Annotated in this window: 59 protein-coding genes (1 of these 59 cut by a window edge); 28 read left to right on the top strand and 31 right to left on the bottom strand. The window is 69.0% G+C overall.

The genetic code is table 11. The annotated features are described in order from the left end of the window. Nucleotides 1-406, bottom strand: partial view of an ABC transporter ATP-binding protein gene (locus tag ACWGE0_RS29280; RefSeq protein ID WP_452264114.1) — the 5' portion only. It extends 206 nt beyond the left edge of the window; 406 of the gene's 612 nt are visible here — the first part of the coding sequence; it begins with the start codon at nt 404-406; its stop codon lies beyond the left edge, outside the window. 89 nt (nt 407-495) lie between these two features. Between ACWGE0_RS29280 and ACWGE0_RS29275 the strand changes: the two genes are divergently transcribed. From ACWGE0_RS29275 to ACWGE0_RS29265, 3 genes are read left to right on the top strand one after another with little or no spacing between them, the layout of a single operon-like run. Then, on the top strand, nt 496-1653 hold the full coding sequence (locus ACWGE0_RS29275; protein WP_452264113.1) for an LLM class flavin-dependent oxidoreductase: 1158 nt from the start codon (nt 496-498) through the stop codon (nt 1651-1653). Next, nucleotides 1650-2075 carry a MarR family winged helix-turn-helix transcriptional regulator gene (locus tag ACWGE0_RS29270; protein ID WP_452264112.1) on the top strand — a complete coding sequence of 142 codons (426 nt, stop codon included), beginning with the start codon at nt 1650-1652 and terminating at the stop codon, nt 2073-2075. The genes ACWGE0_RS29275 and ACWGE0_RS29270 overlap by 4 nt, the downstream gene beginning before the upstream one ends. Beyond that, nucleotides 2072-2743: a CE1759 family FMN reductase gene (locus ACWGE0_RS29265; RefSeq protein WP_452264111.1), complete on the top strand. Its 672-nt coding sequence runs from the start codon at nt 2072-2074 to the stop codon at nt 2741-2743. Before ACWGE0_RS29270 ends, ACWGE0_RS29265 begins: the two co-directional genes overlap by 4 nt. On the opposite strand, the gene ACWGE0_RS29260 is transcribed toward ACWGE0_RS29265, so the two are convergent. Further along, a complete protein-coding gene (locus ACWGE0_RS29260) occupies nt 2740-3570 on the bottom strand; it encodes an SDR family NAD(P)-dependent oxidoreductase (protein WP_452264110.1) in 831 nt (276 codons plus the stop codon). The genes ACWGE0_RS29265 and ACWGE0_RS29260 overlap by 4 nt on opposite strands. A 58-nt stretch (nt 3571-3628) precedes the next feature. Between ACWGE0_RS29260 and ACWGE0_RS29255 the strand changes: the two genes are divergently transcribed. Further along, nucleotides 3629-4282, top strand: coding sequence for a TetR/AcrR family transcriptional regulator (locus ACWGE0_RS29255; protein WP_452264109.1), 654 nt, complete (start codon nt 3629-3631; stop codon nt 4280-4282). Here the strand turns inward: ACWGE0_RS29255 and ACWGE0_RS29250 are convergent. The 3 genes from ACWGE0_RS29250 to ACWGE0_RS29240 are packed head-to-tail and all read right to left on the bottom strand — an operon-like array spanning nt 4279 to nt 6751. Next, entirely contained in the window at nt 4279-5028 is a 750-nt protein-coding gene (locus ACWGE0_RS29250; protein ID WP_452264108.1) for an ABC transporter permease, read from the bottom strand. The two genes, ACWGE0_RS29255 and ACWGE0_RS29250, sit on opposite strands and share 4 nt — an antisense overlap. Then, entirely contained in the window at nt 5025-5759 is a 735-nt protein-coding gene (locus tag ACWGE0_RS29245; protein WP_452264107.1) for an ABC transporter ATP-binding protein, read from the bottom strand. Before ACWGE0_RS29245 ends, ACWGE0_RS29250 begins: the two co-directional genes overlap by 4 nt. Then, entirely contained in the window at nt 5756-6751 is a 996-nt protein-coding gene (locus ACWGE0_RS29240; RefSeq protein ID WP_452264106.1) for an ABC transporter substrate-binding protein, read from the bottom strand. The genes ACWGE0_RS29245 and ACWGE0_RS29240 overlap by 4 nt, the downstream gene beginning before the upstream one ends. 55 nt (nt 6752-6806) lie before the next feature. Here ACWGE0_RS29240 and ACWGE0_RS29235 point away from each other — a divergent pair, with 55 nt between their 5' ends. Both ACWGE0_RS29235 and ACWGE0_RS29230 read left to right on the top strand, forming a co-directional pair. Next, complete coding sequence (locus ACWGE0_RS29235; protein WP_452264105.1) at nt 6807-8345, top strand: FAD-dependent oxidoreductase; 1539 nt, start codon at nt 6807-6809, stop codon at nt 8343-8345. Beyond that, a complete protein-coding gene (locus tag ACWGE0_RS29230; RefSeq protein ID WP_452264104.1) occupies nt 8335-8865 on the top strand; it encodes a hypothetical protein in 531 nt (176 codons plus the stop codon). Before ACWGE0_RS29235 ends, ACWGE0_RS29230 begins: the two co-directional genes overlap by 11 nt. Here the strand turns inward: ACWGE0_RS29230 and ACWGE0_RS29225 are convergent. After that, nucleotides 8850-9224, bottom strand: a complete 375-nt coding sequence (locus ACWGE0_RS29225) for a YciI family protein (RefSeq protein WP_452264103.1) — start codon at nt 9222-9224, stop codon at nt 8850-8852. The two genes, ACWGE0_RS29230 and ACWGE0_RS29225, sit on opposite strands and share 16 nt — an antisense overlap. 96 nt (nt 9225-9320) lie before the next feature. On the opposite strand from ACWGE0_RS29225, the gene ACWGE0_RS29220 reads away from it, so the two are divergent. Next, nucleotides 9321-9788 carry a hypothetical protein gene (locus ACWGE0_RS29220; protein ID WP_452264102.1) on the top strand — a complete coding sequence of 156 codons (468 nt, stop codon included), beginning with the start codon at nt 9321-9323 and terminating at the stop codon, nt 9786-9788. Here ACWGE0_RS29220 and ACWGE0_RS29215 read toward each other — a convergent pair. From ACWGE0_RS29215 to ACWGE0_RS29200, 4 genes are read right to left on the bottom strand one after another with little or no spacing between them, the layout of a single operon-like run. Beyond that, complete coding sequence (locus ACWGE0_RS29215) at nt 9673-11376, bottom strand: GMC family oxidoreductase (protein WP_452264101.1); 1704 nt, start codon at nt 11374-11376, stop codon at nt 9673-9675. The genes ACWGE0_RS29220 and ACWGE0_RS29215 overlap by 116 nt on opposite strands. Continuing rightward, nucleotides 11373-11651 carry a hypothetical protein gene (locus ACWGE0_RS29210; protein ID WP_452264100.1) on the bottom strand — a complete coding sequence of 93 codons (279 nt, stop codon included), beginning with the start codon at nt 11649-11651 and terminating at the stop codon, nt 11373-11375. Before ACWGE0_RS29210 ends, ACWGE0_RS29215 begins: the two co-directional genes overlap by 4 nt. Before the next feature lie 51 nt (nt 11652-11702). After that, nucleotides 11703-12035: a putative quinol monooxygenase gene (locus tag ACWGE0_RS29205; protein WP_452264099.1), complete on the bottom strand. Its 333-nt coding sequence runs from the start codon at nt 12033-12035 to the stop codon at nt 11703-11705. Between the two features lie 49 nt (nt 12036-12084). Continuing rightward, the gene (locus tag ACWGE0_RS29200; RefSeq protein WP_452264098.1) at nt 12085-12297 is read right to left on the bottom strand and encodes a hypothetical protein; all 213 of its coding nucleotides are present in this window, start codon (nt 12295-12297) and stop codon (nt 12085-12087) included. Between the two features lie 301 nt (nt 12298-12598). Here ACWGE0_RS29200 and ACWGE0_RS29195 point away from each other — a divergent pair, with 301 nt between their 5' ends. After that, on the top strand, nt 12599-14563 hold the full coding sequence (locus ACWGE0_RS29195; RefSeq protein WP_452264177.1) for an MDR family MFS transporter: 1965 nt from the start codon (nt 12599-12601) through the stop codon (nt 14561-14563). On the opposite strand, the gene ACWGE0_RS29190 is transcribed toward ACWGE0_RS29195, so the two are convergent. Beyond that, on the bottom strand, nt 14560-17178 hold the full coding sequence (locus tag ACWGE0_RS29190; protein ID WP_452264097.1) for a BTAD domain-containing putative transcriptional regulator: 2619 nt from the start codon (nt 17176-17178) through the stop codon (nt 14560-14562). The genes ACWGE0_RS29195 and ACWGE0_RS29190 overlap by 4 nt on opposite strands. Nucleotides 17179-17373: 195 nt before the next feature. Here ACWGE0_RS29190 and ACWGE0_RS29185 point away from each other — a divergent pair, with 195 nt between their 5' ends. Next, complete coding sequence (locus tag ACWGE0_RS29185) at nt 17374-18507, top strand: endonuclease/exonuclease/phosphatase family protein (protein ID WP_452264096.1); 1134 nt, start codon at nt 17374-17376, stop codon at nt 18505-18507. A gap of 227 nt (nt 18508-18734) precedes the next feature. Here the strand turns inward: ACWGE0_RS29185 and ACWGE0_RS29180 are convergent, their stop codons facing one another. Genes ACWGE0_RS29180 through ACWGE0_RS29165 form a run of 4 tightly spaced genes read right to left on the bottom strand, consistent with a single transcriptional unit; the run spans nt 18735 to nt 20703 of the window. Beyond that, on the bottom strand, nt 18735-19025 hold the full coding sequence (locus ACWGE0_RS29180; RefSeq protein ID WP_452264095.1) for a DUF1905 domain-containing protein: 291 nt from the start codon (nt 19023-19025) through the stop codon (nt 18735-18737). Nucleotides 19026-19049: 24 nt separating this feature from the next. After that, the gene (locus ACWGE0_RS29175) at nt 19050-19637 is read right to left on the bottom strand and encodes a hypothetical protein (RefSeq protein ID WP_452264094.1); all 588 of its coding nucleotides are present in this window, start codon (nt 19635-19637) and stop codon (nt 19050-19052) included. Between the two features lie 48 nt (nt 19638-19685). After that, complete coding sequence (locus ACWGE0_RS29170; protein WP_452264093.1) at nt 19686-20117, bottom strand: YybH family protein; 432 nt, start codon at nt 20115-20117, stop codon at nt 19686-19688. Nucleotides 20118-20136: 19 nt separating this feature from the next. After that, nucleotides 20137-20703 carry an NADPH-dependent FMN reductase gene (locus ACWGE0_RS29165; protein ID WP_452264092.1) on the bottom strand — a complete coding sequence of 189 codons (567 nt, stop codon included), beginning with the start codon at nt 20701-20703 and terminating at the stop codon, nt 20137-20139. Nucleotides 20704-20849: 146 nt separating this feature from the next. On the opposite strand from ACWGE0_RS29165, the gene sigJ reads away from it, so the two are divergent. Next, nucleotides 20850-21740, top strand: coding sequence for an RNA polymerase sigma factor SigJ (gene sigJ / locus ACWGE0_RS29160; RefSeq protein ID WP_452264091.1), 891 nt, complete (start codon nt 20850-20852; stop codon nt 21738-21740). On the opposite strand, the gene ACWGE0_RS29155 is transcribed toward sigJ, so the two are convergent. Then, nucleotides 21715-22614 carry a LysR family transcriptional regulator gene (locus tag ACWGE0_RS29155; protein ID WP_452264090.1) on the bottom strand — a complete coding sequence of 300 codons (900 nt, stop codon included), beginning with the start codon at nt 22612-22614 and terminating at the stop codon, nt 21715-21717. The genes sigJ and ACWGE0_RS29155 overlap by 26 nt on opposite strands. A gap of 90 nt (nt 22615-22704) precedes the next feature. On the opposite strand from ACWGE0_RS29155, the gene ACWGE0_RS29150 reads away from it, so the two are divergent. The 6 genes from ACWGE0_RS29150 (at nt 22705) to ACWGE0_RS29125 (ending at nt 28621) form a co-directional block, all read left to right on the top strand. Then, nucleotides 22705-23085, top strand: coding sequence for a hypothetical protein (locus ACWGE0_RS29150; RefSeq protein ID WP_452264089.1), 381 nt, complete (start codon nt 22705-22707; stop codon nt 23083-23085). A gap of 52 nt (nt 23086-23137) precedes the next feature. Next, nucleotides 23138-24649, top strand: a complete 1512-nt coding sequence (locus ACWGE0_RS29145) for a multicopper oxidase family protein (RefSeq protein ID WP_452264176.1) — start codon at nt 23138-23140, stop codon at nt 24647-24649. 100 nt (nt 24650-24749) lie between these two features. After that, entirely contained in the window at nt 24750-25301 is a 552-nt protein-coding gene (locus ACWGE0_RS29140; protein WP_452264088.1) for a TetR/AcrR family transcriptional regulator, read from the top strand. 5 nt (nt 25302-25306) lie between these two features. Next, nucleotides 25307-27463, top strand: coding sequence for an MMPL family transporter (locus ACWGE0_RS29135; protein ID WP_452264087.1), 2157 nt, complete (start codon nt 25307-25309; stop codon nt 27461-27463). Nucleotides 27464-27509: 46 nt separating this feature from the next. Then, complete coding sequence (locus tag ACWGE0_RS29130) at nt 27510-28028, top strand: hypothetical protein (RefSeq protein WP_452264086.1); 519 nt, start codon at nt 27510-27512, stop codon at nt 28026-28028. Then, nucleotides 28025-28621, top strand: coding sequence for a hypothetical protein (locus ACWGE0_RS29125; RefSeq protein ID WP_452264085.1), 597 nt, complete (start codon nt 28025-28027; stop codon nt 28619-28621). Before ACWGE0_RS29130 ends, ACWGE0_RS29125 begins: the two co-directional genes overlap by 4 nt. Here the strand turns inward: ACWGE0_RS29125 and ACWGE0_RS29120 are convergent. The 5 genes from ACWGE0_RS29120 to ACWGE0_RS29100 all read right to left on the bottom strand — a co-directional run bounded on the left by ACWGE0_RS29120 (nt 28564) and on the right by ACWGE0_RS29100 (nt 32494). Then, on the bottom strand, nt 28564-28911 hold the full coding sequence (locus ACWGE0_RS29120; RefSeq protein ID WP_452264084.1) for a DUF6292 family protein: 348 nt from the start codon (nt 28909-28911) through the stop codon (nt 28564-28566). The two genes, ACWGE0_RS29125 and ACWGE0_RS29120, sit on opposite strands and share 58 nt — an antisense overlap. 85 nt (nt 28912-28996) lie before the next feature. Continuing rightward, nucleotides 28997-29119, bottom strand: a complete 123-nt coding sequence (locus ACWGE0_RS29115) for a hypothetical protein (RefSeq protein ID WP_452264083.1) — start codon at nt 29117-29119, stop codon at nt 28997-28999. A gap of 123 nt (nt 29120-29242) precedes the next feature. After that, nucleotides 29243-30196: a sporulation protein gene (locus ACWGE0_RS29110; protein WP_452264082.1), complete on the bottom strand. Its 954-nt coding sequence runs from the start codon at nt 30194-30196 to the stop codon at nt 29243-29245. Between the two features lie 28 nt (nt 30197-30224). Next, nucleotides 30225-31256, bottom strand: a complete 1032-nt coding sequence (locus ACWGE0_RS29105) for a hemolysin family protein (protein ID WP_452264081.1) — start codon at nt 31254-31256, stop codon at nt 30225-30227. Next, entirely contained in the window at nt 31253-32494 is a 1242-nt protein-coding gene (locus tag ACWGE0_RS29100) for a hemolysin family protein (protein WP_452264080.1), read from the bottom strand. Before ACWGE0_RS29100 ends, ACWGE0_RS29105 begins: the two co-directional genes overlap by 4 nt. A gap of 97 nt (nt 32495-32591) precedes the next feature. Between ACWGE0_RS29100 and ACWGE0_RS29095 the strand changes: the two genes are divergently transcribed. The 3 genes from ACWGE0_RS29095 to ACWGE0_RS29085 all read left to right on the top strand — a co-directional run bounded on the left by ACWGE0_RS29095 (nt 32592) and on the right by ACWGE0_RS29085 (nt 35445). Next, nucleotides 32592-32996: a helix-turn-helix domain-containing protein gene (locus ACWGE0_RS29095; RefSeq protein WP_452264079.1), complete on the top strand. Its 405-nt coding sequence runs from the start codon at nt 32592-32594 to the stop codon at nt 32994-32996. 112 nt (nt 32997-33108) lie between these two features. Next, on the top strand, nt 33109-33546 hold the full coding sequence (locus ACWGE0_RS29090; protein WP_452264078.1) for a Rieske (2Fe-2S) protein: 438 nt from the start codon (nt 33109-33111) through the stop codon (nt 33544-33546). Nucleotides 33547-33741: 195 nt separating this feature from the next. Further along, entirely contained in the window at nt 33742-35445 is a 1704-nt protein-coding gene (locus ACWGE0_RS29085) for a dihydroxy-acid dehydratase (RefSeq protein WP_452264077.1), read from the top strand. Here the strand turns inward: ACWGE0_RS29085 and ACWGE0_RS29080 are convergent. The 6 genes from ACWGE0_RS29080 to ACWGE0_RS29055 form a co-directional block, all read right to left on the bottom strand. Then, nucleotides 35426-37015, bottom strand: a complete 1590-nt coding sequence (locus ACWGE0_RS29080) for a hypothetical protein (protein ID WP_452264076.1) — start codon at nt 37013-37015, stop codon at nt 35426-35428. The genes ACWGE0_RS29085 and ACWGE0_RS29080 overlap by 20 nt on opposite strands. Nucleotides 37016-37144: 129 nt before the next feature. After that, nucleotides 37145-37330, bottom strand: coding sequence for a zinc transporter Slc39a7 (locus ACWGE0_RS29075; protein WP_452264075.1), 186 nt, complete (start codon nt 37328-37330; stop codon nt 37145-37147). Nucleotides 37331-37424: 94 nt separating this feature from the next. Continuing rightward, nucleotides 37425-37949 (bottom strand): class F sortase, encoded by a 525-nt coding sequence (locus tag ACWGE0_RS29070; protein WP_452264074.1) that lies wholly within the window; start codon nt 37947-37949, stop codon nt 37425-37427. Then, the gene (locus tag ACWGE0_RS29065) at nt 37949-38692 is read right to left on the bottom strand and encodes a DUF4397 domain-containing protein (RefSeq protein WP_452264073.1); all 744 of its coding nucleotides are present in this window, start codon (nt 38690-38692) and stop codon (nt 37949-37951) included. The genes ACWGE0_RS29070 and ACWGE0_RS29065 overlap by 1 nt, the downstream gene beginning before the upstream one ends. Before the next feature lie 43 nt (nt 38693-38735). Next, nucleotides 38736-39599 (bottom strand): PfkB family carbohydrate kinase, encoded by an 864-nt coding sequence (locus ACWGE0_RS29060; protein WP_452264072.1) that lies wholly within the window; start codon nt 39597-39599, stop codon nt 38736-38738. A gap of 59 nt (nt 39600-39658) precedes the next feature. Next, complete coding sequence (locus ACWGE0_RS29055) at nt 39659-40744, bottom strand: nucleotide disphospho-sugar-binding domain-containing protein (RefSeq protein ID WP_452264071.1); 1086 nt, start codon at nt 40742-40744, stop codon at nt 39659-39661. A gap of 97 nt (nt 40745-40841) precedes the next feature. Between ACWGE0_RS29055 and ACWGE0_RS29050 the strand changes: the two genes are divergently transcribed. Genes ACWGE0_RS29050 through ACWGE0_RS29040 form a run of 3 tightly spaced genes read left to right on the top strand, consistent with a single transcriptional unit; the run spans nt 40842 to nt 45273 of the window. Further along, nucleotides 40842-42749 carry a PEP/pyruvate-binding domain-containing protein gene (locus ACWGE0_RS29050; RefSeq protein ID WP_452264070.1) on the top strand — a complete coding sequence of 636 codons (1908 nt, stop codon included), beginning with the start codon at nt 40842-40844 and terminating at the stop codon, nt 42747-42749. Beyond that, nucleotides 42746-43915: an MFS transporter gene (locus tag ACWGE0_RS29045; RefSeq protein WP_452264069.1), complete on the top strand. Its 1170-nt coding sequence runs from the start codon at nt 42746-42748 to the stop codon at nt 43913-43915. Before ACWGE0_RS29050 ends, ACWGE0_RS29045 begins: the two co-directional genes overlap by 4 nt. Then, the gene (locus ACWGE0_RS29040; protein WP_452264068.1) at nt 43912-45273 is read left to right on the top strand and encodes an ATP-grasp domain-containing protein; all 1362 of its coding nucleotides are present in this window, start codon (nt 43912-43914) and stop codon (nt 45271-45273) included. The genes ACWGE0_RS29045 and ACWGE0_RS29040 overlap by 4 nt, the downstream gene beginning before the upstream one ends. Here the strand turns inward: ACWGE0_RS29040 and ACWGE0_RS29035 are convergent. Continuing rightward, nucleotides 45248-45997 (bottom strand): hypothetical protein, encoded by a 750-nt coding sequence (locus ACWGE0_RS29035; RefSeq protein ID WP_452264067.1) that lies wholly within the window; start codon nt 45995-45997, stop codon nt 45248-45250. The two genes, ACWGE0_RS29040 and ACWGE0_RS29035, sit on opposite strands and share 26 nt — an antisense overlap. 22 nt (nt 45998-46019) lie before the next feature. Further along, nucleotides 46020-47141 carry a GAF domain-containing protein gene (locus ACWGE0_RS29030; RefSeq protein ID WP_452264066.1) on the bottom strand — a complete coding sequence of 374 codons (1122 nt, stop codon included), beginning with the start codon at nt 47139-47141 and terminating at the stop codon, nt 46020-46022. 118 nt (nt 47142-47259) lie between these two features. On the opposite strand from ACWGE0_RS29030, the gene adh reads away from it, so the two are divergent. The 4 genes from adh to ACWGE0_RS29010 are packed head-to-tail and all read left to right on the top strand — an operon-like array spanning nt 47260 to nt 50824. Further along, nucleotides 47260-48783, top strand: a complete 1524-nt coding sequence (adh, locus tag ACWGE0_RS29025) for an aldehyde dehydrogenase (RefSeq protein WP_452264065.1) — start codon at nt 47260-47262, stop codon at nt 48781-48783. Then, nucleotides 48783-49133: a DUF779 domain-containing protein gene (locus ACWGE0_RS29020; RefSeq protein WP_452264064.1), complete on the top strand. Its 351-nt coding sequence runs from the start codon at nt 48783-48785 to the stop codon at nt 49131-49133. The genes adh and ACWGE0_RS29020 overlap by 1 nt, the downstream gene beginning before the upstream one ends. Nucleotides 49134-49142: 9 nt before the next feature. Beyond that, the gene (locus ACWGE0_RS29015) at nt 49143-49997 is read left to right on the top strand and encodes a hypothetical protein (RefSeq protein WP_452264063.1); all 855 of its coding nucleotides are present in this window, start codon (nt 49143-49145) and stop codon (nt 49995-49997) included. Continuing rightward, nucleotides 49994-50824 carry a hypothetical protein gene (locus tag ACWGE0_RS29010; protein WP_452264062.1) on the top strand — a complete coding sequence of 277 codons (831 nt, stop codon included), beginning with the start codon at nt 49994-49996 and terminating at the stop codon, nt 50822-50824. Before ACWGE0_RS29015 ends, ACWGE0_RS29010 begins: the two co-directional genes overlap by 4 nt. Here ACWGE0_RS29010 and ACWGE0_RS29005 read toward each other — a convergent pair. Next, nucleotides 50812-51402, bottom strand: coding sequence for an acetoacetate decarboxylase family protein (locus ACWGE0_RS29005; protein ID WP_452264061.1), 591 nt, complete (start codon nt 51400-51402; stop codon nt 50812-50814). The genes ACWGE0_RS29010 and ACWGE0_RS29005 overlap by 13 nt on opposite strands. Nucleotides 51403-51522: 120 nt before the next feature. Here ACWGE0_RS29005 and ACWGE0_RS29000 point away from each other — a divergent pair, with 120 nt between their 5' ends. Both ACWGE0_RS29000 and ACWGE0_RS28995 read left to right on the top strand, forming a co-directional pair. Beyond that, nucleotides 51523-52794, top strand: a complete 1272-nt coding sequence (locus ACWGE0_RS29000; protein ID WP_452264060.1) for an alpha/beta hydrolase family protein — start codon at nt 51523-51525, stop codon at nt 52792-52794. 42 nt (nt 52795-52836) lie between these two features. Further along, a complete protein-coding gene (locus ACWGE0_RS28995; RefSeq protein WP_452264059.1) occupies nt 52837-53244 on the top strand; it encodes an SgcJ/EcaC family oxidoreductase in 408 nt (135 codons plus the stop codon). A 102-nt stretch (nt 53245-53346) separates the two neighbouring features. On the opposite strand, the gene ACWGE0_RS28990 is transcribed toward ACWGE0_RS28995, so the two are convergent. Next, nucleotides 53347-54390: a chitinase gene (locus ACWGE0_RS28990; protein WP_452264058.1), complete on the bottom strand. Its 1044-nt coding sequence runs from the start codon at nt 54388-54390 to the stop codon at nt 53347-53349. Between the last annotated feature and the right edge of the window lie 799 nt (nt 54391-55189).

The following is a 55189-nucleotide window of genomic DNA, read 5'->3' as shown; positions in this document are numbered from 1 at the left end:
GCTGCCCGCTCGACAGCGTGGGCGGCAGCTGGTCGCGCACCTCGGACAGGCCCAGTTCGCCCAGCACGTCGAGCACCTCGCGTTCGACGTCCGGTGTGCCGTGCAGCCAGGCGACCAGCCGCAGGTGCTCCACGACGGACACGTCCGGGAAGTAGTCGGCGTCGTCCAGCAGCGCGGCGGTCAGCGCGCGGAACGACGCGGAGGCCTCGTCACGCACCGCTCCGCCTACCAGCACCTCGCCCGCGTCGTGGGTCTCGGCTCCTACCAGGCACTTGAGCAGCGTGGACTTGCCGGAGCCGTTGCGGCCCTCGATCGCCACCGCCTCCCCCGCGGCGACGGTGAAGCGGAGCCCGGTGAACACGGGGTCGTCGCCGTAGCTCTTGCGGACGTCCCGCACCTCCAGCATGTGATCAGCGTAATGGGAATAGCTCGGGCACCCGTGCGTTAAGGTAGATGCAAACGCATAGAACTCGAAGACAGAAGGAGGCGGGTGCCGTGCAGTTCGGAATCTTCTCGGTGAGCGACATCACCAGGGACCCGGTGAGCGGCGAGACCCCCAGCGAGGCCGAGCGCATCGACGCGATCGTGCAGATCGCTGAGAAGGCCGAGGAGGTCGGGCTCGACGTGTTCGCGATCGGCGAGCACCACAACCCGCCGTTCTTCTCGTCCGCGCCCAGCACGCTGCTGAGCCACATCGCGGCGAAGACGAAGAAGCTGATCGTCAGCACCGCGACGACGCTGATCACCACCAACGACCCGGTGCGCATCGCGGAGGAGTACGCGATGCTGCAGCACCTGTCGAAGGGCCGCATGGACCTGATGCTGGGCCGCGGCAACACCGCGCCGGTGTACCCGTGGTTCGGCGCGGACATCCGGCAGAGCCTGCCGATGGCACTGGAGAACTACAACCTCCTGCACCGGTTGTGGCGCGAGGACGTCGTGGACTGGGAAGGGAAGTTCCGCACCCCGTTGCAGGGCTTCACCTCCACGCCGCGGCCGCTGGACGACCTGCCGCCGTTCGTGTGGCACGGCTCGATCCGCACGCCGGAGATCGCCGAGCAGGCCGCCTTCTACGGTGACGGCTTCTTCGCGAACAACATCTTCTGGCCGAAAGAGCACTACATGAGGCTGATCAAGTTCTACCGGCAGCGGTACGCGCACTACGGCCACGGCACGGAGAAGCAGGCCATCGTCGGTCTCGGCGGTCAGGCGTACATCGCGAAGCGGTCGCAGGACGCGCTGAAGGAGTTCCGGCCGTACTTCAACGAGGCACCGGTCTACGGGCACGGGCCGAAGATGGAGGACTTCATGGAGATGACGCCTCTGTCGGTCGGCAGCCCGCAGGAGGTCATCGACAAGACGCTGACCTTCCGCGAGCACTTCGGCGACTACCAGCGCCAGATGTTCCTGATGGACCACGCCGGCCTGCCGCTCAAGATGGTGCTCAACCAGCTCGACCTGCTGGGCGAGGAAGTGGTTCCGGTGCTGCGCAAGGAGATCGAGGCGCGGCAGGACCCGGAGACCGCCAAGCCGCCGACGCACGCGGTGCGTCTCAAGGAGAAGTACGGCGACCAGCCGGCCCGTCAGCCGAAGCCGAACGCCAACCGGGGTGACAACGTCACGGGTGGCTCGCCCTACCAGGACACCGAATGACCCGAGCCAACGAGGCGTGGGAGTCCCTGATGAGGGCCTACGCCGTGCTGATGAAGCAGTTCAACGCGGAGGACGTCTGGGGCGACCTGACGATGCGGGAGTACGACGTCCTCTACACGTTGTCCAAGTGCGACAGTCCACTCAGGATGAGTGAGCTGAACCGCCACGTGCTGCTGAGCCAGCCCGCCCTGTCCCGCATGGTCGACCGCCTGGTCGACCGCGGGCTGGTGGAGCGTTGCCCGGATCCCGGTGACCGCCGGGGTGTGCGCCTGTCGCTCACCCCGGCCGGCCGGAAGACCCAGCAGGAGATCGGCCGCCCGCACGCCCGCGGCGTCACCCGCGCGTTGAGCGTGCTCACGCCTGAAGAACTCGACCAGCTCGCCGTGATCACTCGCAAGCTGGCGGAGAACGAGGAGACATGACCACACAGTCGCAGCTCGTCATCGTGTCGGCCGGCACGAGCGACCCGTCGTCGACGCGCCTGCTCGCCGACCGCGTCGCCCAGCGCGTCGCCACGCTCGCACCCCAGAAGAAGCAGCTCACCGTCGGCATCCAGACGATCGAACTGCGCGAGCTGGCCGGCGAGATCGCGAACGCACTGGTGTCCAACCACATCGGCGCGAAGCTGCAGAAGGCGATCACGGCCCTGCAGCACGCGGACGGCATCGTCGCGAGCACCCCCGTCTACAAGGCGGGCGCGAGCGGGCTGTTCACGTCGTTCTTCCAGATCCTGGACAACGACCTGCTGATCGCGAAGCCCGTCGTGCTCGCCGCGACCGCCGGCACGGCCCGGCACGCGCTCGTGGTCGACGACCAGATGCGCGGCCTGTTCGCCTACCTGCGGACCGTCGTGGTGCCGACATCGCTGTTCGCCGCGACCGAGGACTGGACCGACCCCGGGCTGAACAAGCGGATCGACCGCGCGGCCCTCGAACTGGTGGTGCTCATGGCCTCCGGGTTCGAGAAGCAGGTGCGTGACGAGTCGTGGGGCAGCTACCAGCACGAGTTCGGCAGCGCGGGCGGCACCGAGGTGTCGATCGACTTCGACTCCGACCTGATGAAGCTGGCCGCGGGCGGCGCGGCCAACTAGAAGTCGGCACCGCGCGAGAGCATTTCGTGCGCGCGGAGCTCAACGAGTGCACCTTCGTGCATGGCAACGGCGGCGTCGTACGCGGCGCCGCCGAGCACCAGTCGTTGCGGCGGCTGGGGTGCGTCCATCGCGGTGAGCACGGCGCGCACTCCGCGTTCGGGATCGCCCGGCTGCTTGCCGTCCTGGTCTGCGAACGCCGCGCGGATGCCGTCCACCAACCCCAGGTAGGCGTCGACGGTCTCATGCACGGGCTCGTCCTGGAAGCCCGCGTAAGCCTTGGTGCGGAACGATCCCGGCTCGACGACCAGCACCCGCACGCCGAACGGCTCGACCTCCTGGCGCAACGTCTCCGACAGGCCTTCGAGCGCGAACTTCGCCGCCGAGTAGTAGCCGAACCCCTGCACACCGACGAGACCGGCCAGCGACGACATGTTCACGATCCAGCCGTCGCCCCGCGCCCGCATGCCCGGCAACACCGCGCGCACCAGCGTGACCACAGCGAACAGGTTCAGCTCGAAGCTGAGCCGGACCGTCTCGTCCCGGGTGCCCTCCACCGAGCCGTACCAGCCGCGGCCCGCGTTGTTGACCAGCACGTCGATCCCGCCGAACCGCTCCTCCGCCGCCGCGACCGCCGCGCGAACCTGCTCGGCGTCGGTGACGTCGAGACTCAGAACGAGCACGCGGTCGCCGTACCGCGAAGCCCATACGCGCAGTTCATCGGGGCGACGAACGGTCAGCGCCACCCGATCTCCCCGCTCGAGCGCGGCCTCGGCGTAGGCCATCCCGAACCCGCCGGGCGTCCCTCCGGTGATGAACCAGGTCTTCATCAGACTTCACCTTTCGCTATAGAGAGTCATGTAGCGCTACATAAGCTACTATAGCGGTATGCAGAACGCACGGGATCGGCTCCTGCTCGCCGCGGCGGAGATGCTGGAGAACGGCGGCAAGGTGTCCACGAGGGCCGTGTGCGAACGCGCCGGGGTGCAGGCACCGACGCTGTACCACCACTTCGGCAGCAAACAGGGCCTGATCGACGCCGTGCTCAACCACGGGTTCACCCAGTACGTCGCGGTGGAGAGCTCCGGCGACCCGCTCGGCGACCTGCGCGAGGGCTGGGACCGGCACGTGCGGTTCGGGCTGGAGCACCCGTCGTTCTACGGGCTGCTCTACGGCCGGGCCGAGCCGGGAAAGCCTTGCGCCGTCACCGCTCCCGCGCACGCCGCCCTGCGCGACAGGTTCACCGAGGCCGCCGCGCAGGGCCTGTTGAAGGTGCCCGCGGATACCGCCGCGGAACAGGTGCTCGCCGCCAACGTCGGCGTCACGCTGACCCTGATCACGCAAGCCGAACCGGACTTCGAGCTGTCCGCGGGCGTGCGCGAGGCGGCGCTGGCCGGTGTGCTGCACGCGACCGGCGCGGAAACCCACGACCGGGCGAGCACCGCGCTCACCCTGCGCGCCCTGGTCGACGAGGACGCCGGCGATCTCACACCAGGCGAGCGCGCGCTGCTCGGCGAGCTGCTGGACCGGCTGGCCCGCTAGACCACCCGGTGTTCCTCCGACCAGGGCACCAGCTTCCGTTCGGCAAAGGTCAGGCCGTAGAACAGCGCGACGCTCATGATCGCGAGCAGCCCCATCGCCGCGAAGGCCAGCGAGGTGTTCGCGCTCCCGCCGGACAGGCTGATCACGTACCCCAGTCCGGCGCTGGAGCCGACGAACTCGCCGATCACCGCCCCGATGACGGCCAGCGTGATCGACACCTTCAGCCCGACGAAGATCTGCGGCACCGCGTGCCGCAGCCGCAGCTTGAAGAACTCGTGGTGGCGCGAGGCGTCCAGCGACCGGAACAGCTCGACCAGCTCACCCGGCGTGGACTTCATGCCGGACGCGGTCGAGATGACGATCGGGAAGATGCACACCAGCACCACCATGAGCACCTTCGAGGAGATGCCGAACCCGAACCACACCACCACGATCGGCGCGATCGCGACCTTCGGCACGGCGTTGAGCGCTACCAGCAGCGGGTAGAACATCCGCTCCAGGACCGTCGAGCCGACGATCAGCAACGCCAGCGGCACACCGATCACAATGGACAGTCCGAATCCGGACACGGCCTCCCACAACGTGATCAGCGACTGCTCCAGCAGGTAGCCCGGCACCTCCAGGAACTCACGGACCACGTCCGCGGGCGACGGGACCAGGAACTGCTCGATCCCGAACACGATCGTCGCGAGCCACCAGGCGCCGATGATCGCCAGCAGGCCCAGCACCGGCAGCACGACCTTCACGCCGTCACCTCCGCCAGCAGCCCGCGCAGCTCCCGGCTCACCTCGTCCAGTTCGACGTGCCCCAGCGCACGCGGCCGGGCCAGGGCGACGTCGACGATCTGGTGGATCCGGCCGGGGCGCGGGCTGAGCACCACGATCCGGTCGGCGAGCAGCACGGCCTCGTCGATCGAGTGCGTCACGAACACGACGGTGCGCGGCAGTTCGAGCTGAACCCGTTGCAGCTCCTCGGAAAGCTCGGTCCGGGTGATCGCGTCCAGCGCGGAGAACGGTTCGTCCATCAGCATCACCCGCGGGCTCTGGATCAGTGACCGGCACAGCGACACCCGTTGCTGCATGCCGCCGGAAAGCTCGTGCGGCAGCCGTTTCTCGAACCCGCCGAGCCCGGTGAGGTCCAGCAGCTCGTGCGCCCGGTCACGGTACTTCCGTTGCACCAGGCCGAAAATCTCGATCGGCAGCAGCACGTTCGACAGCACCGACCGCCACGGCAGCAACGCCGGTCGCTGGAACATGAACGAGACGTCTCGCCTCGGCTTTCCCACCCGCTCCCCCGCCACCAGGACCTCGCCGGCCGAAGGCCTGAGCAGGCCGGCGATCAGGCGCAGCAACGTCGACTTCCCGCAGCCAGAACGCCCGATCACCGCCACGAACTCGTGCTCGCCCACCTCCAGGTCGATCCCTGCCAGGGCATCGACGGTGCCGAAGGTGTGCGAGACGCCGTGCAGACCGATCACTTCGGCGCCAGCCCGAACGAAGCCAGGTCGTCGGGACGCACCGAACCCGCGGGGATCGCACCCGCGTCCACGAGCGTGCTGATGATCTTCTCGACCCGCGGCTGGGTCAGCTCACCGGTGGGTCCGCTGAACCCGGACGGCTTCACATAAGGCGCCATCAGCCCGACTTCGGCGCTGGCCACGCCCGCGTCCTGAGTCGGCTGGTACTTCTTGAGGATCTGGCCGAGCTCGTCCGGGTGTTCGATCGAGTACTGCAGACCCTTGAGCAGCGCGTCCCTGAACTTGGGTACCAGGTCGGCCTTGTTAGCGGCGATCTCCTTCGACGTCACCAGCGCGTTGCCGTAGAGGTCCGGCACCAGGTCGCCGTACGGCAGCACGACCGCCTTCCTGCCCTTGGCCGCGGCCTCGATCAACGGCTTGCCGACGACGAACTGCCCGATCCCGTCGACCTGCCCGGCCGCCAGCAGCTGCGGGAGCGCGGGCGGTGCGGACGGTACGAACTGGACCTTCGCCGGGTCGATGCCCGCCGCCTTGGCGTAGACAGGGAACATCACCTGGTTCGTGGAACCCGGCTGGTCGCCGATCTTCTTGCCCACCAGGTCCGCGGGCTTGGAGATCCCGCTGCCCTCCAGCGCGACGATCGCGGCGAGCGACCGCTGGTGGATCGCCGCGACCGTGGTGACCGGCAGCTTCTCCTTCGCGATGGTGATCGCGGTGGCGGTGAAGTCCGCGATGCCGAAGTCCGCGCGGCCGCCCGCGACGAGTTTGAGCACGTCGACGCTGCCGGTGCCCGGCGTGATCGTGACGTCGAGCCCTGCCTGCTCGAAGAAACCCTTCTCCTGGGCCACGTACGCGTACGCGTCCCGGCCGAACGTGCTGAACGACGTCAGATAGTTGACCTTGGTCTTCGCGGCCGCCGGCTCCGGCGATCCACCGCAGGCCGAGACGGCCAGTGTGATCGCGAGCAGGACAGCTGAAACCGCTTTCCTCATGATCCCCTCCCCCGAAGGCGCCCTCATGGTCGAACATAGACGCCGGGGAGGACGGATGAACACGACCAATCTGCCCGTGGCCGTGATCGGTGCGGGCCCGATCGGTTTGATCACCGCGCTGGGACTGGTCGCGCACGGGGTGCCGGTGGTGGTCTTCGAGGCGGGGGACGACCTGTCCGGCGAGACCAAAGCAGGCACGATTCTGACGCGCACGCTGGAAGTTCTGGACCGGTACGACGCGCTCGGGCCGGTGCTGGAGGCGTCGCTGCGGATCGACGAGATCGGCGAGCTGGACCGCGCGACCGGGATTTCGACCGGGAGCGTGTTCACTGCCGCGTTGGCCGACGAGACGCGGTTTCCGTTCGTCATCAACATTCCGCAGCACGAGCTGGAGCCGGTGCTCGCGGACGTGCTGGAAAGGCGCGCTCCCGGAGCGTTGCGGCTGCGGCACCGGTTGGTGGACTTCTCCCAGCACAACGACGGCGTGACGCTGCACCTGGAGACGCCGGACGGACCGGTCGAGTTCGCGGCGGCGTACGTGCTGGGCTGCGACGGCGGCCGCTCGACCGTGCGCGAACGGCTCGGCGTCGACGTCAGCGGGCACACGCTGGAGCAGCGGTACATGCTGGTCGACCTGGTGTGCGATCTGGACATCGGCAATCCGCGCGACTACCCGTACCTGGCCTACTTCGGCGACCGCGAGGAGTGGATGGTCCTCGTGCGACAGCCGCACTGCTGGCGGTTCGTGTTCCCGCTCGCACCCGGACGTCCGGAGCCGACGTCCGACGAGCTGCGCGACAAGGCACTTCACTTCATCGGCGAGGTCGACGAGCTGAAGGTGCTCGGGAGCAACGTCTACACCGTGCACCACCGCGTGGCGTCGTCGTGGCAGCGCGGCCGGGTGTTCCTGATGGGCGACGCCGCGCACCTGATCACGCCGATGTGGGCGTTGGGATTGAACACTGGCGTGCTCGACGCGTCCAACCTGCCGTGGCGCCTCGCGTGGGTGTACCGCGGGTGGGCCTCGCCGGACCTGCTCGGCGGCTATGAACGCGAACAGGCACCCGTGGCGATCAACGGTTCCGGTGCGATGGCCGAGGCGGCGCGGGCCGTGATGGACCGGCGGCTGGACTCGGTGGCGGGCTGGAGCGACGCGATGACCCGCACGTTGCTCGGCGTGCGGCTGGGCGAGGACTGGTCGCTGGTGGGCTCATCAGGCCCGTTGCGGGTCGGCGACCGTGTCCCGGACCTGCGGGTTTTCGGTCTGCGCGGCCCGGTGCACCTGCACGAACTGTGCCGCGACTCGTTCATGGCCCTGCATCTCACCGACGCGCGCCGCCGCCCGCCAGTGGCCGGTGATCTGCCCGGTCTTCGTCAGGTCGTGGTGAGCCGGTGGGACGCGCCGCACGACTCGGGCCTGCGAGATCGTGCCTACTTCGATCCGGGCTCGGTCGTCCGCGACCGCATCGGCCTCGGCGACGCGGTGGTGCTGGTGAGGCCGGACGGGCACGTGGCATTCGTAGAACCCTGGACCGCCGGCTCGTGGCGGCACGTCCAGAACCGGTACCTGCGGGAGGTGGGCCTTGAGGGGTGACGTGGTGGTGTCGCCGTCGGGCGAGGAGATCGTGCTCGTCGACGTCGGCCAACGCGTGTTGTACGACGACCCGGTGGTCAGGGTGTGGGAGGTCCGGCTCGAACCGGGCGAGACCCACCAGTGGCACCTGCACCACAACCCGTACGTCGTGCTGAGCATCGACGGCTCGGAAGGCCGGATGGACTGGCTCGACGGCAGCGAACCCCGGTTCATCTCGGAGCGCCGCGGCGGCTCGGTCTACCGGCCCGTGTCGCCCGTGCACCGGCTGACCAACATCGGCACTTCCTTCTACCGCAACCGGCTCGTCGAGCTGAAGGACCTGGGCGAGAACGTGCCGGAACCGCTGGACATCTCGGCTGACGACGTCACCGTGTGGACCGTCGCGGACTCCTCGCTCGACCTGGAGGGGCCGCACGTCCTCGCTGCCCTCGACACCGAGGACGTGCGGCTCCACCCCGGCGGACCGTGCTCGCTCGACGGCGAGTGGTTCGTCGTCGAACTGCGCTACTTGTTCAGGTAGGGCTCGATGTCTTCCATCTCGGCGACCTGACGCACCTCGACCGACATCTCCTCGACGCCGGCGAAGCAGACGATGTACTCCTCCGCGACGGCCGTGGCCTCGGCGAGGTCCTTCGCGTTGATCAGCACGAACCCGCCGACGACCTCCTTGGCCTCGGCGAACGGACCGTCGATGGACTTGACCGCGGTGCCGCGCCTGCGCACGACCGAGCCGGCCTTCTGCACGCCCTCGGCGCCGAGCAGGGCGCCGCTCGCGGTGAGCTTCTCGATGAACCCGTTCATCCGCTCGATCAGCTCGGCGTTCGGCTCCCACGAAGCCGGGTCGTCTTCCTGGACCCGGTGCATGAGCATGAACCGCATGTTCTCTCCTCGGTGTCGACTGGCAGCGTTCGACCGCTGCCACCCCTGCGTCGATCGACGTCACGGAGCTTTCGACATTTTCGCCATCATGACCAGGTGAACTTTTCCAGGCTGGTCGTCCCGCTGCTGAGCATGTGGTTCTTCGGCAACCTCTACGAGCAGGTCGTGTGGAACCCGCAGCTGCTGGCCGACCCGCGGCCGGGATCGCTGGTCGGCGTGTTCGCCGCGGGCAGCCCGGTCTACTACTACCTGCCGTGGGGCCCGCTCGCCGTGGTCCTGGCGATCGTCACGCGGTCGTCGTGGCCCGCGCTGGGCTTCCTCGCGGTCTCGGTGGCGATGAAGATCCTGCTGATCACCCAGGTCAACCCCGTGTTCCGCGACCCGCTCGCCACCCGTGACGACGTGCACCACCACGCGGTGCTGTGGGCGTTCGGCAACGGCGTCGTCGTCATCGCGGTGGCGGCCGCGATCCTGCTGATCCAGCGGGCTCAGCGGGCGCGATCGGGCGACGCAGGTGTGCGACGAGGTGGTCGGCCGTTCTCAGCACCAGCGCGGCCATCGTGATCGACGGGTTGGACGTGCCGAGCGACGGCATGCTGCCGCAGCCCACCGCGTACAGGTTGGGGTGGTCCCAGCAGCGTTGCCACTGGTCCACCACCGAATCCCGGCGGGAAGCACCCATCACGTGCGTGCCGCCGCCGTGCCCGGCGCCCCAGTAGCGCAGCGGCTCGCCGTTGTGCTCGAAGTACTGGTCGTCGTCCGGTTTGTACGACGTGTAGTCGTCGGCTCCGAGGAGTTCGAAGATCTGGTCCGACGCCCGTTTCGCGGCCAGCAGACCGTCTTTCACGTAGTCCGACAGTCCATAGTGGATGCTCGGCCGCGGGTTGCCCAGCGCGTCGCGGTCGGCCGCGAGCGTGACGCGGTTCGCGGGGTCGGCTTCCTGCTCGATCTCGAACTGGAGCGCGAACTGGCGGCCGACCCGGTCCGCCACGGCCTGCCGAAGTGCCTTGCCGCGCAAGCCCGCCGCGACGAACTCGGCCGTGTCGGAGTCGGGGCTGCCGGCCGACCAGCCCCAGCCCCAGTTGCCGATCTCGATGCGGAACGGTGCCCGCGTGCAGCGTTGCGGACCGGTCCTGAACGCCTCGATGCCCGTGGTCGAGCCGGGTCCGCGGAACGGGCCGATCTGTTGTGGCATCAGCGCCCACGTGAGCAGCGCGGGGTGGTCCATCAGGTTGCGGCCGACCTGGTCGCTGCTGTTCGCGAGCCCGGACATCAGCAGCAGCTTGGCGTTCTCAATGGCGTGCGCGGCAAGGATGACGACGTCCGCTTCTTCGTCGTGCCGCGTGTGCCTGCCGGTCGTGTCGTCCGCGTACTGCTGATAGCTGACCTTGGTGATGCGTCCGAACTCGTCGGAGTGGACCCGGTTCACGACGCACCTGGTGCGCAGTTCGACGTTGGGCGGCCAGCGTTTCTGGGTGCGGTGCGGCGTGTACTTGGCCTGCTCCGGGCAGATCGGCACGCAGCTCGCGTACCCGGCGCACAGGTTGCCGTCCGGCCGATAGCCGGCGATCGGCTTGCCGTTGCGCGCCTGCGGTGTGCCGACGACCAGCAGCTCGTGCCCGTCGATGTTGGCACCGTCCACAACGGACGCGATCGTGTGGTCGAGGTACGTGCGGGGCAAGGCGTGCATGGGATAGCGGTAGCCGTCCGCGACGGGCAGGTGCTGCCGTTGCTCGTCGGCGTCGGCCGAGATCCCGATCTCCCACTCGGCGGCGCGGTAGTACGGCTCCAGGTCGTCGTAGGAGATGGGCCAGTTGCGCCCGTGACCGAGGTCGGCGGCGTGGAAGTCCTCGGGATGCATCCGCGGCGTGATCCCGGTCCACGCGGTGCCCGTGCCACCGTTCATCCGCAGGTACGGACTCGAATACGCGTACGGCCCGGTGTTGATCACGTACTCGCTCGACGGCGCGGCCACGGTGCTCCGATACGGCGCGAGCGGCGTCTTGACCAGGGCGGTCTGGAACCTCCGGAGCGCCTCATCGTGGTCGGTCCGCGCCCCCGCTTCGAGCACGAGCACCCGGAACCCGTTGTCCCCCAGCACCTTCGCGATCAGCGAGCCGGCGAACCCTGCCCCGACGACCACGGCCCTCACCGGACGCCGCTTCTGGGTCTCTGCTCCCAGCTGCCGAAGCCGGGTGCTCGCGTGCCCGGCGGAGCGACCCCGACGGCCTTCCACGCCAAGCCTTCGGCGTAGGCGCGGGAACTGGGAATCACCCCGTGCCAGACGCCCGTGTACCAGAGCTCGATGATCTCGGCGTGCGACGCGTCCTGCGCCAGCGCGCGGTACTGCTCGACCAGTCCGGTCGACCTCAGCTCCTCCGCCGAGAACCCGGTCAGCTCAGCGGACAACTCCACGAAGGCGTCCATCGGGACATCCTCATCGGAGGAACCCCCTGCACCAAACGATCCGGGCAATGCTCACCCGCGTGGCGCAACCTCCATCTCGCCCAGCGCCGACCAGTCGTCCTGCTCCACGGCCTGGCTGACGATGCGCGGCGTCTCCGCAAGGTACGGCGGCAACTCCTTCTGCGCGTTCTTGAAGTGCTCCGACCGCACGTGCGCGCCACCCGCGTCCCCGTCCCGGAACGCCTCGACCAGCACGTACTCGTTGGCGTCGTCGAGGCTGCGCGACCAGTCGAACCACAGGCAGCCGGGTTCGGCGCGCGTTGCCTCGGTGAAGCTCCTGGAGATCTCGGGCCAGGCGTCCGCGTGCTCGGGCAGGACGCGGAACTTGGCGGTGATGAAGATCAAGACGGCCTCCTTCGCGTGATCGTCCCCGACCCTAGTCCTCGATCGGAACCTACGCCCCGCCCGACGTCATCCGCATCCGCTTGGGCCCGCGCCGGACCATCTCGGCGATCACGGCGTCGCGCCCTGTCCGGCAGATCACGCGAAAGCCGTGCACGACCATCTCGTCCGGCGCGCTCTCGGCGGTGAACCCGTGCATCTCCTGGGCCACGGAGTCGGCGAGCTCGTACCGGTCGTGAGACTCGGCGTTGTGCGAACGGATCAAGGATTCCGTCCGCGATGACCGGCTCCGAGCCCTGGTGGAGACCGAACGTCAGCATCGGCCTTGCGACGGTGAACCGCACGTGCGCTGCGGAGGGCCACATGCCAGGTCGCACATGATCGAGGCTTCCGACTGCGAGGCCCTCGAGGCGACGGTCACGGGCATCCACTCCGGAACGCCCTTCTCCTGAGCGGACCGGGCGTCATGCCGACCGAACCGCCCACGCCCGCTCCCCCGCGACCCCGCAGCCCGCGCCCGCCCTGCGAGGTCGTGGAACCTGCGCGATCATCGCCCGGTGCCCGAGATGATCGACACTCGCAGGCGGAACCTGGTCGTCGCGGCCGTCCTGCTCGCCATGCTGCTGGCCGCGCTCGACCAGACCATCGTGTCCACCGCGCTGCCCACGATGGTGGCCGAGCTGGGTGGCGGCGCGCACCTGTCGTGGGTGGTGACGTCGTACCTGCTCGCCGAGACCATCATGACGGTGCTCATCGGCAAGTTCGGTGACCTGTACGGGCGCAAGAAGACGTTCGTGATCAGCGTCGCGCTGTTCCTGATCGGGTCGTTCTTCGCGGGCTGGTCGGAGTCGATGGGCATGCTCATCGCGTTCCGCGCGGTCCAGGGTCTCGGCGCGGGCGGGCTGATGGTCACGTCGACGGCGATCATCGCGGACGTCGTGCCGTTGAAGGAACGCGGCAAGTTCCAGGGGTTCGCCGGGGCGGTGTTCGGCATCGCGACGGTGGCCGGGCCGTTGCTCGGCGGGCTGTTCGTGGACCACCTGAGCTGGCGGTGGGCGTTCTACGTCAACATTCCGCTCGGCATCGCCGTGGTGCTGGTGGCGATCGCGGCGCTGCCCACGATCAGGGCCGAGGGCCATCCGAAGATCGACTACGCGGGCATCGCGCTGATCGCGCTCGCGGCGACCGGGTTGACGCTGGTCACGAGCTGGGGCGGCACCGAGTACGCGTGGACGTCGCCGACGATCCTGTGGATGGCGGCCGGGTCGATCGTGCTGCTGATCGCCTTCGTCCTCGTCGAACAACGCGCGGCCGAGCCGATGTTGCCGATGAGGTTGTTCCGCAGCCGGGTGTTCACGGTGTCGGGCATCCTGAGCTTCGTCGTCGGGTTCGCGATGCTCGGCGGCATCACCTACCTGCCGATCTACCTGCAGTACGTGCGCGGCGAGTCGGCGACGGCGTCCGGGCTGTGGATGTTGCCGCTGATCGCCGGGCTGATGTCGACGGCGCTGCTCACCGGCAACACGATCAGCCGGACCGGCAGGTACCGGGCATTCCCCATCGCCGGGTCCGTCGGGCTCACCGTCGGCATCTACCTGCTGTCCTATTTGGACGCGGGCACCAGCTTCTGGGTCATGGGCGCGTTCATGGTCGTGCTCGGCGCGGGCATCGGCCTGGTGATGCAGGTGCCGGTGATCGTCGTGCAGAGCACCACGAACTACTCCGACCTCGGCGTCGCCACCTCGGGCATCAGCTTCCTGCGCACGATGGGCAGCTCGTTCGGCGTCGCGATCTTCGGCACGATCTACGCCAACCAGCTGCCCCAGCACCTCGTGATCCCGCAGGGCGTCGACCCGCGGGCCATCGCGAGCCCCGCCGCGGTGCACGCGCTGCCCGAGGCCATCAAGGCGCCGATCGTCGCCGGGTACGCCGAGACCATCCAGATGATGTTCCTGATCGCCGCGCCGATCGGCCTGGTCGCGCTGCTCGTCGCGTTCTTCCTGCCGCAGGTGCAGCTGCGGGACACGAGTCGTGCCGCCGCGGCCGGCAACAGCGGTGTGGGCGAGAGCTTCGCCGCGCCGCCCTCGAACTCCTACGACGAACTGCGCAAGCTCGTGTCGACAGTGGTCTCGCGGTCCAAGGACGACCCCGGTCTGGCCGTGCTGCGGCGATCGGGCGTCGACCTGCCGTTGGAACAGGCCTGGCTGCTCGGCCGGGTGTACCGGGCGTCGACCGACGACGGCGTGGCCACGCTCGACGAGATCGCCGAGATGACCAAGGTGCCCGGCGGCATCTTCGAGCCCACCGCGCGCGAGTTGGTGCGGTCCGGGCACCTGACGTTCAACGACGACGGCTACCGCTTCACCAACCAGGGCGCGGACGTGTTCGCGCAGCTCGTGCAGGCGTGGCGGCGGTGGCTGCTCGACCAGCTGGAGGACTGGCACGAACCGGACCAGCGCGACTTCGCCCAGGCCCTCGATCAGTTCACCGACGAACTGATCGAGAGCGGACGCCAGATGAGCCGGGTCTAGAGACGAGCAGCCAGGGCCGTCGCCTCCGTGGTGCGGCCCTGCTTCTCGTACAGCTCCAACGCCTGCCCCCACTGCTCGCGGGCCTCAACGCCCTCCCCCGCGGCCGCGTGCACGTCACCGAGGTGCTCCAGCACGGAGGCCTGCTCCGCCGAGTTGTCCAGCTCCCGGTACAACGCCAGCGCCTCGCGGTAATGCGCCACGGCGTCGACGTGCCTGCCGTCGTGGTGGGCGATGTGCGCGAGACTGTCCAAAGTGGCCGCGATGCCTTCGGAGTGGCCGAGTTTGTTGTTGAGCAGCAAGGCGTCTTCACAAAACGTACGAGCTTCGGCGTAGCGGCCCAGGCATGCGTATCGCCAGCCGACCTCGTTCAACGCCTCGGCTTCGCGGGTCTCCGAACCGGCCGCGCGGAACTTCTCCAGCCCCTGCACCGAGTGCTCCAGCGCCTTCTCGAGGTCGCCCTCGAACTCGGCCGCCCACGCCATCGACCGGTGCGCGGCGCCGTGGGCCGCGTGGTCGTCGGTGCGCGCGAACAGCTCCAGGCTGCGCTCGAAGTGGCTGTGCCCCAACGCCGACTCGCCCACCTCGACGTAGTCCGCGCCCAGGCACATGTGCGCAGTCGCCTGCTTCGTCTCGTCCCCCAGCGCTTCCGCGGCCCGCAACGCCATCAGCCAGGCATCGATGTCGTCGGAGGTGCGCCCGCGGCGGAGGTGGTAGGGGTTGAGCGTGCGGCCGAGCAGCCACGCCACGTCGAACGCACCGCGCTCCAGCGCCTGCCGTTGCTCGGTCAGCAGGCAGGCGTGCTCCGCGTCGAACCACGCCATGGCGGCGGCACTGCCGGAGAACGTCAGCACGTGACTGCTTTCTTGTTCTGGCAACACTTTGAACGGCTCCAGCGCCATCGCCGCGGCCCGCACCGTGGCCGCGTAGAAGTCGGCCAGTCGCGTGCCGGCGTCCACCGGCAGATCCGCCGCGTACAGCCCGACCAGGTCGTGCATCCGATACCGGCCGGGCACGTGTTGCTGCACCAGATGCGCGTTCTCCAGCTCACGCACCACCATGCGCGCCTTCGTGATCGGTCGGTCCAGCAGTGCCGCCGCCGCCGCGAGACTCACGTCCTCCGTGCCCACGGTCCCCAACAGCCCGAACGCGCGCGCCGCCTCGTCCGACAGCGCTGCGACGGACCACGAGAACACCGCGCGCAGGTTCGTGCCGATCTCCCCCGCGTCCAGCGCGTCGAGCCGTTGCTCCCGCAGTTCCTCGGCGAACACCGCCAGCGGGAAGTCCGGTTCCATCGCGGCCCGTGCGGCGACGATCGACAACGCCAGCGGCAGCCCTCCGCACCAGCTCACCAGGTCCGCGACCACGCCTGGTTCGGCCGCGACCCTGGCGGAGCCGAGCCTGGCCGTGAGGAACTCGTGGGCGTCGGCCGGGTTCAGCACGTCCAGCGACACCGACCTGGCGCCGTGTGCCGCCACCAGTCCCGCCAGCTTGAGACGGCTCGTGACCAGCACTGTCGCGTCGGAGCCCGGCAGCAACGGCACGACCTGCTCGGTGGAGCGGGCGTTGTCGAGCAGCACGAGCATCCGCCTGCCCGCGACCAGGCCGCGGTACCTGGCGGCGCGGGCGTCCAGCCCGGCGGGGATCGTCTCCTCGCCCAACGCCTCCAGGAACTCGCGCAACACCGTCTCCGGCGGCGTCGGCTCGGCGGACGGGTCGAAGCCGCGCAGGTTCACGTAGAGCTGGCCGTCCGGGAACGCGTCGAGGTTGCGGTGTGCCCAGTGCAGCGCCAGCGCGGTCTTGCCGATGCCGCCCGTGCCGCCGATCGCGGTGATCACGACGGTGCCGGACGTGTCCAGCGCGGCCAGTTCGTCTGCACGGCCGGTGAACCACGGGTGCGGCGCGGGCAACTGCCGTGGCCCCGCACCGCGTTGTTCGCCGGCCAGGATTCGCTGGTGCACGTCCTGCAGCGGCTTGCTCGGGTCCGCGCCGAGTTCGTCGGCCAGCCGCCGTCGCATGGTGTCGTAGTGCCGCAACGCTTCCGCGTCGTTGCCCGACCGGTGCAGCGCCAGCATCAGTTGCGCGGCAAGGCGTTCGTCGTGCGGCCGTTCGTCAGCCGCCTGCCGCAGCGCCGGCAGCAGCGCGGCGTGCCGGCCGTCCGCGAGCGCGACGTCGTTGCGATCCAATTCGGCGGCGACGCGTTCGGCGTGCAGGCTCTCTCGCAGCGCGTCGAACCACTCCGACTCGAGCCCTTCCAGCGCCTGCCCGCGCCACAACCCGAGCGCGTCGTCGAGCGCGCCCTGCCGCACGAGTGCGCGGAAGCGGAACAGGTCGACCTGATCGGGGGCGACGGTCAGCCGGTAGCCCGCCGGCGTGCGCTCGATGTCGAGTTCGAGCAGCTTACGAAGCTTTGACACGTACCCGTAGAGCGTCTCGCGGGCCCGCAGCGGCGCCCGTTCGCCCCAGACGCGGTCCAGCAGCCGGTCGACCGGCACCGGCCGTCCTTCCTCCACCAGCAGCGCGACCAGCACAGACCGTTGCCGGACGTGCCCGATCTCGACCACCGCACCCCGGTCGCGCACCTCCACGGCACCGAGCAGCCCGAACTCCACGTTCACCTCTCAGCAGCGGATTCAAGGTTCATCCTAGGTTCATCCTTGATCAAACGGGCAAGGTCGTCCCGGCAGGAAGGCCCCGGTCACCACTGACACCGGCAGCCCAGCCCAAGGGGCCTTCCCCACACTCTTCCGCCGCGAAAGATCACCCGACCAGACCAGGGCGTGTGCGTATATCCACATGCGACCCTGGAACTGATGAGCACCACGCGAATCGGGTCGTTCAACGTGGAGAACATGTTCGAGCGCCCAAAAGTGATGGGCCGCAACGCGACCAAGCACGCGGCCCCGATTCTGGCCGCCCACGCCCGGTTCAACGAACTGATCGCCGCCGAGACCTACACCCCGGAAGTCAAGGAAGAACTCAAGGAACACCTGGCAACGCTGGAACTGCTGCGAAGTGACCGGAGCAAGTTCGCGATCCTCCGGCGCATCCGCGGCAGGTTCCTCGCGCGGCACCGGACCGGCGAAACCACCGTCGTGGCAAGCGGTCGCGAGTCGTGGGTCGGCTGGGTCGAGCTCACCACCGAACCCATCAGCGAACTCGCCACCCGCCACACCGCCCAGGTGATGCGCGACGTCGGCGCCAGCGTGCTCGGCGTCGTGGAGGCGGAATCCCGCGAGCTGCTGCACATGTTCTCCGCCAGCATGCTCAAACACGTCGGCTGGACCCCTTACGAAGAAGTCCACCTCATCGACGGCAACGACGAGCGCGGCATCAACGTAGGCCTGCTGACGCGCGACGAGCATCAGGTCATCACCATCCGCACGCACGTGTACGCCAAGGACAGCTCGGGAGTGATCTTCTCCCGCGACTGCGCCGAGTACCACGTCCGCACGCCCGCGGGCCCCGAGGTGGTCGTGCTGGTGAACCACCTGAAGTCCAAGGGCTACGGCTCTCCCGGCGACCCGATCGGCGCCCGCCGCCGGTTCCGCCAGGCGGTCCGCATCGCCCGCATCGTGAACCGGCTGCGCGACGAGGGCCACGAGCACATCGCGGTCGTCGGCGACCTCAACGACACCGCCGACAGCGAGGCCCTCCGCCCGTTGTTCCAGCGCACCGGCCTGCGCGACATCAGCGAGCACCCGAACTTCGACTGGGACAACCGCCTCGGCACGTACCGCGGCGTGAACGAGAAGGGCAAGATCGACTACGTCCTGCTCACCCCGGAGCTGTTCGCCAAGGCGGTCGGCGGCGGCATCTTCCGCAAGGGCGTGTGGCGCGGACCGCGGACCAAGAACCGTTGGGACGTCTACGAAACCATGACCAACGAGGTGCACGCGGCCAGCGACCACGCGGCCATCTACGCCGACATCGACTGGACTCTCTAGTGTCCTGAGTCGCAAGTTCGCAGCCAGTCATCCCGTCTGGCTGGGTGGCATCTGCAAGTACCGCCAACTCTTGATCAAATCGCCTGTAACTACACCCAACAAGCAGGTCCGCGGTCCGTGACCGCCGGAGCACGCCGGTCGGTTGGGTGTAGTTACACGCCCGATGATCTTAAGTTGGTGGTACTTGCACACGCCACAAGCTGACCGTGAACCAGAGACTCAGGGCTCTAGACCACCTCGACGGTCACCTCGATGACGTCGCCGGGTTCCACCCCGTTCTTCTTGCGCACCGCGGCCTTGATCGGCAGCACGTAACAGCCCGACTGCTTGTCCGGGAACACCGACGTGGACCAGTTGCTGGCGCCCACACCGACGCGGACCTTCACGGAGCCGAACCCGGCGCCGGGTGTGGCGATGTCGCGGATCTGGTCCGAGACGTCCTCCGGCAGGGTCACGAAGGTCCAGGTGTCCATGCGGCGGGCGTCCCAGAGCCAGAGTTCCGCGTCGAAGACGAACATCGGCCCATTCTCACAGCAGTGGACTCAAAGGGGCGCGCTGATGCGGAAGTGTTCGTCGAGGGCGGCCGCGAGCTCCTCCCCCATGCCGTACGGCGCCCGCTTCCGCACCAGCTCCAGGAACCCGAGCAGGTCCTGCCGCACGACCGCGAGGTGCGCCGGCAGGTCGGCGAGCGGCACCTCGCAGGCCGGCCCGTCGGCCTGGCGGTCGTCCGGCCACACCCGCACGAGGCCGTCGCCGATCCGCACCAGCGGATCCGGCGAGTGCCCGAGCCACGGGTGCACGCCGTCGAGCACTCCAAGCCAGTCGCGCCACTCCTCGAGTCCCTGGCAGCACCCCGGCTCGATCACCACGCCGGTGCGCGTGTCCCGGACGAGCAGGCCACCGGGCATGATGAGGCGGTCCTGCTCCAGCAACACCCGGAGCATCGACGGCCCGTCCGGCTCGACCTCCTGATGGTTGTTGTACTGCGCCATCGCGGCCAGCGCCGTGCCGACGTCCTCGCGCGACATCCGCCCGGACAGCACGACGTCACCGTCCGAGTACGGCGCGGTAGGCCAGTCGGGATGGCTCACCAGGTGGTGAGCATCGACGACGGCGGACATCTCGATCACCGCGACATTGTGGGTCACGAGGCTCGCAGAGCCGTGCCCGGACTCCGGTCAGGGCTCCAGATCGGTCACCCCCTTGCCGCTGACGATGTCGAACGGCACCGAGACCTGATCGTGCGTGATCAGCCACTTCCCGTCGATCTTCCGGAAGCAGAACGTCGCCCGGACCCACATCCCGCCCACCGCCACGCCGTCCTTCGTCGTGCCGCTGAGCCGTCCGAAGCAGTGCCCGAACGCGATCCTCTCGTCCACCGTCAACGCCAGATCGCGCACCTCGTAGTTCACGTCCTGGAAGAACGCGAACGCGTTGGCCCAGTTCTTCAGCTTCGCGTCGATGCCCACGTGCTGCAGCGGCGGCTCGACGTCGAACGACACGACGTCGTCCGAATACAGCCGCCGGAGCCCGTCCAGGTCCTTGGCCCTGATCCCTTCGGCGATCCTGCCGATGTGCTGCCGGAGCCCGGCCTCGTCCACTTCCCGCATCAGTTGTCCTTTCCAAAGATCAGGCCACCGTGACCGGCGAACCGGCACGCAGTGGCGCGAGGGCGGTGCTCCAGGCGACGACCTGGTCGAGCATCCTGTCGAGCGACGAGATGTTGTGGTCGCCCGGCCGCAGCACCGCGAAGTTCTCGAACTCGGTCACCAGCGACAGCGTCACCTGCGACGTCACGTCCGCCATCTCCAGCGCCCCGCACATCAGCCGCAGCTGCTCGACCGCGCGGGCGCCGCCCACGCCGCCGTACGACACGAACCCGATCGCCTTGTCGCGCCACTCGTCGCGCAGGAAGTCGATCGCGTTCATCAGCACGGCTGGCGCCGAGTGGTTGTACTCGGGCGTGACCACGACGAACCCGTCGAACGACGCGATCGTCGCCGCCCACGCCCGTGTGTGTTCGTGCTGGTATTCGCCCGGAAGTTCGTCCAGGTGCGGCAACGGGTGGGTGAGCAGGTCGATCAGCTGGAACTCCGCGTCGCCGCGCAGTCCTGCCCGCTCCTCGACCCACCGGGCCACCTGCTCGCCCCGGCGACCCGGCCGGGTGCTGCCGAGGACGATGCCGATCCTGATCATCGGTCTCCTTCGTTCGTGGTGTTCGCTTCCGAGCACTACGACGACACAGCCCCGCGGAACATCAGGCCGTCCCTGACAATTCGACCCTGACAATTCGATGTCGTGTCTCGTCGGACTGGTGGAAGACACGACCGACGGGAGCACCGATGACCGACGCGATCCTCAGCGAGCGCCGCCACCTGATCAACCTCGCGTACCGGCTGCTGGGCTCACTGGCCGAGGCCGAGGACTCCGTGCAGGAGGCCTACGCCCGCTGGTACGCGTTGTCCCGGCCGCAGCAGGACGCGATCGTCTCCCCCGGCGCCTGGCTCACCACCGTCACCAGCCGCATCTGCCTCGACCTGCTCGGGTCGGCTCGCGCCCGCCGCGAACGCTATGTCGGCGAATGGATTCCCGAGCCGCTGCCCGACCCCGCCGAAGGACACACCGCCGACCCCGCCGACCGCGTCACCCTGGACGAGTCGGTCAGCATGGCCTTCCTCGTCGCGCTCGAGTCGATGACACCGGCCCAGCGGGTCGCGCTCGTCCTGCACGACGTCTTCCGCTACTCCTTCGCCGAGATCGCCGAGATCACCGGCCGCACCACGGCCGCGTGCCGCGAGCTCGCGTCCTCTGCCCGCCGCCGGGTCCGCACGGCCCAGCCGCCCGCGGTACTGGCCGTCCACCGGGCCGGGCTGGTCCGCGACTTCAAGCAGGCGTGGGAAGCCCAGGACATCACGGCCCTCGTCGGGCTGCTCGACCCCGCCGCGACCTTCACCGCGGACGGCGGCGGCCTGGCCAGGACGGCGCTGCACCCGATCGAGGGTGGCGAGCAGATCGCCCGGTTCCTGATCGCCGTCGCCGCCGGCGTCTCCGTCGGCTTCACGATCTTCGAGCGCACCGTCAACGGCCAGCCCGGCCTGCTGGTCCAGCAGGCCGGCGTCACCTCGTCCGTCTACGCGTTCGACATCGCGGACGACCGCATCACACGCATCTGGGCCGTCCGCAACCCCGAAAAGCTCCGCCCGTGGACTACTGAGCCCAGTCCCACCCGGTGATGGTGGCGCGCAGGGTGCGGGCAGCGGCAGGCAGTTCGCTGTCGGCACGCCAGAACAAGGTGACCGTGCGACGGCAGTCCGGGTTGTCGACTCCGATCCAGACCAGCGGCAACTGACTCGCCAACCGCCGGGCGAAGCCGGGCACGAGACCGATGCCGAGCCCCGCGCCGATCAGGACCGCGATGGCGCTGGACTCGTCGACCTCGCAGACGATCCTCGGGGTGAGGCCGCGCGCGGCGAACAGTCGCTCGAGCAGCCGCCGTTGCCAGTGCCCCTCGCGGGCGGCGACGAACGACTGCCCGGCCAGCTCGTCCACGCTCACCGACGTGCGGTCTGCCCAAGGATGGCCGAGGGGCACGGCCACCCCGACCTCCTCGTCCAGCAGCAGCACCTGTTCCAGACCCTCCGCGTGGATCGGCTGGGAGGCAACGCAGAGATCGACGTCCTGGGCGTGCAGGAGGCCGGCCATGTCGTCGGCCGCCGACCATCGGAGCTCGACCTCGACGGACGGATGGTCGCGCTTGTAACCGGCCAGTGGCCCGGTGAGGGTCAGGAACGTCTCCGACGCCAGCCGCACCGTGCGCACGCCCTCGCTGGTGGCCTCGGCGACGGCCCGCCTGCCCGCGTCCAGCTCGCCGAGGGACCGTTCGACGTGCCGGCGGAACAGCGTCCCGGCCTCGTTGAGCCGAAGACGGCCGCCCCGGTCGAACAGCGGCGCGCCCAGCTCGCTCTCCAGGCGCGCGATGGTGCGGCTCAGTGACGGCTGGGCAACGCGTAGTTCGTCGGCCGCGCGGCTGAGGTGCTCCAGCCGTGCCACCACGAGGAACTGCCTGAGCGAGTTCAGGTCCACCGCGTGTGATGCCTTTCCGAGCATAACTTCATAGCAATACTGATCTTAGACACCATATCTCCAAAGACATAGCTTCGTGGAGGTGGAGCAAGTACAGGACAAGGAGGACTCCTCATGGTCACCGGCACGGTGATGCGGGCCCTCGTCAGCGCACACGTGGTCGCGATCCTCGCCCAGCCCGTGTTCGCCGGGGTGTATCTGAGCGGCGACTTCGACGGCCTGAGCTGGCACGCGATCGGCGCGGACGTGGTCACCTCGATCGGTCTCCTGCAACTGATCGCGGCGATAGTGGTCTGGGTCCGGACGCGGCGGGCGTGGCCGTTCGTCGCGACGCTGGCCGTGGTGGTGGCGGAGACCGTGCAGTACTTCGCCGGGCTGGACGGGGCGCTGTGGCTGCACTTTCCGCTGGGCGTGCTGACGATCGCCGGGCTCGTCGTGTTGTTCGTGGCCGTGTGGCAGCGGCCGATCGCTCCTGTGGAGGCCACCCGTGCGTGAGCCGACCGTGAGCCGGCGGCGGGTGCTGGGCATCGGCGGGGCGCTCGGCCTGATGGCGATCACAGGGCTGTCCGGCGCGGCCGTGCTGTCCCGGCGGCCCGCGGCCACCGGTGCCGAGTTGCGCAGCGCGGTGCCGCTGCCCGCCGCGTTCACCGTGCCGTTGCCGCTGCCGTCCGTGCTGAGGCCGACCGGCGAAGGCCTGTACGAGATCACCCAGCGCGAAACGGTTCTGGAGATCCTGCCCGGCGTCAAGACTCCTTTGTGGACGTACAACGGCACGTTCCCCGGCCCGACGATCGAGGCGCGCCGCGGCCGGCCGGTGACCGTGACGCACCACAACCAGCTGCCCGTTCCGACCGTCGTGCACCTGCACGGCGGCCGGACACCGCCGGAGTCCGACGGCTACCCGACCGACCTCGTGCTGCCCGACGGCTGGCAGGCCCCGATGCACGGCGCGCACGGCATGCAGATGCACGATCCGCGGGCGGTGGTGACGAGGCTGACCAGGGACTACACGTTCCCGATGGACCAGCGACCGGCGATGCTCTGGTACCACGACCACCGGATGGACTTCACCGCGCCCGCGATCTGGCGGGGACTCGCCGGGCTGCACATCGTCCGCGACGACGCCGAGGAGTCGCTCGGCCTGCCCGCGGGCCCGCGGGAGTTGCCGCTGGCGATCATGGACCGCGCGTTCGACGTCGACGGCACCCTCGCCTACCCCTCCCTCGACCCCGCACTGCGGGAGCAGCCGGGCGTCCGGGAGCCGTATCTCGCGGGTGTGCTCGGCGACGTGATCCTGGTGAACGGCGCGCCCTGGCCGGTGCACGAGGTCGACGCGGCGCGCTACCGGCTGCGGTTCCTGAACGCCTCGAACGCCCGGCACTACGAGCTAGAAGCGGTCACCGACGACGGGCGGCGGCTCGATCTCGTGCAGGTCGGCGCCGACCAGGGGCTGCTTGCGGCGCCAGTCACCCACCGGTCGCTGCCGATCGCCCCGGCCGAACGCTACGACGTCGTCGTCGACTTCTCCGGTGTCCCGGCCGGCGGCCTGGTCACGATCGTCAACCGGCTCGGCTCCGGCCGGACCCGTGACGTGATGGCGTTCCGAGTGGCTCGTCGCGCGACCGACGACAGCCGCGTTCCCCCGGTCCTGTCGCACGATCTGCCGTCGTGGAATCGGGCGGACGCCGTGCGGGTGCGGGACTTCTCCTTCCGCACCGGGCGGATGGGCGACGGTCACGGCTGGCTGATCGACGGACTGCCGTTCGATCCCGCGCGTTCCGATGTCACGGTCGGCCTCGGCGACGTGGAGGTGTGGAGGCTGGTCGCCGACGTCCACCACCCGGTGCACCTTCACCTGGTCGGGTTCCGGGTGTTGTCGCGCGGAGGGAAGCCGCCGCTGCCCCACGACGAGGGCCTCAAGGACACGATCTCGCTGCGACCTGGCGAATCGGCCGAGATCATCACGCGCTTCGACGGGTATCGCGGGCGGTACCTGTTCCACTGCCACAACGCAGAGCACGAGGACATGGGGATGATGGCGAACATCGAGATCACCTGACCCGATGACAGGCATTCCCCCATCAGAGTGACGAAGGCCACCGACCGTTTCGGTCGGTAAACCTACCGAACTGGTCGGTAAACGCCGTAAAGTCGTCGGCATGCCACGACAGCCCAGGACCGGAGTCGACGAGAAGATCCTCGACGCCGCCGCCGCGCTCTTCGCGCGGCACGGCTTCGAGCAGACGTCGCTGAAGACGCTCGCCGACGCCGTCGGGCTGTCCAAAGCCGGCCTGCTGCACCACTTCCCGAGCAAAGACGCTCTCTTCGAAGCGGCGTGGGAGCACAGTCGCGTGCTGAGCAGGCACGTGGTCGACCTCGTCTCGCCGATGCCGCCGGGGCCCGCGCGTGAAAAACGAGCGCTGGAGCTGCTCACCGACATCGCGCTCGACCGGCCCGGCCTGGTCTCGCTGCTGTTCCGCTCGATGACCGCACCGGGCGAGGACCCCCAGCAGGCCCAGGACGAACTGCTCCTCAACGACATGTTCGTCGTCGACCCCGAGACCGAGCCGGAGCGCGCTGTCCGGATCGTCGGGGCGCTCAGCGCCATGGCGGTGCTGACGCTGCTGGCCAACCAGGTCGGCGACAAGACCACGTGGCGTCCACTGATCCTCGCAACCTGCACTGACGCACTCGGGCACCGGGAGGCCTGAACATCATGGCGAAACTGCTCTACAAACTGGGACTGGGTGCGCACCGGCACCGCCTCCCCGTCGTCCTGATCTGGCTGCTCGTGCTGATGGGCTCCGGCGTCGGCGCGTTCACGCTCGGCGGTGAGACGTCGAACTCGATGTCCATCCCCGGGCAGGAGTCGACGACCGCGCTCGAGCGCATCCAGCAGAAGTTCGGTTCCGGCGAGACCGCCACCGCGCGGGTCGTGCTGAAGGCGCCGGACGGCCAGAAGCTGCCGCAGCAGATCAAGGCGATCACCGACCTGGTGGCCGACGAGTCCTCGCTCAAGGGGGTGCAGTCGGCGACCAACCCGCTCGACCCCGCCGCGCCGAGCGTGAACCAGGACGTCAACGTCGGCTACAGCACCGTCACCTACGACGTGAAGCCCGGTGAGGTCACCGACGAGCAGCGGACCGAGCTGCTCAAGGCCGTCGACAAGGCGCGCGCCGCCGGGCTGACCGTCGAGGTCTCCGGCACCGCGATGCAGGAGACGCCGCACGTCGGCGGACCGACCGAGGCCATCGGTGTCGTGCTCGCGCTCGTCGTGCTGGCGCTGACCTACGGCTCGCTGGTGACCGCGGGCATGAACCTGCTCAGCGCCGCCATCGGCGTCGGCATCGGCACGCTCGGCATCACCATCGTGTCCGGCTTCATGGACCTGCAGTCGACCACGCCGATCCTCGCCTCGATGCTGGGGCTCGCGGTGGGCATCGACTACGCGTTGTTCATCATCAACCGCTTCCGCCAGGAACTGCGCCGCGGTTCCGACGTCGGCCACGCCATCGCGACCGCGGTCGGCACGGCTGGTTCCGCCGTCGTCACCGCCGGTCTGACCGTGGTCATCGCGCTGGTGGGCCTGGCGATCGCGGGCATCCCGTTCCTGACGCAGATGGGTGTCTCGGCCGCCGCCACGATCGTCGTCGCGGTGCTGATCGCCATCACGCTGGTGCCCGCGGTGCTGAGCATGCTCGGCCGCCGCGTGCTGACCCGCAAGGAGCGCGCGCAGAAGGTCAGCGAACCCACCGACCGCGGCGTGATCCGCGGCTGGGCGGGCGCGATCACCCGCAACCGCGTCGTGGCGTTGCTGCTCTCCGTCGTGGCACTGGGCATCGTCGCGATCCCGGTGGCGTCCATGGACACCACGCTGATCCAGAAGCCGCCGGCCGGCTCCACCCAGGAGCGCGCCGACCAGATCCTCGCGCAGGGCTTCGGTGAGGGCTTCAACGGCCCGATCCTCGTGCTCGTCGAGGGCGACGGCGCCGCCGCCACGGCCACCAAGGCCGCGGAGCCGCTCGCGAAGCTGTCCGACGTCGCCCTGGTGACGCCGGCCAGGCCGAGCCCGGACGGCAGCGCCGCGCTGGTCACCGTGATCCCGAAGTCCGGCCCGGACACCGTTGCCACCGAACAGCTCGTCGCCGACCTGCGCGCCGAACTGTCCGATCTGGACGGTGGCAAGGCCTACGTCACCGGCGCCACCGCGGTGAGCGTCGACGTGGCCACGTCCCTGGACCGCGCACTGCCGATCTACCTCGCGGTGGTCGTGGGCCTCGCGCTCGTCCTGCTGATCCTGGTGTTCCGCTCGCTGCTCGTCCCGCTGGTGGGCGTGCTCGGCTTCCTGCTGACCATCGGCGCCTCCCTCGGCGCCACGGTGGCGGTGTTCCAGTGGGGCTGGCTCGCGAGCGTGGTCAACCTCGACGCCACCGGCCCGCTGATCAGCCTGACGCCGATCCTGGTGATCGGCATCCTGTTCGGCCTCGCCATGGACTACCAGATCTTCCTGGTGTCCCGGATGCACGAGGCGCACCACCGCGGCGCCAAGCCGATCGAGGCCATCACCACGGGCTTCCGCCAGGCGGCCCCGGTCGTCGTGGCCGCCGCACTGATCATGTTCTCGGTGTTCGCCGGCTTCGTCCCCGCGGGCGAGGCGACCGTGAAGTCGATCGCGTTCGCCCTGGCCGTCGGCATCTTCGTGGACGCCTTCGTGGTCCGCATGGTGCTCGTGCCGGCCGCGCTGGCCCTGATCGGTGAGCGCGCCTGGTGGCTGCCGAAGTGGCTGCGGTGGCTGCCGGAGCTCGACGTCGAGGGCACCGCGCTCGACGAGCTGTCGCCGGAGAAGGAGAAGCGGGAGCCGGTCAGCGTTTAGCCGATTCCACCCACCGGTCCGTCATGCCCGTGATCTGATCGCGGGCATGGCGGACTTGGCGTTTCTGGCGGAAACAGCCGACCGCGGCGGTCCGCAGGCGATCGACGCGATCATGCGCGCCGCTGCCGTCGTGGTGAGCGGGAAGGACGAGGTCCGCGACGCCGACGCCATGTCCCGCCTGTGCACAGCGGCGAACCGCCTGTTGCCGGACTCGACCGACCCGTACTACCCGTACCTGCTGGAATGCGCGCTCGCTTTCGAAGGCGTCGCGTACTGGGCCGATGATCTGGCCTGGGCGGTCGCGGGCGAGGAGTACTGCATCCCCTGCCCGTCGTGCCGGACCGAACTGGTGATCTACGACGGCACCTGCACCGATGAGACCGGCGCGTCCCGTCCGCTCGTCCCCGCCGATTCCGCACGACTCACCGGCATCGGCCGCAGGCTCCACGACACCGCCACCGGCCACGGCCGGGACAACGTGGCGCAGGCGTTCCTGCGGCTCTTCGGTCAGGCGACCTGCCCGGCGTGCGAGGCGGATTTCACGATCGCGGAGCGGGTCCTGTGACGGGCTGGTCGCAGGAGGACCTCGACGAACTCTGGGGCGACGTGCTCGACGGCGGCGCCGACGAGGAGAGCATCGCCGCGCTCCCCCTCCTCGCGGACATGGCCGACGACCCCGAACTCGCCGAACAGGCCGTCGCGATCGCCGGCGCGATCATGGCCTCCGCCGGCACCCGCGACGACCACCTGGCGGCCACCTTCCTGACCGCGGCGAACCGGCTCCTGCCCACGACCGACGACTACTACGCCAACCTGCTGGCCGCCCAACTGACGTTCGAGGGAACCGGCTTCTCACCCCGGCAAGCCGCAGCACTCGACCTGCGCACGTGCGAAATCCCGTGCCCCGCCTGCCACACGAGCATCACCCTGCTGTTCGACCTCAGCCTCGCCAAGGCGTCGTTCGTCGACGAAATCGGCGACACGAGCCAGCTCAAGCCGCAGGATCCGGCAACCCTGACCGGCATCGGCCTCAGGCTGTACGACACCGCCGCCGAACACGGCCAGGAACACGTCCAACTAGCGGTAACCCACCTGTTCGGTCAGGCGACGTGTCCGCTGTGCGCGGCCGGGTTCACCGTCGCCGACCGGCTCCTTTGAGTGAGCAGGCCCCGCGCCCACCGCGCCACGACGTGCGGCGGTGGTTCGACCGGGCCGCCGAGGTGCGCCACCACGGTCAGGTCGGCGCCGCCGGGTTCCTCCACCGCCATCGCCCACCCGTGGCGCTCGGTCCAGAGCAGCGCCACCAGGCAGCCGGGATGGCTGGGCAGGCTGCCTTCCACGGCTATGTACACCCGCAGCGGTTTGTCCCTGTCCACGCAGGACGACTCACCGCTCAAGCCGAGTTCCCGCGTCACCCGCAGCGCGTAGTCGAGCACATGCGTCTTCACGTCGTCACCGTCCTCCGTCCACCGGGGCAACAACGCCGACTGCTTGACGCACGGCGCGGTTACCCCGTTTCGCGGAGTCCGAACCTCAGTCGTTCTTCACGTACGTGCCGTGCAGTTCGACCGGCTTCGAACGTTTCGCGCGCATCCGCAGGTTCAGGAACTCCACGAACACCGAGAACGCGATCGGCCCGTACACGTATCCACCCACGCCAGTGACGCGAGCAGGATCAGCCGCGTGACCAGGGCCAGGGAGAGGCCCACGACCTGGGCCCGGCGCCGCTGCTCCTCCGGCAGGCGCCCGGCCAGGATCGAGGTCGTGGGCCGGAAATCCCTACTCGCCGCCGAAGTCGCCGAAGTCCTCGAACGCGTCGTCCATCATCTCGCCGACCACCATGCCGCCCACGACACCGGCGGCACCGGCCGCGACGACCGTGCCCATGCCCATGCCGCCGCGGCCGTGGTGACCACCGTGGCCGCCGTGATGTCCGTGCTGGTCGTAGCCGGACATGGCGCCGCCGCGCTCCGCCACCTGAGCCAGCCATCCGTTGATGGACGTCGCCCAGTCGGCCGCCTGAGCGTCCTGATGCGCCAGTCGGAAGTGGCCGAACGCGTCACCGCCCGACGAGAACATCCCGCCGCGCTTGTCCGCCTCCAGGATCACCAACAGCTCGTGCGGTGACGCCACGAACGTCAGCTCCACCTGCTGGATCCGGCCCGCGAACTGGGCCGGAGGGAAGAACTCGATCTCCTGGTAGAAACCGAGCTCCTGCGGCACGCCGTGCAGCCGCCCCGCCTCGACGTCCGCGCTGCGGAACGAGAACCCGAGCTGCCCGAAGGCGTTGAGCACCGCGTCCTGCGAGGGCAGCGGGTGGACCAGCACGGGGTCGAGGTCGCCCTTGTCCGGCGCGCCCGCGATCACGAGCTCGGTCCGCACGCCCACGGTCATGCCGGGCAGCTGACCGCCGCCGACCGCCGTGATCGGGGTCTCCCACGGGATCGGCAGCTGGAACGGGATCGCGACCAGCTGGCCGGCGCCGACCCGGACGCCCTGCTGCACCACGACCCGGAGGAACTCGGAGACGCCGCCGTACTCGTGGTCACCGTGCTCGACCTCGACCCTGGTGACGAGCGACAGCACGACCTGGCCGATCTCGGCGTCCGCGCTGCCACCCTGGATGCGCACCTGCCCGGTGACGACCTGGCCGGGCGAGGCGTGCGGCGAGTCCAGCACGGTGTCGACCGACGGGCCACCGACGCCGAAGGCGCTGAGCATCCGCTTGAACATTGTTCGTTTCCTCCCTGGGAAACTCCGGTCAGCGGACGCCGACCGGACGCGTGTCGGTTTCGTCCTCGAAGTCGCCGATCAGCTCTTCGAGGAGGTCTTCAAGTGCAGCGATACCAACAGTTTCGCCGTCCTCGACCAGCGCGAGCTGGGAGCGCTCGGCCCGCATCGCCGTCACGGCCTGGGCCACCGGCATCGACGCGGGCAACCTCAGCACCGGGCCCATCAGCTCCCGCGCGGACGGGTTCTCACCACGGGCCGTGGCGCGCATGGCCTCGCGGATGTGCACCAACCCGACGTACCGACCGCGCAGGTCGGTGACCGGGAAGCGCGACCGTCCACACTGGAGGCTGCGTCGCTCGATCGCCCGCGCACTGGTGTGTTCGGTGACCGAAGACGTCTGCGCGATCGGCACCATCACCTCGCGCACGGTCGTGCGCTGGACCTGCAGCATCCTGGTCAGCAGCCGTTGCTGGGCCTCGGAGATCAGGCCGTGCTCGCCGGACTGCCGCAGCAGCAACCGCAGGTCGTCCGGCCGGTGTGCCTGCGCCAGCTCGTCCTGCGGCTCGACCTTCATCAGCCGCAGCAAGGCGTTCGTCGTCGAGTTCAGTCCACTGAGGAGCCAGCGGACCGAGCGGGCGAACGCGCGGAACGGCAGCGCGAGGATCAGCGCGGACCGCTCGGGGTTCGCGATGGCCCACGACTTCGGCGCCATCTCGCCCACGACCATGTGCAGGAACACCACCAGCACGAGGCTGATCGCGAACGCCACGCCGTAGGCGAACGCGTCCGGCAGGCCGGTCAGCCTGAGCGCCGGTTCCAGCAGGTCCGCGACGGCAGGCTTGGCCAGCGCGCCGAGACCCAGGGTGCACAGCGTGATGCCGAGCTGGGCACCCGCGAGCATCAGCGACAGCTCCCGGATGCCCGCCACGGCGGCGCGCGCAGCCCGGGACGTCTCGGCGGCCTGCTCCAGCCGGTGCCGCTTGGCCGCGATCAACGCGAACTCGGCGGCTACGAAGAAGCCGTTGAGCGCCAGCAGAACAACAGAGATCACGATGCTCATCGGGACAGCACCACCATGTCGGGGACGTTGCGCGCCACGGTGGTGACCACCAGTTTCACGCCGTCCATCTCGATCTCGTCGCCGGCCTCGGCCACGCGCCCCAACTGGTGCAGCACCAGGCCCGACACCGTGTCGTACGAGTCGTCGGCGGGCAGCTCCACGCCGGTGGCGTCCTCGACCTCGTCCAGCCGCATCCGGCCGGGCACGCGCCAGTCGTCGCCGACCTTCTCGATCATCTCGGAGACCAGGTCGTCCTCGTCGTGGATCTCGCCGACCAGCTCCTCTGCCAGGTCCTCCAGCGAGATCACGCCGGCGAACCCGCCGAACTCGTCGACCACGCAGGCGAGCTGACGGCGTTCGGTGCGAAGCCTTTCCAGCACCGCGGGCAACGGCAGCGTCGCCGGGACCACCAGCGCGGGCGAGGCGATCTTCTCGATGGCGACCGAGGAACGCTGTTCCGGCGTCAAGGTCAGCACCTCGGCGAGCCCGACCACACCGCGCAGGTCGTCGAGATCCTCACCGACGACGGGGAACCGCGAGTTCCCGGTGTCCAGCAACGAGACCACGTGTGCGGCCGGCTCGTCGAACCGCACTGTGTGGACGTTCACGCGCGGCGTCATCGCCTGCTCCGCGACCAGTTCGCGGAACCCGATGCCGTGCTCCAGCAGCCGGGTGAGTTCGGGATCTAGGTGACCCTGCTCCCCCGCGTCCTCGACGATCTGCTTGAGGTCCTCGGTCGTCGCGCCCTGCGGCAGTTCCTCGACGGGCTCGATGCCGAGCGCGCGCAGCAGCCGGTTGGCGGCGGCGTCGAACAGGCGGATCACCGGTCCGGCGATCTTGAGGTAGACCAGGGTCGACACGCTGAGCGCCAGCGCGAGCTGTTCGGGCCGGGCGATCGCCAGGTTCTTCGGCAGCAGCTCGCCGAGCACCATCTGCACGAAGGTCGCGAACGCCAGCGCGATCACCATGGAGCCCGGCACGCCCAGCCCCGCGCCGAGCAGCGGCTCGGCCACGTAACCGACGAGCAGCGCCGTGACCGTGATGCCGAACTGGGCACCGGACAGCATGAAGGAGAGCTTCTGAGTCACGCGGTACGCGCGGTCGGCGGCCTTGGACCCGGCCTCCGCCAGCTGCTGCAGGCGGCCGCGATCGACCGCCATGTACGCGAACTCCTGAGCAACGAAATAGCCCGTGGCAACGGTGAGCACCACGATGGCGATCAAGCCGGACGCGATCAACAAGACGCACCCGGCCACGTACTACAGCCGTCTATGTCGGCTTCATCAGGCATACTCCAACAGTAGCACGTAGCACTGTACGGTTTCCGAATGGGAGGTGCCCGATTTGTCCGACTCGCTGCTGAAGATCGGCGAGCTCGCCGCCCGCGCCGGCGTCAGCATCCGCACCGTCGACTACTACACGACCCTGGGCCTGATCAGCCCGGCTCAGCGCACCGCCAGCAACTACCGCCTCTACCGCTCGGACGACGTCGACCGCATCCACCTCGTACAACGCCTCGAAGTCCACGGTCTTCCCCTCGATGACATCGCGCGGGCGTTCGCCGCGGGCCCTGCCGACACGGCCGAGGTGCTCAGTCAGATCGACACGGACCTGCGCACGCTCCAGGAAGCCGCCGATACCGCGTCGCCCGAGATGCACGGCCTGCTGTCGGTGATCGCGGACCGCGTCCACTCGCTGATCACGATCGCCCTGCAGCTGCCACCCGATCTGCCGCTTTAGTCCTCGAAAATTCGGGATCCGCCTACGGGGTTGTCCGTCCGGACTGTCCGCGCCAAGGTGAACGAGCCGCCTCCGCCGCGCCTTAAGTCCGGCAGGAAGTGAGCACTTCGAGATGGAGTTCCCGAACAATCCCACCACCGTCAGCCGCCGCTGCTTCATCGGCGGGTGTGCGGCGGCCGCGACCGTGATCACCGCCGGCACCGCGGCAGCCGCTCCGGACGCCCAGCCCGTGCCGTGCGGCAAGCTCCCGCCCGGCACGTTTCTCGCGAAGAAGGCGGACGTACCGCTCAACGGCGGTGTCGTCGTCTACTTCGACGACGAGACGTCCGTTGTCGTTGCGCAGCCGAAGAAGGGCACGTACACGGCGTTCGACGCCAAGTGCACGCATCAGGGCTGCATGTGCAGTGAGGTCGACCAGAACCTGATCATCTGCTGGTGCCACGACAGCCGGTTCAGCTCGGTGGACGGCAAGCGGAAGAGCGGGCCGGCGAAGAAGCCGTTGCCGCAGATCAAGACGAAGATCAAGGGAGAGGACGTCGTGGTGGCCTAGTGCCGCGACCGGCGACCTTCGCCGCGTCTTCAACGCTCAGCAGGGCGCCTCGCGGCACCGGCCCCACGTCCACAGCCATCCAGGATGAGGACGCGGGGCCGGCACCACGATGCACCCGTCTGAACGCCGAATACGGGGCAAAGGCAGCCAGTCGCGGCACTAGGCTCGGAGACCTCGAAGGTGAGGAGGCGCGCCGTGACACTTCGCAGCGAGCAGTGGTACGCGGGTCAGGACCGCAACGCCTACATCCACCGCGCCTGGATGCGCCGCGGCGCTCCCTCCGACGCCTTCGCCAGACCGCAGATCGCGATCGCCAACACCGCCTCCGACCTCACGCCGTGCAACGCGCACCTGAACGAGGTCGCGGCGTCGGTGTCGAACGGCGTGCACGAGGCGGGCGGCGTGCCCCTCAACCTGCCCGTGGTGTCGCTGGGCGAGACCAACGTCCGCCCCACCGCGATGCTGTGGCGCAACATGGCCGCGATGGCCACCGAGGAGATGCTGCGCGCCAACCCGGTCGACGGCGTGGTGCTGCTCGGCGGTTGTGACAAGACGATTCCGGCGCTGCTGATGGCCGCCGCGTCCGTCGACATCCCGGCGGTCGTGGTGCCCGGCGGCCCGATGCTGACCGGCACGTTCCGCGGTGTGCCGCTCGGGTGCGGTACCGACGTGTGGCGATTGTCCGAGGAGGTGCGCGCGGGCACGTTGTCGCAGGAGGCGTTCATGCGCTCCGAGTCCGCGATGATCCGCAGCCGCGGCCACTGCAACACCATGGGCACCGCGTCGACGATGGCGCTGGTGGCGGAGGCGCTCGGCACCGTCGTGCCTGGTGTGGCGGGCACTCCGGCGCCGGACAGCAGGCTGCTGGAGGCCTCGCACGGGACGGGACGGCTGATCGTCGAGCTGATCGAGAAGGACCGGCGGCCCAGCACGTTCCTGACGAAAGCCAACTTCCACAACGCCATCGTCGCGCTGGCCGCGATCGGCGGGTCGACGAACGCCGTGGTGCACCTGCTCGCCATCGCCGGTCGCCTGGGCGTCGACCTGACCCTGGACGACTTCGACCGGATCGGCTCCGGGGTGCCGTTGCTCGTGGATCTGCAGCCCGCGGGCCGGTTCCTGATGGAGGACTTCCACCGCGCGGGCGGGCTTCTGGCCGTGCTGCGGGAAGTCCGTGATCTGCTCGACCCGAAGGCGTTGAGCGTCACCGGGAATCCCCTCGTCGACTACCTGGACGACGCGCCGATCTGGGACGCCGAGGTGATCCGCAGCCGTGCCGAGCCGATCATCGCGGAGGGCGGGATCGCGGTGCTGCGCGGCAACCTGGCGCCGGCGGGTGCGCTGATCAAACCGGCCGCCGCGTCACCGAACCTGTTGCAGCACCGCGGGAAAGCCGTGGTGTTCGACAGCATCGAGGACTTCCACGCCCGCGTCGACGACCCGGACCTCGACGTCGACGCGGACAGCGTGCTGGTGCTGCGCGGCTGCGGGCCGCGCGGGTATCCCGGCATGCCCGAGGTGTCGAACATGCCGTTGCCCAAGAAGTTGCTGGAACAGGGCGTGCGCGACATGGTCCGGATCTGCGACGGACGCATGAGCGGCACCGCGTACGGCACGGTCGTGCTGCACGTGGCACCGGAAGCGGCCGCAGGCGGGCCGCTCGGCCTGGTCCGCACCGGCGACGTCATCGTGCTGGACGTGGAGAACCGGCGGATCGACGTGGAGGCACCGGACTTCCTCGACCGCTCCCCCAGTCGTGCGATGACCGAGGCGTTCGCGGCACCGAAACGCGGCTGGGAGCGCCTCTACATCGACCACGTGCTGGGCGCCGACACCGGAGCCGACCTGGACTTCCTGGCCGGCTCCAGCGGCAGCGAGGTCAGCCGCGAGTCACACTGAGCCGACCAGCACTGACCTGACCGGCACCGAGCCGGTCGACGACCTGTGCCTCGTACAACGACTCGGGTACCAGCGGGCCGGTCTTGATCTCGATGCTGCCCCACGGTCCGGGGAAGTACGGCTGCGAACGCCGCGTGCCCTCGTTGGACACGGCGTAGTTCTGCGCGGTCGGCGGCTTCTGGACGACGATTTCCTTGTTGTAGTCCCAGATCACCGAGTGCGCGGCGCCCCAGCCGTGCGAGGTGCCGTAGTCGCCGCGGTTGATCAGCTTGGCCTGGTTGCCGCCGCTGACCTCGCGGATGTTGTCGAACAGCAGGCCCTGGCTCCACCGCCGATGCGCCTCGGCGTCGCCACCGTCCACAGTGGCCCGATGCCACACCACGCCCGCCACGGAGTTCGCGCCGTTGCTGACGAACGCGTGCCGCGCCTTGGCCGCGTGCAGGCCGGTGAACAGGACGAGGTGTGAGTTCTCGTTCGCGGCGAAGTTGTACATGCGGCCACCGGTGCGGATCGCGACCGGGTCCGTGGCCTGCGCGTCTTTCACGGTGATGCGCACGGACCGTTCGGTGACCACGCCCGCGTAACCGAAGTAGCGGGTCTTGACCGAGCGCACCCAGCTGTTGTCCGCGCCGAACACGCCGATGGCGTTCCACGCGTGGTTCTCGTCCTCGCCGCCCTTGGTCTCGACGTCGACCCGCAGGCTCTCGACGCCGGACTCGGTGACGAGGTTGCGCGCGGTCACCGGCGCGACCGTGGAGATCGTCAGCGAGCGGTCGAGGTGGTTGTAGATCGGCGCGTCGAACGTGAGCCTGCGCCCGTCGATCGCCTTGATCCTGCGGACCCAGTGCAGGTCCATCGATCCGGGCGTCCACTTGGCGTCCTTCACCACGCCGCCACCGCCGACCGCGTCGATCCACTTCTGCGACGACGGGTGCTTGACCACCACCTCCTGGCCGATCTTGAAAGCGGCGGCGTTCGCGACCTCCAGGCTCAGCGACCCGACCTGCACGAACGGCGTGGTCACCTCAGTCGTGGCCCCGGTCGTCCACGGCGTCTTCGCGTCGCTGCCGAGCACCACCACCGTGCGCTGGTGTGGCGAATCGCCGCGGCCGAACAACGTTGTGGCGTCACCGGATCCGCGCAGCACCACGCCGCTGTGCCTGATCCGCACGGTGCCGCGGATCTCGTACCGGCCGGCGGCGAGCTTCACCGCACCGCGATGCCCGTTCGCGTCGGGGGTGCGGGCACCGGCCTGGTCGAGTGCTTTCTGGAGGTGCGCGGTGTTGTCGCCGGACACCGGGCTGATCGTGACGACGTCCGGCACGGTCGGCAGCGGCTTCTCGCCGTACTGGTAGCCGGCGTAGCTGAAGTCCGGCACGCGGTTGCGCGCCGAGTCGGAGGCGTACTTGAGACGTCCGCTGGTGTCGTACGAGACGTGCGCGGACGACCACTGGCCTGGTTGGTGCGCGGGTGGGTACTTGCCGCAGAACTCCTGCCAGCACGCGGGCGCCGCCTGCGCCACCGGTGTCAAACCGCTGAGAAGAGCCAGCGTGGCAAGGATTTTCACCATTCGAGACACTTGCACTGCTCCTGCCGCGTCAACGGGAAAGGCGGCAGATGGCGCAAGGGTAGCGGCTCAGGGCGGCCAGGGGACCGGGCACCGATATTTCGCCAGGACCCCGCGTCCAGAACAGCCGGCTCAGGCGTGCGAGTGCTCGTGCTCCTCCAGATGACCGGCGTCGTGCACGTGGGTGTGCGAATACGTTTCGCCGCCGTGCGCGTGTGTGTGCTCGTGCTCGACGTGGTCGTGCGCATGTGCCCCGTGCGGATGCGTATGGGTCGTCTCGCCGTGGCTGTGTTCGTGACTGTGCACGTCGTTGCTCATGCGCCGGATGCTTGCACGTCTCTGACCAGCGCGCAGTGGTGCAAGGTCTTGCTTACTACAACCTTCTTGCCGTTAGCCGCACCCGGCAACCCGGTCAGACTTTCAGCACCGCTTCCACGATGACGTTGTTGCGGTAGCTGCCCGCGACCCGGTCGAAGTCGCCGCCGCACGTCACCAGCCGCAGTTCGGACCGCGGCGTCGGCGCGTAGACGGCGGCGGTCGGGAACGCGGTCTTCTCCGTCGAGTAGGTGTGGTTCACCACGAACGTGAGCTTGCTGCCGTCCTCACGCTCCACCAGCACCTCGGCGCCGGGCTGCAGTTCCGGCAACCGGAAGAACACCCCGGGGCCGGTCTTCGAGTCGACATGGCCCGCGATCACCGCCGGCCCGGAGTCCCCCGGCGCGACGCCCTTGGCATACCAGCCGGCCTTGTCCGCGCGGGTCGGCGGTTCCAGCACGCCGGCGCCGTCCACCTTCAGCGCTTCGAGGGTGGTGTCGACACCGATCGACGGGATGAGCACGGTCACCGGTTCCGGCACGTTCTCAGCACCGGGATCCTTGACGATGTAGATCAGCGCGACCACGATCACCGCGCCCATCAGGAGCTTGCCCTTGCTCATCAGCCGAACCGGAACAGCCTGCCGCGCACCGAGAACATCGCGACGCCCACGATGAGCGCGATGACCAGCGCGGTGAGCCAGTCCCAGCCTCCCGCCATGCCGCCGAACCCGGTCTCCTGCCCGCCGCCGGGCACGACCTCGGCACCCTTGGCGTCGGTGCGCAGCTCGATCCGCCGCGCGCTCACCAGCAGCGAGTAGACCCCGCCCGGTTCCAGCGTGACGTCGAGCGTCGTGGAGTCCTTGCCGCGCGGGAGCACCTGCAGCGGGTCCTTGCCGGGCAGCATCACCGAGTAGCCGGTCGTCGAGTTCGCCCGCACGTTGCGGTGCACGAACACGCTGCCGCGCAGGAGGTCCATCTCGGCGTCACCGGCGTTGATCACCCGCAGCCGCGCCTGCCCGTTCGGCGGCAGGCTGACGTCGTCCTCGAGCACCTTCATCGAGGACGCGATGTCGATGACCGTGTACGCCTTCCCGACGCCCGCCTGCACGAGCACGGACCGCAGCACCGGTGAGCCCGCATCGGCCCCCGCCGAGCGGAACTCGACGCTGTGCTCGCCCGGCTCGACCCGCCGGTAGTCGTAGAGGTCGGCGTAGTCGAGGGTGCCGAGCTTGACCCCGTCGAGGGTGACGTCGACACGTGCCTGGTCCATCGAGAAGTGCCCGAGACGGACGTACGTGCCCGTCGCGGCGTGCGCGGGTACGGCGGAAAGCAGCAGCAACAGCACTACAGCGAGCACTCGCACGCGGACCTCCCCTCATCGGACTCGACAACGATAACGCGCCTGATCAGCATCCAGTGAGGTCCGGCCGTCCGCCGGGGTGCGTGACGGTGGCCCCGGACGCCTTCACCGCCAGCCGAGCCGCGTCCGCCGGGCTGTCTCCACGCGTGAGAGCGAAGGTCAGCGCCGCCACGAACGCGTCACCGCCTCCGGTCGTGTCGACGACCTCGACGTCTCCCAGCGGCACCACGAGCTCACCGTCGTCCCAGACGAACACGTTTCCGACACCGTCCACGGCGAACGCCACGAGTCCGGGGCCGTGGGCCATCACGTCTCGCGCCGCGGCCACCGCCTCCTCCGCGCCGGCGATCTTCCGTCCGGCCAGCAGCTCGGCTTCCTGGTGATCCGCGCGCACGACGTCCGCACACGCCAGCAGTTCGGCTCGCAGCCGTTCCGGTGCCCCGTCCAGCACCACACGGCCGTGCGCCGCTCGGGCTGCCTTGAGTGCGACCTCAGGCGGTTGCTGCAGTTGCACCACCACGGCTGCCGCACGCGCGATGAGGTCGACCGGCACATCCTCCTCACGCAGCAGCACGCCGTCCGGAAGGTCTTCCAGATAGCGCCACCCGTCGGCCACGACGTCCACGATCAGGCCGGTCGCGCAGTCCGGCCGCCGGACCACGGCACCGGTGCCGATCCCGTCCGCGGCAGCCCGCGCGATCAGCCGACCGCCGACGTCGTCGTCCCCCACCACGCCCACGAGCTGAACCGCCGCGCCCAGCTGCGCGAGGCCCACCGAGATGTTCGCCCCCTTGCCGCCGAGCATCTCGCGCCGTTCCCGCACCGGCGCCGTGCCACCGGGACCCGGCACCTCGTCGACGACGAGCACCAGGTCCCGCGCGATCTGTCCCACCACGACGATCTCGTCCACGCCGGTGGGCTACCCAGCTCGGACCGGAAATGATCCAGATCTCCGCAAAAGCGCCGGGGTCAGCCCACCAGGTTCTCCAGCCGCCGCACGACCGCGTGCACGTCCGGCATCCCCGCGATCTCCGCGGCCACCTCACGAGCGGCAACCCGCAACCCCGGCTCCGTCAGCAGCCGCGAGATCAACCCCGCATCCACGTCCGGCCCGCGCGCCGACAGCCCGGCGCCACGCTCCGCGACCGCCGAGGCTGCGGCGAAGCGGTCCGACCCGTCCGGCAGCACGAGCTGCGGCACCCCGCCGGCCAACGCCGCCAGGGCTGTGCCCGCCCCGCCGTGGTGGATCACCGCGTCCGAGGTCCCGACCAGCGCGTCCCACGGCACCCAGCCGCACGCCGTCACGTTCGGCGGCAGCCCGCCCAGCGCGCTGATGTCGATGTCCCCCATGACCAGCACGAACTCCGCCGCCACCGAGGCCGCGGCGGTCACCACCCGGTCCAGCGTCGACAGTCCACCCACCTTCGGCGGCACCGTCCCGAGCGTCACCGCGATCCGGGGTCCGTGTCGGGGCGGCACCACGCCGGTTCCGGTGTACGCGCCTGGTCGCAACGGCCAGCCGCGTGAGGTGCCGCCCACCATCGACGGTGGCGCGACGTCCAGTGACAGCACCTCGCCCATCGGCACGGACATGTGCTTGACCATCACCGCGTGCAGCGGCGCGATCTCGGTGAAGCCCAGGTCGTGGCGTACGGCCGGGACGCCGCGAACGGTCGCGGCCGCGGCGGCAGCGGGGAACAGGTACTCGTAGACGACCACGTCGGGGCGCCACGACGAGGCGAAAGCGGCAACGCTCTCCGCCACCTCGTCGTTGACCAGGGCGGCGAGTGCGACGAAGGCTTCACGATCGGCGGAGTTCGTCTCGACCGTGCGGGCCATCTCGGCGGGCAACCGGGAGGCGCCCAGCGCGCGGATCGTGCGGCGCCAGTCCACGCCCGGTGCGGGAGCGGCGTACGGCAGATCGGCCACCAGGGACTCACCACCGTCGAGGGAGACGACCACGACGTCGTGTCCCGCCGCGCGGGCGGCGTGGGCCAGCGGGATCAGCGGAAACAGATGACCCGCGGCGGGAACACCGCCGAACAAGACGCGCATGACAGGGATTGTCTCCACTTGACTCATTCAAGACAAGGAAAGCGGCCAGCTGAGACGATCTGGCCGAAAAGCTGAGTGCGCGGGTACCTTTCGACGAGTGCAGGAACCCGCGCTGGTCGGCGAACGGCTCACCCTGTCCGCATTCACGCAGCTCTCCGGAACACTGGGCGGCTATCGGTTCGTGAAGGTCGTGGTGGACAGAGAGACCGGGCTGGTCCACTTCATGGACAGCCGGGAGAACCTCTTTCACGTCAAGTACATCGCGGCGCACATCCTGCACATGCCTCCCGACGAGCTGGAACGCCGGCTCGACGAGATGAACTTCGAGGTCTACCACCGCGCGGACCGCCGCTTCTGCCTGGGCATCTTGGCGTTGCACGACAGGTTCTTCTCGCTCGAAACGGTCGAAGCGGACACGATGACGGCCGAGCTGCTCCAGTTCTTCTACGACGAGGTGCGCGCGCACGTCGACCAGAGCACGCCGATCTTGCTCAAACCGGCGAATCACCTGCAGGAAAGCCACGTCGAAAAGATTCCGCGGGATGTTCTGCCACGCATCCTGAGTCATGAGCTCTTCTCGACTTCCGAGTTCGTGCCGCTCAACCCCGGCACTGCCGAGGGAAGGCTCCGAATCTTCCGCACGAACGACGAGTACCTCGAAAACGAACTCGCCTGGCACGACATCATCGTCATGGCGAAAGTACCGGACGACATTCCGCGCTTGACAGGCGTTGTCAACGCCGGGCACACCACCCCGCTGTCGCACACGAACGTCCTGGCGAGCGGCTGGGGCATCCCGAACGCCATCCAGCTCGGCGCGCTCGACAGCCTCGCCCACCTCAACGGCCGCTGGGTCCGCTACACCGTCGACGCCGACCGCACCGAGATCGGCATCGAGCCGATCGAGCGGCCGGAGACGAACCAGCCAGGCTGGCTCGCCACCCGCGTCAGGATGGACGAGCCGGACCTGGGGGACGACCGGATCGCCCCGCTGCACGACCTGCGGTGGCGTGACAGCACGAGCTACGGCACGAAAGCCGCGAACCTCGGCGAACTCAACGAGGTCACGAGGAACGGCTCCACCCGCTGGCTCGGCTTCTACCGCATCCCGCGCCCGCCCCGCGAGAACCTCCTCCCCTACCTCGAAGCCCTCCTGCACACGAAGGATCTCGACGAGGGCGTGCGCAAGCTCTTCCGGGAGCACGTCCGCATCCCGCGCGGCATCGCACTGCCGTTCTCGCTGCACCAGCGGTTCCTGGAGGCGAGCCCGCGCATCCAGCAGGCCATCGGCAGGCTCAAGTTCGCCCTCGAACTCGGCGCCAGGGAAGCCGACGCCCTGTGCGTCGAACTGCAACACCTCATCCGCACCGCGAGGTTCCCCGACGCGCTGCTGAACGAGATCGACGACGCGATCATCACGCACCTGTCCGGCGTCGGCACGTTCGTCGTCCGCAGCTCCTCGAACGCCGAGGACCTCACCGGGTTCTCCGCCGCCGGCATCTACGAGTCGGTCAACCACGTCACCGACGCGCGCGGGATCTTCGACGGCATCAAGAAGGTCTGGGCGAGCCTCGTCGACGCCCGCAGCACCCGCCTGCGCGAACAGGCGGGGATCAGCCTCGACGACGCCTACATGGGTGTGATCATCCAGGAACAGGTGCCGTCCGCCAGGGGCGGCGTCATGGTGACGACGAACCCCTTGAACCGCAAGGACTTCCGCAACGTCTACATCAACGTCGCCACCGAGGTCACCGACGTCGTCGACGGCGAGGCGCAGCCGTCGCAGTACCTGTTCAACACGGTGGAGGGCGGCGGCCGCACCGTCGCGCTCGGCGAGTCCGATGTGGACGAAGAGAGCAAACAGCAGCTGCAACGGCTCGCGATCGCCGGACGCCTGCTGCAGTCCCACTTCTCCCCCGACTACACCTTCGGCCAGCCGGTCGACGTCGAGTGGGCCGCCGACGACGACCACCTGCACCTGTTGCAGCTGCGTCCGTACGCATGACGGTCATCCGCCTGTACAAGGGCTATCAGCTGTTCAACGGCCTGCTGCTGTGGTTGCCGATCTTCTACCTCTACCAGCGCGACATCGGGCTCACCGATCAGCAGATCTTCGGCATCCAGGCGATCTACTACGTCGCGTTCTGCCTGCTGGACGTGCCGACCGGTGTGCTCGCGGACCGCTTCGACTACCGCCGGTTCCTGCAGCTCGGCGCCGTCACGCTCACCACCGCCAACCTGATCCCCGTCTTCGTCCAGAACTACTGGGGCTTCCTCGCCCACTTCCTGCTGATCGCCCTCGCCTACTCGTTCACGTCCGGCGCCGGCAGCGCCTACCTGTACGAGTACCTGCACCGCAGCGGACACGAGGAGCTCTACAAACAGGCCGAGGGCAGCGCCCGCGCCTACAGCCTCACCGGCCGCGTCATCGCACTGCCCGCCGCGGGCGTGTTGATGCAGTGGCAGTTCACCTCGCCGTACTGGTTGTCCGCCGCCGCCACGCTCGTCGCGCTCGGCTTCGCCCTCAAGCTCCCGCCGCTGCCGCCCGGCGAGCACCACCACCGGCAGATCGCGCTCGGGAAGGCGCTCACCACCCTCAAACGCACCCCGTACCTGGTGCTCCTGATGGTCCAGGGCGTCGCGATCTTCACCCTCGTCCGGATCCTGCAGGCGAACCTGTTCCAGCCGGTGCTGGACGCGAAACACCTGCCGGTCACGGCGTTCGGTCTGCTGATGGCCGTCACGACCCTGTTCGAGGCGCTCGGCGCGGCCCGCCCGAACCTGATCCGCGGAGCCATGAGCGACCTGCGCGCGGTGTTCGTGCTGACCACGATCATGGCGCTGTGCCTGGCTTTGCTCGCCCCCGCAGGTCTCGTGGGCGTGATCATCTGCCTGTGCGTGTTCTCGCTGGCGACCGGCCTGTCGTTCCCGATCCAGCGCCAGCTCGTCAACGACGCCATCACCGACCCCCGCAGCCGCGCCACGCTGCTGTCCGTCGAGTCGCTGATCGACCGCGCGGTCTGCTCGCTGGTCATCTTCGTGCTCGGCGGCTATCTCGCCCGCAAAGCCATGAACGAGTTCCTCGTCCACGCGGCGGTCGGCACAGTGTTGCTGATGGTCGTCGTCGCGGTGTCGATCCACGTCGTCCGCACGAAGGAGCGCTCGCGATGACCACGTCCGGGAGCAAGGTCCTCTACCTGTACGTCAAGGGCGGCCCGCCACCGGAGCACTCGTTCCCGCGCATCGCGGCCAGGGCCGAACTGCACGTGCTGGCGCTCATGCCGGTGCCCGCGGCCGCGCAGTGCTTCTGCGCCGGCATCGTCGACGCCCTGGATGCGCCGCGCGGTGAGGAACTGGTGGAGTTCGTCGCACAGCACGCGAAGGCGATCGGCGCGGACGCGATCATCACGCTGTCCGAGTTCGCCGTGCTGCTCGTCGCCCACGTCGCGGATCGCCTCGGCCTCGCCGGAGCCGGCCCGAACCTGGTGCGCGCCCGTGACAAACGACTGATGCGCGAAACGTGGCAGGCAGCGAAAGTGCCGATCCCGAACTTCCGGCGCGTCGAGTCCGAAGTGGACTTAAGTGACGCACTCACAGAACTGGCTCCGCCGGTGCTCCTCAAACCCGCGTGGGGAGCCGGTTCCGTGGCGCAGCTCGTGCTCAACGACCAGTCCGACGTGCCCGGCGCGTGGGCCGAGGTCGCCGAGGCACTCGAACTGGGCAGCCAGGTCGGCATGAACGAGCTGTACGCGCGGGACACCGACCGCGACCTGCTCGTCGAGGAGATCTTCCACGGCACCACCGAGGGCTGGTACCCCGAGACCGGTCACGGCGACTACGTCAGCGTCGAGGGCATCGTCGCGAACGGCGTCTACCACCCGCTGTGCATCACCGCCCGGCTGCCGGTGATCCCGCCGTTCACCGAGGTCGCCAGCACCGCGCCGTGCACGCTCCCCGAACACCTCCAACGCCGCATCGAAGACGTCTCCAGAGACGCCGTGAACGCGCTGGAACTCGGCACCTGCGGCACGCACACCGAGATCAAACTCGGCCACCACGGCGACCTGACCCTCATCGAGACCGGCGCCCGGTTCGGCGGCGTGATGATCACCCGTGAGATCGAGGAGGTCTTCGGCATCGACCCGATCGGCATGCTCGTCGACCAGCTCCTCGGCCGTGAGGTCTTCTACCCCGCCCAGATGCTCACCACGGCCGGACGGGCGGCGGCCTCGGTCGCGGTCATCCCGACGAACGCCCAGGGCGAACCGTGGCGAACCCAGCCGTTGTGGCGCCCGAACGAGGTCGTGTGGGCGAGCATCGTCAGCCCCGGCACCGGGGTCGAGGAGATTCCGGCGTTCTCCATGCCCGTCGGCGAGCCGGTCCCGGTCTACGACCCCAGCGGCGGATCCCGGAACTGGCTGGGGTTGTTCGTGGTCACCGCGCCGGACGCGCGGCAGCTGCACCGCGACTGCCACGCGATCCTGAACGGCCTCGAAGCAGGCCTCAACTCCGTTGGTGCTGATCAGTGACGTCGACACCGTCCGGCAGCACCGCGAAAAGGTCGACCGGCGTCCGTTGCGACACCATCTCGCTGCGGTGCAGGCGCTTCAGCCGGTCTCTGGCGACGACGATCTGCTGGCTGGACGCCGACAGCACGAGCACCGGAACCGCGCCCAGTGAGACGTGCGCGCTGACCCGATCGGCGCTGCCCCGCCCGAACTTGAGCACTTTCCCGTACCGCACCAGGTAAAGCAGGTTCTCCTCGCCGCGCGGGCGCTTGAGCTGCTGCACCTCACCGGTCTCGTCGTTGCGGCCCCACGTGCCGTGCGACTTCGTCAACCAGCGGAATCCGGTCCACGGCAACCCGTGCACGTCGGTGGCGAGCACGGTCCTGCCGGGCTGGAAGTACTTCGCGAGCCGGACCTTCACGGTCGTCGCGGCGATGAACTCCGAGTTCTCCCGCCAGGTGCCCTCGAGCTCCAGCCTGCGCGCGATCTTCTGCACGGCCGGGTCCGGCACGGACCTGTCGTCCAGGCACACCAGGCACCTCGTGCTCCAGCCGATGCCGCACGAGCGCGCGACCCCGCACCAGCCGCACTGGAGGATCTGCACAGGCGCGCCACCAGGCCTGTCGTGCAGCAACTTCATCTGGTCGGCCACGACCTGCCGGCACGGCGCGCACAAGCCACACCACGCGACCTCGGTGACCTCCTTGCGCGGCAACCGGGTCATGCAGTTGATGCACTGCTTCACTTTGCCTCCCCCGTGGGAAAGCCTATTCCAGCGCCCTTCGCAGGCGCGAGGAGACCAGCGCGTGACGAGGATCCGCGGCCGGAAGGAGCAACCGGAGCCGTTCGAGCACCTCGGCGTCCTCACCGCTGTCCGCGAACGACAGCAGCGCGTCGAGATCTCCCCGCTCCAGCACACCCTTGCGCACCGCGGCGGCGAGATCCAGGCGCTCGTCGCGGACCACGGGTGCGTCCGAACGGGGCAGCAACTCGCCCTGGTAGTGCCGGGACGCCTTGCCCGCGTCACCGGACCTCAGCGCCGTCCGCACGTCCAGGAAGTCGCCGCGCACCACGGCATCCAGCCGGTACGGCCTCGTCAACAGGACACCACCGAGCTGCGCACGCAGCCGATGCAGCTCCGCGCGGACCGTTGTCGGGTTCCCACGTTCACCATAGAGCAACAATGCGAGTTGTTCCGCCGTGAGTCCCTTGGGGTGCAGGGCGAGCGCCGTCAGCACCTCCGCGTTGCGCAAGGTCAGCAGCAACGGCCGCCCGTCGAGTTCGGCGTGCAGGCCACCGAGGAAGTTCAGCGTCAGCACGTGCTGCCGTGGCGCGAACTGCAGCAGGTGGTGCTCAGCGAGTTGAGCGGCTGCGGACACGAGCTGCGCGACAGCCGGGTGCATAGTCTTCAACGGCCCGCTGACGTCGACGACGCCCAGCAGCAAACCCGTGTGGGGGTCGCGGATCGGGCTCGCCGCGCACGTCCAGCCGTGGTAGGTCCGCACGAGGTGTTCGCGGGAGTGCACGGTGACGGACCGGCCGGTCGCCAGCGCCGTGCCCATCGCGTTCGTGCCGATGGCGTCCTCGCTCCAGCGCGAGCCCTCGGTGAGGTGGACGCTCTCCGCCTTGTGGCGGACCTGGTTGTCGCCCTCGCACCACAGGATCAGGCCGCGGGTGTCGGTGACGATCATGATCGTGTCGTCCATCGACAGGGTGTGCTCGAGCAGCGGCACGGTCGCCGCCAGCGGATGCGCGCCGCGCAGGTCCGCGACCTCGTCCGGCGCGTAGACGACCGGCGCCTCGTGCCGGTCGGGGTCGACGCGCGCCGCGAGGGACCGCCGCCACGACTCGGCGATCACCGGCCGCGTTGCTTCGCCGAGGTCCGTCACGTTTCCAGGATGACTCCCCAGGTAGCGCCGTGCGTTACTCCTTTCGGATGCAACGTCGGTGAAACGTTGCACTACCTAGCGTCGCCAACCAGTTCGCAACGATGCGGGAGGCGGCACGATGGCCCAGTACGCGGCTCCAGGACAACCCGGCAGCGCGGTCACCTACCGTGACCGGTACGACCACTTCATCGGAGGCGAGTACGTGCCGCCCGCCAAGGGCCAGTACTTCGCCAACCCCACTCCGGTGACCGGTGAGGACTTCACCGAGATCGCCCGCGGCACCGCCGAGGACGTCGAACGCGCGCTGGACGCGGCCCACGGTGCCGCCCGTTCGTGGGGCAAGACCTCGGTCGCCGACCGCGCGAACGTGCTGAACAAGATCGCCGACCGGATCGAGGCCAACCTCGAGATGCTCGCGGTCGCCGAGACGTGGGAGAACGGCAAGCCGATCCGCGAGACGATGGCCGCCGACCTGCCGCTCGCGGTCGACCACTTCCGCTACTTCGCGGGCGTGATCCGCGCCCAGGAGGGCGGCATCTCGCAGATCGACGAGGACCTGATCGCGTACCACTTCCAGGAGCCGCTCGGGGTCGTCGGCCAGATCATCCCGTGGAACTTCCCGTTGCTCATGGCGACCTGGAAGCTCGCACCGGCGTTGGCAGCGGGAAACGCGGTGGTGCTGAAGCCCGCCGAGCAGACGCCGGCGTCGATCCACGTGCTGATGGAACTCATCGCGGACCTGATCCCGCCGGGCGTGCTGAACGTGGTCAACGGTTTCGGCGTCGAGGCGGGCAAGCCGCTCGCGTCGTCGCGCCGGGTGGCGAAGGTGGCGTTCACCGGCGAGACGACCACCGGCCGGTTGATCATGCAGTACGCCAGCGAGAACATCATCCCGGTGACGCTGGAGCTCGGCGGCAAGTCTCCGAACGTGTTCTTCTCCGACGTCGCCTCGCAACGGGATGCCTTCTACGACAAGGCTCTCGAGGGCTTCACGATGTTCGCGCTGAACCAGGGCGAGGTCTGCACGTGCCCGTCGCGGGCGTTGATCCAGAGCTCCATGTACGACCAGTTCCTCGGTGACGCCGTCGAGCGCACCAAGGCGGTCAAGCAGGGGCACCCGCTCGACACCGACACGATGATCGGCGCGCAGGCGTCCAACGACCAGCTCGAGAAGATCCTGTCGTACATCGACATCGGCAAGCAGGAAGGCGCGAAGGTGCTGACCGGCGGCGAGCGCGCGGACCTCGGCGGCGAGCTGTCCGGCGGCTACTACGTGACGCCGACGATCTTCGAGGGCGACAACAAGATGCGGATCTTCCAGGAGGAGATCTTCGGCCCGGTCGTCTCGGTCGCGCGGTTCGACGACTACGACGACGCCATCAAGACCGCCAACGACACCCTGTACGGCCTCGGCGCTGGCGTGTGGTCCCGCGACGGCTCCGTGGCCTACCGCGCCGGCCGCGACATCCAGGCGGGCCGCGTGTGGGTGAACAACTACCACGCCTACCCGGCGCACGCGGCGTTCGGCGGCTACAAGCAGTCCGGCATCGGCCGCGAGAACCACCGCGTGATGCTCGACCACTACCAGCAGACCAAGAACCTGCTCGTCAGCTACTCCCAGAACGCCCAGGGCTTCTTCTGATGGCACGCGTCGCACTGACCCCGGAGGCGGCGGAGGTTCTTCGCCGCCTCCGGGGCGACCACGGCGACCTGATGTTCCACCAGTCCGGCGGCTGCTGCGACGGCTCGGCCCCGATGTGCTACCCCGCCGGGGAGTTCCGCACCGGCGCGGCGGACGTGCACCTCGGGGATCTCGCCGTGGACTCGTTCACCGTTCCTGTGTGGATGTCCGCGGCGCAGTTCGAGTACTGGAGCCACACGCACCTGACGATCGACGTCGTGCCCGGTCGTGGGAGCGGTTTCTCGCTGGAGGCACCGCTGGGAATCCGTTTTCTCGTACGTTCTCGTCTGCTCGCGGATGATGAGCTCTAGCATCTGCGCATGACCGTCCAATGCGGATGCTGCGGAGCCGAGATCACCTCTACGGACCGCATCGACTACCGGTTGAACCGCCCGGAGCAACTGATCGACGTGCCCGGCGAGCGGCTCGGTGCTCCGACCGGTGGGCTGCTCGTCGGACCGGACGGTGACTCCTACCTCCGTTGCCTGCTCCCGGTTCGGCTGACCGGCGGAACAGAGCTGGTGTTCGGCGCGTGGATGCAGATCAGCAAGGTCGACGCGATGTACGCGCACGCCGTGTGGGACAACGACGCGGAATACGCGAATCTGCGCCTGGCCGGCACGTTCGCGAACATCATCCGGCCGTGGAACCTGCTGGGCACACGGGTCGAGGCTGCCGTCCTCAACGCCGACGAGCTGCCCTACTTCACCTCGCACCCGGTGCTGGAGCGCGAATGGGACCGCGACGAGGTGCTGTGCCGCATCCGGCAACCGCTGCCGATCCCCGTCCGCGAGACGCTCGGCGAGGTCTGGACCATCGAACGCAGCGAGGGCATGCGCTACGTCATCGAGGGCCACACCGTCCGGTTCTCGAGCCCGGACCGCAAGGTGAGCCTCGACGTCTACGCCGACCGCACCGACGGCAGCCCGAGCGACTTCCTGGGCGCGGTGCTCGACGGCTACCCCGCGTCCGCCGAACACTCCGTCTCCCACGACGGCGACGAGCTGCGGCACGCGTTCTGGCTGAGCGAGGTCATCGACGGCCACGAGGAGCAGGTGTTCCACGGGCACGTCGTCCGGCGCGGCACGATGATCTCTGTGCGCTGCGTGCACCGCTACCCGGCAGATCGGGCGTGGGCCCAGCACGTGCTGAACAGCGTCCGGTACATCGGATGACGGCCTGCCAGTGCTGCGGCGCCGAGATCGACGAGTCCGGCGCCCTCGACCTGAACCTCGGTCTGCCTCCGGGCCTGGACGACGCGGAACGGCTGGCGGGCGGCAAGGTGCTGCTGGCAGGCGACGCCGCGTTCGCCCGGTGCGTGCTGCCCGTCGAGCTGACAGGTGACCTGGAGCTGTGGTTCGGCGCGTGGATGCGGATCAGCGTCGCGGACGCCCACCGCGCCGCCGCCGTGTGGGGTGGCCCCGACTACGCCTCGCTACGGCTGACCGGCACGTTCGCGCACGACATCAAGCCGTGGGACGACCTGCACGGCGCCGAGGTGACCGCCGAGGTCCGCGAGCCCGGCTACCTGCCCGAATACGTCCAGCACCCGCTGCTCGGCACCACCTGGGACCGCGACGAGGTGCTGAGCGCGTTCCTGGTGGAGCTGCCGGTCTCGATCCGCCAGAAGCTGCTCGGCCGCTGGAGCATCGAACGCACCGCCGGCCTCACCCCGCACCTGCTCGACGACGGCCTGCGGTTCGCCGGGCCGGGGCGCACGGTGTTCGTGGACGTCCGCCGGGCTCAGGGAACGCCTGCGGACCGGTTCCTCGAGATGGCTCTGGAAGGCGCGCCTGCCGTGCCACCTGACCAGCAGTTCCTGGTGCGTGACGGGGTTGAGCTGCGGCATGCTCTGTGGCTCACGACGGAGGCCGGGCGGCACGAGTTCTACGGGCACGTCGCGCGGTTCGGCGAGCTGCTGATCGTGACGTGCATCCACGACGATCCGGCGGATCACGCGTGGGCGCGGCACGTGCTGAACAGCGTCAGTTACCGGCGCTGACCGAACGTCAGGCGCATGTCCTTCATCGTGCAGCTGACCAGCGGCGTCCGGCCGGTCAGGTAGCCCAGCGGTCCGTTCGCGGGGAACATCCACGCGGTCCTGGCGAGGCTGACTCGTCCGGACATGCGCATCTTCGTGCGCACATCGCGGCCGTCCAGGCGCTGCGCGGTCCAGCCTCCCGCGGTCCACGTGCCCGGTAACGCGACGCCACCGGCCACCGCGACCGCCGCGATCGACGCGATCGACGAGCCTTCGCCGAACCGGGCGAGTTGTTTCGGGATCCCCCACATTTCCCGGCCGCCGTCCCGGGACGCTTCGCTGTCGACCCAGATCTGCGGCACCGACACGGCCACCCTGCCCTCGTCGCGCACCGGCGTTGCCACGAGCAGTTCCTCGTAGGTGAGCTCGCTGCCCGGTTCGTACGACACGAACGCCACTGCCACGAAAACCTTGCCCGCCAAGGAGATCAGCTTCGCTTCGGACGGCAGGTGAGCCCGCGGCACCAGCTTGCGCGGCACGCGGAACACGGAGATCACGAGTGAGCCCTGCATGTGCCACGGTTCGGCGGGATACTGCATGCGCCGACCGTATCGGGTCCCGTGCGTGCCCACCTGGGCAGCACGATCGTAACGTCAGGGAAATCCCAAGTTTGTGCGAGTGAACTGGACCACTAATCGAGCTGGACTCACGATTCCGCCATGAACGTCCTGCTGGCATTCGCACTCACCGCGAGTCTCACGTCGCCGGTGCACCTGCCCCCGACTGCACCGTGCCCGGAGAACGTCCCCGCCGGCACCACCTGTTACGAGGGCCGGGACGCCAACGGCGCGTACTACACGATCGCCGTGCCGAAGAAGTGGAACAAGACCCTGGTCGTGCACTCGCACGGCGGACCCGACCTGGGCGACCCCACGCCCGAGCGCACGCGTGACGACCTGAACCGCTGGGCCGTCATGGTCAAGGAGGGCTACGCGTGGGCGGGCACGTCCTACCGGCGCGGCGGCTACGGCACGCGGATGGCGGCCGAGGACACCGACAACCTGCGCAAGATGGTCAGCGCGATGCTCAAGCCGCACAAGGTCTACATCCACGGGCAGTCGTGGGGCGGCAACGTCGCGGCCAAGACCATCGAGCTGTACAAGGGTTATGACGCGGCGCTGCTCACCAGCGGCGTCATGGCCGGCGGCTCACGCGGCTACGACTACCGCGTGGACCTGCGCGTGGTCTACCAGTACTACTGCGGCAACCACCCGCGGCCGTCCGAGGTGCAGTACCCGCTGTGGCAGGGCCTGCGCGCGGGCTCGACGATGACGACCGCCGGATTGCGCAGCCGCATCGAGGAATGCCTCGGCGTCGCGGGCAGCCGCACGCCCGAGCAGCAGCAGAAGCTCAACGACATCCTCGCGGTCACCAAGATCCCCGAGGAGACGCTGAACTCGCACCTGAACTTCGCGACGTTCACGTTCCGCGACATCGTGCACCTCCGGCTGGGCGACAAGAACCCGTTCAGCAACACCGGTGTCGTCTACAAGGGTTCGCACGACGACCAAGCGTTGAACGCCGGCGTCGAACGGTTCGCCGCGGACCCGGCGGCCCGTGCCGAGCTGGCCTACGACAGCGACCTCACCGGCAAGATCGACATTCCGGTGCTGTCCGTGCACGCGATCGGTGACCCGACGGCGTTCGTGGAGCACGAGTCGGCCTATCGCGACGTCGTGACGAAGGCCGGGCGTTGGTACAACCTCGTGCAGACCTTCACGACCGAGACGACGCACTCGGCGTTCAGCGACTCCGAGTACGCCACGGCCATGCAGTCGCTGGCGGCGTGGGAGAAGTGGGGCGTGCGATCGAACCCGTTCCTGATCGCGGCCGCCTGTCCCAGCCACGACCAGAAGTACGGCACGGGCTGCTTCTACAACCCGTGGTACCAGCCGAAGTCCTACGAGTCCCGGGTCGCACCCCGCACGTGACCGCTTGACCTCCAGCTTGGTCGAGGTACCAGGATCTCGACCATGACGCTCGCACAGGACACCACCGCGCAGGACACGGCCGACATCGAGGCGCTCGTCGCCACCGTTCAGCACGCCCAGCAGAACGAACTGCCGGAGGAGTTCATCGGCCTCTTCCGTGAGGACGCGATCTGGACGACCGCGCACGGCAAACGGTTGACCGGCCGAGACGAGATCGCCTCCTTCACGCGACAGGTCCTACCTGGCGCGGGGAAGGAGGCGCTCGCCGCCTACGAGGTGTCGCACGTGTTGTTCATCCGGCCCGACGTGGCCGCGGTGAAGATCCGCCAGCGCCGCGTTTCTCCCGACGGCGAGTACCTGGACCTCGCCGAGGGGTCGCCGCTCTACATCGTGTCCAAAGAGGACGAAGGGTGGAGGATCGTGGCCGGGCAGAACACCATCGTGCTCTAGTTGTGTGGCGCAGAACCTTGCCGGGTGAATTCGCGGTCAGACGGGTGCATCGTGGTGCCCTGCTGAGCGTGGATTACCCCGCCAAGGTTCTGCGTCACACCACTAGCGGCCCTGCAACGACTTCACCTTGTCGCCGAAGGTCCAGTTCTTCGAGCCGTCCCAGTTGATCGACCAGGTCATCAGGCCCTTGAGCTGGCCGCCGAAGCTGTTCCACGCCTGGCCCACCAACGAGGGGTTCATGTAACCGCCGCCCGCACCCGGTTGGGCGGGAAGCCCTGGCACCTGCTTGTCGTAGGGAACCTTGATGGTGGTGCCCTGCACGACCAGCCCCTTGTTCAGGCACTGGGTCTGTGCCACAAAGCCCTGCACCGTCCCGGCCTGGTAGCTGTCACCCGCGCAGCCGTACATGGATCCGTTGTAGTACTGCATGTTCAGCCACCAGAGGCGGCCGTTGTCCGCGTACTTCTTGATGATCGGCAGGTACGCGCCCCAGATGGAGCCGTACACAATGCTGCCGCCCGTCACATAAGCCGTCTCCGGCGCCATCGTGAGACCGAAGCCCGCGGGCATGGCGGCCAGGACGCCGTCGATGATGCGGATCAGGTTGGCCTGCGAGGCGGACAGCTGGTTGATGTTGCCACTGCCCACGAGGCCGGTCTCGATGTCGATGTCGATCCCGTCGAAGTTGTACTTCTTCAGGATCGGCACGACGGTGGCGACAAACCGGTTGGCCACAGCGGCCGAACTCAGGTCAATACCCGCCGCCGCACCCCCGATCGACATCAGGATCGTGGCGCCGGCCGCCTTAGCCGCACACATCTCGGCAGGCGTGGCAACCTTGACGCCGGCGTCCATCCCGTCCTCCCACAGCACCGTGCCGTCGGAGCGAATCACGGGGAACGCCGCGTTGAGCACGTTGTAGCCGTGCTGCTTGATGCGGCTGTCGGTGATCGGCGTCCAACCGAACGGCGGGTGGACCCCGTTCGACGCGCCGTCCCAGTTCTCCCAGTACCCGTGCAGCACCTTGCCGGCAGGGCGGGGTTTGAGCGCACACGTGTCGGCCGCCTGTGCGGTGGACGGGACGAGCACGGTGCTCATGAGCAGAAGCAGGGCTGTCATTGCCCTCAGCAACAAACGGGCAGACATTCGCTCACCTTTCGTGTGCAGGCGGCGACCCTTTGTCATTGAAGCACGAAATGGTCCAGACCTCTACCGGAGAGCGGCGAGGTGGGAGCGGCGGGCTGGGAACGGCAAGGCGGGAACGGCAAGGCGGGGGCGGCTGGGCGGGGGCGGCTGGGCGGGGAGCGGCTGGGCGGGGAGCGGCTGGGCGGGGAGCGGCTGGGCGAGGAGCAACCGGGCCGGTTGCTGAGCGAGGAGAGCTTCCGGACTCAAGGGCAGGGCGTGACGCTTGGCTGGTGGCAATCGGGCGCGGAGTGACGCGGCGCTTGCCTGGCGGAGCGGAGCCCGCGAGGCGAGGCGAGGCGGGGCGGGGCAGGGATGGGCGAGGCTGGGCCGAGCACGTGTGGGCTGGCGGCCCACGGAGGCCTGAGCCTGGGCTCGGTGGGGCTGGTTTGGCAGGGAGGGCTGGAGGGCGGGCTGGCATGGCTCTACCGGTCCGGGCGGGAGCAGGCGAAGGCGGGACCGAGGCCAGACAGAGCTGGGGCCAGGCAGAGTCGGCCCGGCGGCGTGGGCGAGACAAGGCGCGACAGGACGAAGCCCGGAAGATTCGAGAGGTCGGGGCCTGGCTCACCGGACTGACCGGCCGGCCGGAACTGCGCTGGCCGGGTTGAGGGTCGGGTTGGACGCAAGGCCTGGTGTGGCCGCCTATGAGTGGTGTGGCCGCCTATGAGTGGTGTGGCCGCCTATGAGTGGTGTGGCCGCCTATGAGTGGTGTGGCCGCCTATGAGTGGTGTGGCCGCCTATGAGTGGCGTGGCCGCCTATGAG

The organism is Lentzea sp. NPDC054927, from assembly GCF_053610285.1.
This window is presented reverse-complemented; position numbering and strand designations above follow the sequence as displayed.

Excerpts from the sequence above, each read along its gene's own strand:
- ACWGE0_RS29005 (WP_452264061.1), bottom strand. The coding sequence starts at position 51,402 with ATGCAGTATCCCGCCGAACCGTGGCACATGCAGGGCTCACTCGTGATC.
- ACWGE0_RS29090 (WP_452264078.1), top strand. The coding sequence starts at position 33,109 with ATGGAGTTCCCGAACAATCCCACCACCGTCAGCCGCCGCTGCTTCATC.
- ACWGE0_RS29010 (WP_452264062.1), top strand. The coding sequence starts at position 49,994 with ATGACGGCCTGCCAGTGCTGCGGCGCCGAGATCGACGAGTCCGGCGCC.
- ACWGE0_RS29265 (WP_452264111.1), top strand. The coding sequence starts at position 2,072 with ATGACCACACAGTCGCAGCTCGTCATCGTGTCGGCCGGCACGAGCGAC.
- ACWGE0_RS29000 (WP_452264060.1), top strand. The coding sequence starts at position 51,523 with ATGAACGTCCTGCTGGCATTCGCACTCACCGCGAGTCTCACGTCGCCG.
- ACWGE0_RS29155 (WP_452264090.1), bottom strand. The coding sequence starts at position 22,614 with ATGCTCGGAAAGGCATCACACGCGGTGGACCTGAACTCGCTCAGGCAG.
- ACWGE0_RS29080 (WP_452264076.1), bottom strand. The coding sequence starts at position 37,015 with ATGGTGAAAATCCTTGCCACGCTGGCTCTTCTCAGCGGTTTGACACCG.
- ACWGE0_RS29165 (WP_452264092.1), bottom strand. The coding sequence starts at position 20,703 with ATGATCAGGATCGGCATCGTCCTCGGCAGCACCCGGCCGGGTCGCCGG.
- ACWGE0_RS29140 (WP_452264088.1), top strand. The coding sequence starts at position 24,750 with ATGCCACGACAGCCCAGGACCGGAGTCGACGAGAAGATCCTCGACGCC.
- sigJ (WP_452264091.1), top strand. The coding sequence starts at position 20,850 with ATGACCGACGCGATCCTCAGCGAGCGCCGCCACCTGATCAACCTCGCG.
- ACWGE0_RS29270 (WP_452264112.1), top strand. The coding sequence starts at position 1,650 with ATGACCCGAGCCAACGAGGCGTGGGAGTCCCTGATGAGGGCCTACGCC.
- ACWGE0_RS29075 (WP_452264075.1), bottom strand. The coding sequence starts at position 37,330 with ATGAGCAACGACGTGCACAGTCACGAACACAGCCACGGCGAGACGACC.
- ACWGE0_RS29235 (WP_452264105.1), top strand. The coding sequence starts at position 6,807 with ATGAACACGACCAATCTGCCCGTGGCCGTGATCGGTGCGGGCCCGATC.
- ACWGE0_RS29170 (WP_452264093.1), bottom strand. The coding sequence starts at position 20,117 with ATGCGGGAAGTGGACGAGGCCGGGCTCCGGCAGCACATCGGCAGGATC.
- ACWGE0_RS29015 (WP_452264063.1), top strand. The coding sequence starts at position 49,143 with ATGACCGTCCAATGCGGATGCTGCGGAGCCGAGATCACCTCTACGGAC.
- ACWGE0_RS29045 (WP_452264069.1), top strand. The coding sequence starts at position 42,746 with ATGACGGTCATCCGCCTGTACAAGGGCTATCAGCTGTTCAACGGCCTG.
- ACWGE0_RS29145 (WP_452264176.1), top strand. The coding sequence starts at position 23,138 with ATGGCGATCACAGGGCTGTCCGGCGCGGCCGTGCTGTCCCGGCGGCCC.
- ACWGE0_RS29105 (WP_452264081.1), bottom strand. The coding sequence starts at position 31,256 with ATGAGCATCGTGATCTCTGTTGTTCTGCTGGCGCTCAACGGCTTCTTC.
- ACWGE0_RS28995 (WP_452264059.1), top strand. The coding sequence starts at position 52,837 with ATGACGCTCGCACAGGACACCACCGCGCAGGACACGGCCGACATCGAG.
- ACWGE0_RS29150 (WP_452264089.1), top strand. The coding sequence starts at position 22,705 with ATGGTCACCGGCACGGTGATGCGGGCCCTCGTCAGCGCACACGTGGTC.
- ACWGE0_RS29185 (WP_452264096.1), top strand. The coding sequence starts at position 17,374 with ATGAGCACCACGCGAATCGGGTCGTTCAACGTGGAGAACATGTTCGAG.
- ACWGE0_RS29255 (WP_452264109.1), top strand. The coding sequence starts at position 3,629 with ATGCAGAACGCACGGGATCGGCTCCTGCTCGCCGCGGCGGAGATGCTG.
- ACWGE0_RS29180 (WP_452264095.1), bottom strand. The coding sequence starts at position 19,025 with ATGTTCGTCTTCGACGCGGAACTCTGGCTCTGGGACGCCCGCCGCATG.
- ACWGE0_RS29225 (WP_452264103.1), bottom strand. The coding sequence starts at position 9,224 with ATGCGGTTCATGCTCATGCACCGGGTCCAGGAAGACGACCCGGCTTCG.
- ACWGE0_RS29110 (WP_452264082.1), bottom strand. The coding sequence starts at position 30,196 with ATGTTCAAGCGGATGCTCAGCGCCTTCGGCGTCGGTGGCCCGTCGGTC.
- ACWGE0_RS29210 (WP_452264100.1), bottom strand. The coding sequence starts at position 11,651 with ATGGACGCCTTCGTGGAGTTGTCCGCTGAGCTGACCGGGTTCTCGGCG.
- ACWGE0_RS29070 (WP_452264074.1), bottom strand. The coding sequence starts at position 37,949 with ATGAGCAAGGGCAAGCTCCTGATGGGCGCGGTGATCGTGGTCGCGCTG.
- ACWGE0_RS29130 (WP_452264086.1), top strand. The coding sequence starts at position 27,510 with ATGGCGGACTTGGCGTTTCTGGCGGAAACAGCCGACCGCGGCGGTCCG.
- ACWGE0_RS28990 (WP_452264058.1), bottom strand. The coding sequence starts at position 54,390 with ATGTCTGCCCGTTTGTTGCTGAGGGCAATGACAGCCCTGCTTCTGCTC.
- ACWGE0_RS29040 (WP_452264068.1), top strand. The coding sequence starts at position 43,912 with ATGACCACGTCCGGGAGCAAGGTCCTCTACCTGTACGTCAAGGGCGGC.
- ACWGE0_RS29055 (WP_452264071.1), bottom strand. The coding sequence starts at position 40,744 with ATGCGCGTCTTGTTCGGCGGTGTTCCCGCCGCGGGTCATCTGTTTCCG.
- ACWGE0_RS29020 (WP_452264064.1), top strand. The coding sequence starts at position 48,783 with ATGGCACGCGTCGCACTGACCCCGGAGGCGGCGGAGGTTCTTCGCCGC.
- ACWGE0_RS29195 (WP_452264177.1), top strand. The coding sequence starts at position 12,599 with ATGATCGACACTCGCAGGCGGAACCTGGTCGTCGCGGCCGTCCTGCTC.
- adh (WP_452264065.1), top strand. The coding sequence starts at position 47,260 with ATGGCCCAGTACGCGGCTCCAGGACAACCCGGCAGCGCGGTCACCTAC.
- ACWGE0_RS29260 (WP_452264110.1), bottom strand. The coding sequence starts at position 3,570 with ATGAAGACCTGGTTCATCACCGGAGGGACGCCCGGCGGGTTCGGGATG.
- ACWGE0_RS29135 (WP_452264087.1), top strand. The coding sequence starts at position 25,307 with ATGGCGAAACTGCTCTACAAACTGGGACTGGGTGCGCACCGGCACCGC.
- ACWGE0_RS29240 (WP_452264106.1), bottom strand. The coding sequence starts at position 6,751 with ATGAGGAAAGCGGTTTCAGCTGTCCTGCTCGCGATCACACTGGCCGTC.